Genomic DNA, 57,671 nt, shown 5'->3' on the forward strand with positions numbered 1-57,671 from the left:
AGCTCTTATTGAAACTGGATATGCAGATTCTATATATGGTTCCCAATACAAAAAATTATTTGGCCGCGGTCAAAATGGAGAATCGAAAGGAGTGGCTTTTATCCCGATGGAATATGTGGATGCGAGGCTTGCTGTTGAGGCAATTCTTGAAGCAGGCGGTGTGCCGGTACTTGCCCACCCTGGCCAATATGGAAATTTTGAAAAAGTGCCTGAGCTGGTTGAAGCCGGCCTGCAGGGGATAGAAGTCTGGCACCCCCTTCATAATAAACAGCATGAAGAAATGGCAAGGAAACTGGCCATACAATATGGATTAACCATGACTGGAGGCTCCGACTTTCATGGTGCTTATGGTGAGAAACCGGTTGTGCTGGGCTGCATGTCTCCGGGTGTGGAGAGAGTGCATGAATTAGCTGCAAGACGGCAGAGACTGAAAAGCCAGCGATTATAGGCAGCACATTTAAAAAGGGGTGGGATATGCACATGTCAATGATTTATAAACCAAAAAAGGATGAAAAACTCTCTGTTTCACCTGCTGTACATCATTCCAGCTTCATCATTGACAGCTATGCGGGAGAATGGACATCAATCGGAGAAAGAAATAAAATTATCGAATCAAAATTTGGCGACTACACTTATACAATGGATGATGTGACAGTCAACTATGCTGAAATCGGCAAGTTCTGTTCCATTGCTTCTCATGCATGCATTAATCCCGTTCAGCATCCGATGGACCGGGTGACCCAGCACCATATGACCTATCGGAAAGTCGATTATGGTTTTGGCAATCAGGATGATCATGAATTTTTTGATTGGCGCCGAACCAATCGGGTCAAAATTGGCCATGATGTATGGATTGGGCACGGTGCCATCATCATGAAGGGCGTTGAAATCGGCACGGGATCGGTCATCGGGTCCGGGGCAGTCGTTACAAAGGATGTTGACCCCTATACGATTGCAGCCGGCGTGCCCGCTAAGCCGTTGAAAAGAAGGTTCACTGAAGAAACAGCTGGAAAGCTGCTTGAGATTGCCTGGTGGGATTGGCCACGAGAAAAGCTGGAAGCCCATTTTGATGAATTAAACGATACGGAAGCTTTCATCAGGAAATTTGGGAGCTGAAACATAGCCTTACAAGACCCAGTCACTAAAAGGATTGGGTCATTTTCATTTTTTATAAAAACATTACATTCATGTAACTCTCCATATAAACTCTTTCTTTAGACTTAAATTGTTTCCGGATTCCGAAAGGGGCTGATTGTATGAGTGAAAAAATGCTGCTGGTAGACGAGCTGATTACCCAAATAAAGGAAGGGGTGTATAAACCAAATGAAAAACTTCCTTCTGAGAATGAGCTTGCAGATCAATATGGGATACCAAGGATGGTTGTACGGAAAGCATATGAACAATTGCAGGATCTGGGGTTCATTTTTTCAAAGCAGGGAAGGGGCAGCTATGTCCAAAATAGGAAACAGCAGATTCCGCTGATTTTGACAGGAGATATCAGCTTTAGTGAAAAGATGAATGAGCATGGGTATGACTTCAGGTCGGAGAATGTTTGCTTTGAAAAGATCCCCTATGAATCTGATATCTATCATTCGTTAAAGGTCAATAAGCAGGATGAAGTCTATAAAATTTCCAGATTAAGAATCGTGGACGGCTGCCCGATTGCCTTGCATACATCTTATGCAGCCAAATCAGTTTTTCCGCAAATTGATAGGGATGGACCAGGAATTACCTCTATTTTTCATTATTACAAAACGCATGGCTATAAAGAATTCACTTCGGGCCAAAGTCAGCTGAGTGTGGTTTTCCCGAATGAATCTGAACGAAAAATCCTGCAATGCTCGAGCTTGATTCCGCTTCTGCTTCTGGAGTCCCTCTGTAAGGACAAGGAGACGGGAACAGTACTGGAAGCCTCAAGAATCAAATATAGGAGCGATTGCTTTACTTACTTAATTTAATTTGGCTTTGGAGATAGATCAGGTTAATAAAACTCTTACATAATTTACACTTCTTTAACATCCGCCAGCTTGGCAACAAGATAGATTTAAGATGCAGAACAAAAACAGATGGAGGCCAAAAGGTGAAAAGAAAACAGCGAACAGAAATTTTGATTGAAGGTTCACATGAATTGGCAAAATCTTTAGCGAAAGAAATTGAGCAAAAATATTCAGTTTCTGTTATACAGGAACCGGAAAATGGGCTTGTGATGTTAAAGGTACGGGAGACTTCCAGGAAAAGCCTGTTTTATTTAGGGGAAGTGCTGGTGACAGAATGCAAGGCAAAGGTGGAAGGAAAGATCGGCATAGGAATTGTGAAAGGCGATCACCCAGATCTGGCTTATCATCTTGCCGTGATTGACGCGGCATTTCTCGGGGATCTTCCCGAAACCAAACCATGGACCGGGATATTCGAAATTGAAAAGTATTATATAGAACAGAAAAGAAAAGCAAAGAATGAAGCCATTTTAAGAACAAAAGTCAGCTTTGAGACGATGGATGTTTAATAGAAGGAGGAACAGGCTTTGAAATTGGATGTTGTTCATGACCTGCAATCTGTATATAGAAAATTAGTCGATTCCACTTCAAGGCCAGGACTGATATCAGACCTGGGCAAGGAGGCAGCAATACTGGACGGAGAGAATGCTGCTGGCTGCTCGAGCTCAATTTTACTGCTGGCACTCACGCTGCTTGATCCTGAGGTTACGTTTAAGGTGTATGGCAGTAAGGCTGAAGCAGTTGAAAAAGAAATCAATCAATTAACATTCGCAAAAGCGGTACAAGCGGGTCAGGCAGATTATTTATTTCTCCTGAAGGATACCGGGGCTGGGTCTCTGGAACATGCCATTGAAATAGCGAATCCGGGGACGTTCATAAACCCGCACAAATCCGCAGTGATTATAGCAGAAACAGGAGCGATCACGGTTGGTAATGACCTGCTTTTGAAAGGACCTGGCATTCAAACAAGCACCGGAATCAGTATAGATCTAACAGGAAATTGGATTGAAAGACGTAGTGAAAAAAATAAAGAGTATCCAACAGGGGTCGACCTGATATTCGTGGACCGATATCATCAGCTTTTATCACTGCCAAGAACGACTCAAATAACTGAAAGCAGGGAGGTGGAGAAAGAATGGGTTATGTAGCGGTAAAAGGCGGGACACAAGCCATTGAAGAATCGATAAAACGCTTGAAATATGAAAGGATTCATAAGGAACAAGTGCTGGAAACCGGACAGATTGAAGCAGGGATGAGAGGGTTAATCGATCAAGTGATGTCAGAAAGCAGCTTATATAATGAAAAGCTTGCAGCATTAGCGATCAAGCAGGCTGAAGGAAATCCGGAAGAAGCAGTATTCCTGCTTCGCGCATACCGCTCGACGCTGCCGAGAAAGTACTGCTCGAAAACCATTGAAACCGGGGAAATGAAGGTTGAACGCCGGATTTCAGCAAGCTTCAAAGATATTCCCGGCGGCCAGATTTTAGGGGCGACAACGGATTATACCCACCGGCTCCTCGATTTCAATCTGATGAAGGAAACGGAAAAGACGGTAAAAGAATGGCTGTCATCTTATGCTTCAGAAAATAACCCATTTGGTGAATTGCAGCAGGAGCCCGATCTTATATTACCGAAGGTGCTGGATTATTTGAGGAAAGAAGGCTTAATTCCTCCACTTGAAAACAATGATGCTGAGCCGGATGATGTGACGAGGGAAAGCCTTGACTTTCCCTCAAGCCGCAGCCAGCGCCTGCAAATTCTGACAAGAGGAGAGACAGGAGCTGTTACTTCACTGGCTTATGCGGTTATCAGAGGCTATGGCGCTCTGCATCCGACTGTTGGGGAGCTAAGAGTTGGAAGCCTGCCAATATACGTGGGCCATCCGAATGACGAGGGCAGTGATGAAGATGACTATTACATTGGTGATATCAAAACAACAGAAGCGGAAATGCTGATGCCGTTCATGGCTGAAAAGGAAAAAGGCAAAAAGGAATTGGAGTTTGAAATCGGATACGGATTATGTTTCGGACAGAATGAGACAAAAGCGATCGCAATGGGCATTCTGGATAATTGTCTGGAGCATCCTGATAATAGCTTCCCAAGCCATAATGAGGAATTTGTCCTTTTTCATATTGATTCTGTCGAGTCAACCGGCTTTATATCGCACTTGAAAATGCCGCATTATGTAACGTTCCAGTCGAAGCTTGACAGTGTGAGAAAGACAAAAACAAAAGCAGACGAACGGGAAGAGGTGCAAGCATATGAATAACGCCTATAACTTTGCTTTCTTTGACGAAGGTTCGAAGCGGGAAATTAGAAGAGCTACCTTAAAAGCGATTGCTATCCCGGGTTATCAGGTTCCATTTGCATCAAGGGAAATGCCGATTGGGAGAGGCTGGGGGACAGGCGGCCTGCAGCTGACACTCTCATTGATCGGGAGAGAGGATATTTTAAAGGTAATTGATCAGGGTTCAGATGAATCTGTCAATGCGGTCAGTATTAAAAAGCTTGTATCAGATACAACAGGTGTTCAGATAACGGAACATACTTCTCAGGCGACCATTATTCAATCACGGCACAGAATTCCTGAGGTACCGCTGAAAAAGGAACAAATCCTTGTGCTGCAGGTACCGCTTCCTGAACCGCTCCGTTATTTTGAACCGAGTGAGCATGTGACGAAAAAGCTGCATGCAGAAAAAGAATACAGCGGTGCCTGGCTCATGCTCTTTGAACAGATCATGAAATACGGAAGCATGACAACAGGTGCAGATCATCCGGTCATGGTTCACGGCCGCTATGTAATGGCACCAAGCCCGATCCCCCGCTTTGATAATCCGAAAATGGATAAAAACGAAGTACTCATTTTATTGGGAGCAGGTCGCGAAAAGAAGATATATGCAGTTCCGCCATTTACGAGAATCGTTTCCCTTGATTTTGAAGATTATCCGTTTGAAGGGGAAAGTTTTGATGGGAAATGCTGCAGATTGTGCGGCTCTCGGGGAGTGTTCCTTGACGAACTGATCGATGAGACAACAGGAGAGACATATTACCAATGCAATGATACAAGCTATTGCTATGAAATATTAAACGAAGTCGAAAAGACAGGAGTGAATTAAATGACTGAATTTGAGGTTCCGGTCTTATCTATAAAAAACTTAAACAAGCAATTCGGTCCCGGCTGCGATCATTGCAGAAACCCTGAGCCTTTGACCCAGATCAAAAATTACTGCAGTGTGTGCGGAACGGTCTATGCATGCAGGGATGTGTCATTTGATGTCTACCCTGGAGAGGTGCTTGGAATTGTAGGGGAAAGCGGAAGCGGCAAGTCCACCTTAATGCAATGCCTGTACTTTGACCAGGAAACAACTTCAGGGGAAGCGTATATTTCTACCTACCAGGATGGGCTTAAGAATCTTTTTGAGGAGTCTTCCCAGCAACAACGGTATATCCGCAACCACTTAATGGGGAAAGTCTATCAAAACCCTCTATTGGGATTAAGAATCGACTTTTCTTCGATTGGAAATATTGCCGAAAAATTGATTGCAGCCGGCAGCAGAAATGTAGGAATGATGGAAGACAGGGGATCAGAACTGCTCAGCAAGGTGAATATTCCCGTCCATCGCCGGAAAGAAGCTCCAAAGAATTTTTCCGGAGGAATGCAGCAGCGTGTGCAAATTGCCAAGGCACTTTCTAATCAGCCTCCGATTCTGCTTTTGGATGAGGTTACGACCGGACTGGATCTATCTGTACAGGCAAGTGTTCTGGATTTAATTAAAAGCCTGCAGAGGGAGATGAATATTAGTATAGTGCTTGTTTCGCATGATTTGGGCGTTATCCGGATGCTTGCGGACAGAACATTGGTCATGCTGGAGGGAAAGGTCATTGAACAGGGGCTGACAGATCAAATACTCGAAGATCCTCAAGCTCCATTTACTCAAAGCTTGGTTCATTCGCTTCTTTAAGGCTTAATCGGAATATATTTCATTTCAAATTAGGGGGAAGCACATTGTACGTCATTACGAACGGAAAACTTATTACAGAGGATACTATTCTGCAAGGCTATGATCTTCTGATTGAGAATGATAGGATCAGCAGAATTGCTCCAAAGGGAGAAATGAAATTTGAAGATTCCATGGAAGTGATAGATGCAGCGGGCGGCTATGTCACACCTGGATTTATCGATATCCACTCCGACTATATTGAGCATATGGCGGCACCGAGGCCAACCTCATTAATGAACTTTCATTTAAGTCTAAGGGAAGCAGAGAAGGAGCTCATATCCCATGGAATCACAACGATGTTCCACTCCCTTTCCCTATTTAAAGAAACAGAATATGCATACAAGCCGATCCGGGAACCGGAAAATGTCAGAAAGCTCATCGACCTGATCGATGAGACACACAGTACAAAGCATCTTGTCCGACATCGCTTCCATGCACGAATGGAAATTGATAATGTGGATGAAATCGAAAACCTCAAAAGCTATATAAGCGAAGATAAGGTGCACTTGATTTCGTTTATGGACCATACACCCGGACAAGGGCAATATCGCCATCTGGAAATTTACCGGAACACGGTTAAAAGCTATAACAGCATGAGCGATGCCGCTATAGACGTTTTAATCCGAAATCACCAAACGAAGGAAAAGCTTTCTGTCGAAGATATGAAGGAGATTGCAGAGCACGCACGGGCACATAATATAGCAGTTGCTTCACATGATGATGACAGTTTCGAAAAGCTGGAGCTGGTCAAAAGCTTTGGCACGACCATCAGTGAATTCCCGATTACCCAGGAGGTGGCGTACAAGGCGAAGGGGCTTGGCATGTATACAGTGGCCGGAGCCCCAAATGTGCTGCTCGGAGGCTCCCACAGTGGAAATCTGGGTGCTGCCGACGCGATTCAAAATGATTCAATTGATATCTTGTGCAGTGATTACTATCCGGCTGCCATGCTCCATGCCATTTTTGAACTGGTAAGGAAGTATGGGATGGATCTGGCAGACATGATCAGGCTTGTCACCATTAATCCTGCAAAAGCCGTGAATATGGATGAGGAAATCGGTTCGATCGAGGAAGGAAAAAAGCAGACCTTTTGATCATTGAAAAATTGGCAGACGATTTTCCGGTAATCACGGGCGTATTCGTTGATGGGAAGCTGATCCAAAAAACGAATTACAGAATTTAATACTACTTTGAGAGAAAGCAGGTGGATTGGTGGAAAATCTATTGGAAATCAGGGAACTGTCCAAATCATTTACCCTTCATAATCTGGGGAAAAATATCCATGCAGTGAGCGGCATTGATATCAGATTAGGGGAAGGAGACTTTGTTGGAATTACTGGAAAAAGCGGAAGCGGAAAATCAACAATCCTGAAATGTATTTTTGGAACATACAGACTTCAACATGGAAGCATTTGGTACAATTCCAAAAAGTTCGGTCCTCTCAATATTGCAGAGGCAACAAATAGACAAATGATTTATTTGCGCAAGCATGAAATAGGCTATGTATCTCAATTTCTGAATGTTATGCCAAGAACCACTGCCAGGCAGCTTGTAATGCAGGCCCTTATTGAAATGGGACGGGACCAGGTTCATGCTGAGAAAGAGACAGAGCAGATCCTTTCGCATTTCGAGCTGGACCCAGAGCTATGGGACAGCTATCCTGCCACCTTTTCTGGCGGGGAAAAACTCAGACTCAACATTGCGCGGGCGATGGTCAAGAAGCCAAGACTGCTTCTTCTGGATGAACCGACCGCAAGCCTGGACTATGAATCTAAAATGAAGGTGAAAGTCTTAATAGAGCAACTAATGCAAGAAGGCACGACGATGCTGGGAATCTTTCATGATCTTGAATTTATGAACAACTTATGTGACAGGGAATACAACATGCAGAATGGTGTATTTACATTATCTCATTAATTCTTTACCAGTGCTTAACGATTTCTCATAATGCCTTATCAGTAGATTAATATTCTTTCGCTATAGTTAGGTCAATGGTATTATAAAAATTTTTCCAAATAAGAGGGGGAAAAAATTATGAAGAAAATGGCGCTATTTCTGCTTTCTATGGCTATGACAGTTGTATTTGCAGGCTGTTCGTTCACTGCAAACTCAGAGAAGGATGATACACTGACGATCGCTTGGCTTCCAAACGAATCAGGCGCTGATTTAGGTGAGGCACGTGACGAAATTGGGAAATTAATAGAAGAGAAAACAGGAAAGAAAGTGGAGCATCAAACAACGACTGACTATATTGTGGCAATTGAAGCGATTGCGAACGGCAATGCAGATATGGCGTTTCTTGGTGCACAAGGATACATAGAAGCCCATAAAAAGAATGAAAAGGTTCTTCCGCTGGTTGTTCCAAGCGGCGAGTCCGGCACTTTGGAGGACGCTGTGTATTACAGCTGGCTGGCTGTTCAGCAGGAAAATGCAGATGAATACAAAAACGGCGGGGAATTTGCCATAGACAATATTCAAGGAAAGAAATTCTCCTTTGTTTCAAACAGTTCCACATCAGGATTCAAGGTTCCATCTACAGGCATTACTGATTATTTCAGCGAAAAAGAAGAGTTTAAGAGTTTGACAGCTGAGGATTTACTTGAGGGCGGAGAGGACAAGTTCTTCAATGAAGTATTATTTGGCGGCTCCCACCAGGGTTCTGCTGTCAATCTATTAACCGGCAAAGCGGATGTAGCGGCATTCTGTGATACATGTGTGAACAATTATGTGGAGCTTGCAGAAGGTGATGCTAACAAGCCAGGCGCAGTTTATAAAGTGAAAGATGATGCTGCTGAACCATTGAACACGGTTGCCGGAAAAGAATTCTCCTTAATCTCAGTAACTCCTGTTTTAAATGCACCATTTGTAATTAATTCCGGTACATTGAGCGAAGAAGACCAAAAACAGCTGCTTGAAATCATGACATCAGATGAAGTGGCAAATAACGAAAAAATCTTTGTTCCGGAGGACTCCGAATTTTCCGGATTATTCAGCAAGAAATCTGGAAATGAGCGTCTGGTTGAAGTAGAGGATGAGTGGTTCAATCCGATCCGCGAGCTTGCAAAATAAAGTTAAGCATTCATCAGTGGGGGCTTCCATTCCCCGCTGATGACTTTTACTTAATTGTCTTTGGGGATAGATTAATTTATTTGCATAGAATAGAGAATTTTTTAGGTATATTTCTGATTTATTTTCGGATAAAATTATTAATTTGCTTACAGTCAAGATTTATTTGCAGTTAGAACAGAGTGATGAAATCTTCTGCCCGTTAAAGCAGGATAAAACAATTGGATAGGAGGGGTTAACTCATGACAGCATTATTGGAAGTTAATCACCTTACAAAGCAATTTGGCAAAGATTCGAAAGCATTAACTGATGTAAGCTTCTCAGTCCAGGAAGGGGAGTTCGTTTCCATTATCGGCCCATCAGGAGCAGGGAAATCAACTCTCCTCCGCTGCATCAACCGCATGATTGATGCGACAGGCGGAGAAATAAGGTTCCAGGATCTCCAGGTAATGGACTTGAAGAAAAAGAATTAAAGCAGGTCCGCACCAAAATTGGCATGATCTTTCAGCACTATAACTTAGTGAATCGATTATCGGTAATCGAAAACACGCTGCATGGAAAATTGGGAACCAAATCAACACTGGCTGGAGTTCTTGGATATTACAGCAAAGAGGAAAAGCAGCAGGCCGCCCAGATTTTGAATGTGCTTGGACTGAACGAAATGATATATAAGCGTGCAGACCAATTAAGCGGCGGGCAAAAACAGCGAGTTGGCATTGCCCGTGCGCTTATCCAAAATCCGCGGATGCTTTTGTGCGACGAACCCATTGCGTCCCTGGATCCTAATTCGGCAAAAGTGATCATGGATCATTTGAAGAAGGTTTCAACAACAATGGGCATTACCGTTGTTGTCAATCTTCATCAGGTAGATGTAGCAATCAAATATTCAGACAGAATCATCGGCATTAACAAAGGGCAAGTAGTGTATAATGGATCGGCTAAAGGCTTGACTTCAGAAGACATTCAGAGAATATATGGATCGGAAGCAGAAGATTTAATCTTTGACATTGGAGGCATACATGCAGGCTGATATCTTTGCTAAGAAAAAGCGAAACACACTTGCCTTCCTATTACTCCTTGGAGCCGTGACCATCCTTGCCATGATTATTACGGAGTACAATGCTTTAAAGGGCTTTGCTTCAATCCCGAAAGCCATTCAATGGGGAATGGCGAACTTTTATCCAACCACAGAATCCTTAGAAAAGCTGCCAGTTATTCTGGAAAAGCTGCAGGAAACACTCCTGGTTTCGATTGCGGCTACGACAGCAGCTGCTGTATTTGCCCTATTATTTTCCATTTTCGGTTCGAATACAACAAGAGTAAATCCCTTTTTTGGAGCGATTACAAGAGGAATTGCCACTGTCTTTCGAAACATCGATGTTGCCGCATGGGCGCTGATTTTGCTGTTTTCATTCGGCCAAAGTTCTTTAACTGGCTATTTTGCTTTATTCTTCGGGTCATTTGGATTTTTAACAAGGGCTTTTACGGAAACGATTGATGAAGTGAGCGGGGGATCAGTAGAGGCGTTAAAAGCGACAGGTGCGGGCTACTTTTCTATCATCTTCCAATCAGTGATCCCATCAAGCATACCGCAATTAATCAGCTGGGTTTTGTTCATGATCGAAACGAATATCCGAAGTGCCACATTAATTGGACTGCTGACAGGATCTGGAATCGGCTTTACATTCAACTTATACTATAAGAGTTTGGCTTATGACACAGCAAGTCTGGTCGTTGTTGTCATCATTGCTGCTATCCTATTGATCGAATATGCATCCAATTATGTAAGGAAGGTGATATTGTAATGGAGGTAAAGGAACAGCTGAGTAATGTAACAGCACCAGCCGATCATCTGCTTGGCAAAAGAATGCCGGCTAAGCCTTTGAACAAAGCGGCCATTGTGACAAGATTAACCCTCTTTATTCTGGCTGCGGTGACAGTCTATGCATTTTACAGCTTTGATTATAAGGAACTGGACTTTATGGATGCGCTTCTTGGCACATTCGCCAATTTAAAAACCATCTTCCTTGAACCGCACTTGAAGCATTTCTCCTTTGGACATGCCCTTTACCAAGTTATGGTCACACTCGGGCTGGCTTTCCTGACAACCTTGTTTGGAGCCATAATTGCAGTCCTGTTCGGATTGCTGGCTGCTGAGAATCTGTCCTCGAAAAGGGTTTCAATAGTCATTAAAAGCATGGTAGCCTTTATAAGAGCTGTGCCGACCGTCCTGTGGGTGCTGATCTTCGCGGTTGCAGCCGGACTTGGAAGTACAGCTGCAGTTATTGGAATGACCTTCCATTCGATCGGTTATCTAATCAAAGCTTATTCGGAGTCCTTTGAAGAATTGGATAGGGGAGTGATTGAAGCGCTGCAGGCGAGCGGAGCCAATTGGTGGCAAATTGTCTTTCAAGCGGTTATCCCATCTTCCATCACTTATATGATTTCCTGGACATTTCTCCGCTTTGAGATTAACTTTGCAGTAGCCGTTGCCATGGGAGCAGCAGCAGGGGCCGGCGGAATCGGATTTGACATGTTCATGGCAAGCAGCTTTTACCTGGATATGAGGGAAATAGGGGCAATTACTTATTTTATCCTGGCCGTAGCGATTATCCTTGAAGTCTTTGCTGCCAGGATTAAAAGAAAGCTGAAAACAGCTTAATAAGCAAGAATTTGACCAGGTGCTGATATGCCTGGTCTATTAATTTTATAAGAAGAATTTCGGTGGTTATCAAATTTGATGTTTTCAATGGATTTGAGGAAAAGGGACGATTAGCCAGGCAACAAGATTGAAATGAATTGGTCTTATTGGCAAGTTCATTTAACGGGGCCAAAAATCTGAAGTTAAGCCTGGAATCTGGGAAATTGTTCCGATATGCTCATTCATCAGGTGACCCCGACATTGTCAAAAAGAATCAGATATCCATAAGTCAAAGCGGAAGCTGATTTAATGCGTTAAATAGGCTCAGAAAGAGCTTTATTTGCAAGGTTTACATCGTTTTTAAGTAATTTGTTTAAATTGTAAGAAGGATAAAAGCCTCTTTTATACATATACTGGTAAATTTTTGCGTGTAAATCAATTGCTACCATAAGATGTTTAGTTAATACAATTCTTACTGAATCCGTCGCTGTTTCGGTAATGGCAATTGCATAATTCCTGACAGAAGTTTTGGCCAGGCCTAATAAATCCCCAGAGTAAAATGGCAGTTTATCCACTCTTTCCTCATCAAATCGATCCGATCCTGGAGCCATGGGATAAAACTGAAGAAGCTCGCTGATATTTTTACTTAGGGCATGAATGGACTGTCTGTATATTTCCTTTAAATCCGGGTCAGTTATTTCCCGGTATGCTTTTTTTAGTTTCATAAGTCCAATAGATTGAAAAGCGACTAATTCATGGATTTCCAATGTTTCGTGCCATGCGAGATGCTGCGGGGGACGGTTATAGCTTTGTTCCATTATCAAACCTCCAGTAAAGAATTTATATAACTGTATTCAAAAAAATGAATCTGGGACTTTGTCTATTGAATTTTAAATTTCCGGCTTATAAGTTCGGTATTTCTCTGCCTTGTACGAAACTAAAAATAAAGGGAAGAGATAAGAAGTACACCGTGAAAAATAAAAAAATATAAAATTTTCAGAATTTAATATTGAAATCACGAGAATATCAATCTATAATAAATTTAATTATTTTCATCAGTGGAGAAAATAATATGTAAAACAAACTAAAATACGCTAAAATACATAATTTTTTTTGCATATTTATTAACTTGGTGAAATTAATTATCTAAATTGAACTTCCAAGAAAAGCAAAAAAGACAAAATTGTTCGAGGGGGAAAGCAATTTGAGAAGGGTAAACGTGTGGAAAATGCTATTTGTTGTTTTTGTTTCTTTGGTACTAATGGCTGGCTGCTCCAGCAAAGAAAGCGGAACGGATGAGAAAGAAAGCTCTGGAAGCTCTTCAAGCTCGAATGAAGAAGAATTAGTGATTGCGGTAAATGAAAACTTTATATCCATGGACCCGCATAATACGGGCGATACGAATTCAAATTCTGTCCAGACGGCCATGTTTGAGGGATTGCTGGGGTCGGATGAAGAAGGGCAAATTATTCCGCAGCTGGCTGAGGAATACAGTGTCAGTGACAATGCACTGGAATATTCATTCAAACTCCGGCAGGGTGTTACCTTCCATGATGGAGAGCCGTTCAATGCAGAGGCGGTTAAAACCAGCTTTGAAAGGATTATGAAGGATGAGAGCCTCAGGTTAAATAGCCGCGGTTTCAATCTTATTACCAGCATCGATGTGATTGATGATTATCAAATTAAAGTCACATTAAAGGAACCATATGCAGGTATGCTGACAAGATTTGTTTCCGCTAAAATCTTAAGCCCGAAGCTGATCAATGATTCTTCCGGTGATATCGGCAAAACACCAGTTGGCACCGGTCCATTCAAGTTTGTGGAATGGGTTCAGGGGGATCATCTAACAGTTGAAAGATTCGATGATTATTGGGATAAGGCTGATCGTGTGAAAAAGATTACTTACAAACCTGTTCCGGAAAACGGCTCCCGTGTAGCTATGCTTAAAACAGGCGAAGCACATGTGATCTATCCGGCGCCAGTTCAAAACTTGAAGGAATTGGAGAGCAATACAGACGTTGAAATTCATAAGATTCCTTCCACGATTGCCCGATATGTATCCATCAATACGATGAAAGAGCCTTATGATGACGTCCGCATTCGCCAGGCCATTAACTATGCAGTGAATAAAGAGGCATTCATAAGTGTCGTAAATTCCGGCTACGGCTTGCCGCTGGACTCGATTATACCTAGCAAAACCCAGTTTTACTCCAAACAGGAAACCTATGATCACAACATTGAGAAAGCAAAAGAATTAATGAAAGAGGCTGGATTTGAAGATGGCTTCAATGCTGAAATTTGGGGTAACACCAATTCAGATACATTGAAGGGAATGCAGTTTATCCAGCAGCAGTTAAAAGAAATTGGCATTACGGTTGAAATTAAATCAATGGAAGAAGGCACGCTGTCAGATGAGATTTATGGAGCTCAGACACCGGAAGAGGCAAAGGTGCAAATGTGGTATGTCAGCTGGTCTGCGTATCCATCCGATACCACCAATGCAACGAAGCCATTGTTCAGCAGCAGCTCATTCCCGCCGGATGGAGCGAATACTGCATACTACAAAAATGATGATGTAGATAAGTGGATTACAGAGGTAAATCAAACAGCAGATCCTGACAAGCAGGCAGAAATCTACAGCAATATTCAATCAGCTATCTACAAAGATGCACCTTGGATCTTCCTTGGGGTAGATGAGATTCTGGCTGGTTCAAGGTCCAATGTCGAGGGCGTCTTCATTTCTCCAACAGGCGGAATTAATGTGACAGACGCGAATCTTAAGTAAAAGCAAGGTAATCCGAAGAGGCAAAGGTTCTGCACCACCCAATGCCTCTTCCTTTCTAAGAAAGGGGTTTTCATTTTGCTTCAATATATCCTGAAGAGAATCCTGGAAATGATCCCAATCCTATTTATTGTTTCAATATTAATCTTTTTCTTCACTCATTTAATTCCTGGAGATCCTGCCAGATTAGTTGCCGGAAAGGATGCAACTCTTGATGAGGTCAATATCATCAGGGCGGAACTGGGGCTCGATAAACCTATTTGGGATCAATACATTACATACATGAGCAATTTGTTTCAAGGAGATTTGGGGACTTCCTTAAAGACAGGTCTTCCGGTTTCAGAGATGTTTGCAGACCGCTTCATGCCCTCCATCTATTTAACGTTCATGAGTATGGGCTGGGCATTGGTGCTTGGTTTGTTAATAGGCACACTGTCTGCGGTATTCAAAAATAAGTGGCCGGATTATCTTGGGATGGTCACTGCTGTTTCTGGAATTTCCATGCCGGGATTCTGGCTTGGGTTGATTCTTATTCAGATTTTTTCTGTCCAGCTGGGCTGGTTTCCAACAGGTGGGGCCGAGAGCTGGAAAAGCTATATATTGCCTTCCCTCACTTTAGGCGCAGGCATCATGTCCATGCTTGCCAGGTTTACCCGGTCATCATTGCTTGAAACATTAAGAGCCGATTTTATCCGGACGGGAAGAGCGAAAGGGTTAAAGGAATCAGTAGTCATTCCAAAGCATGCACTGAGAAACTCTTTAATTCCTGTAGTCACTATTGCAGGGCTGCAGTTTGGCTTCCTGCTTGGAGGATCAGTTGTAGTAGAAACCGTCTTTAGTTTTCCGGGAATGGGACGATTGCTGATTGATTCCATTGCCTTCAGGGACTATCCAGTCATCCAGGCCGAGCTATTGCTTTTTTCCATTGAATTTATTCTCGTTAATTTAATAGTAGACATCATGTACAGTATGCTGAATCCGAAAATACGCTACGTTTCCTAGAGGAGGGGAATCATGGAAATCATAAAAGAAGTAAATGCCTATACCCCAGTGATTCCAAAGAAAAAATACTCACCTGTTAAAGAATTCTTTAAGAATTGGAAAAAGCAAAAAATGGCATTTGGGGCAAGCATTTTTATCCTGCTGCTAATCATCATTGCCATCATTGGGCCTTATATTGCACCCTATGATCCTTATGAGCCCGATTATAATACGACGCTGCAGGGTCCGAGCAATGAACATTGGGCAGGCACGGATGAATACGGACGCGATATTTTCAGCCGGCTGCTCGTCGGTGCGAGAATTTCGCTTGGTGTCAGTTTTCTGGCTGTTTTTTTGGGAGCGGCTGGAGGAATCATCCTTGGACTAATGAGCGGTTATTTTGGCGGCTGGCTGGATCGTCTTATAATGCGGGGCAGTGATGTCATGTTTGCGTTTCCGGATCTGCTGCTGGCAATCGCCATTGTGGCCATTTTAGGGCCGGGATTAACGAATGTGGTAATTGCAGTATCCGTTTTCAGTATTCCATCTTTTGCAAGACTGGTAAGGGGCTCGACATTGGAGGGGAAAGAGACCGTCTTTGTGGAAGCAGCGAAATCAATGGGAGCCTCGCACCGAAGAATTATGTTCAAGCACATTTTCCCTGAAACTCTTGGAAGTTTAATTGTATTTATTACGATGAGAATTGGCACGGCAATCTTAGCGGCCTCCAGTTTGAGTTTCCTGGGTCTCGGTGCCAGTCCTGAAACACCGGATTGGGGTGCTATGCTCAGCCTTGGCCGTGATTATTTAGGAACAGCTTCCCATGTTGTCATGATGCCGGGATTAGCGATCTTTTTGACAGTGCTTGCTTTCAATCTTGTCGGAGATGGGCTCCGGGATGTCCTGGACCCTAAAACGAAGAATGAGTAAGGGAGATTGAATAATGGAGAAGCTATTGCAGGTAAACGAGCTGGAGACGCAATTTACAAAGGATAAGGAAAAGCTGAAAATTTTGCGGGGTGTCAGTTTTCATATCAATAAAGGAGAGGTACTCGGGCTCGTAGGGGAATCCGGCTGCGGCAAAAGTTTAACCTCCCTGTCAATCATGAAATTATTTAAAGGCACAAGCGGAGAAATATCGGGCGGGAGAATTTCCTTTAAAGGCGAGGATCTTACACATAAATCAGAGCGGGAAATGAGAAAGATCCGCGGAAAACAAATGGCCATGATCTTTCAGGAGCCGATGACTTCATTAAATCCCGTAATGAAAATAGGAGAACAGCTGCTTGAGCCAATCCGGCTGCATCTTGCTTTAAACGAAAAACAGGCGAAGGAGCATGTGATTTTTAGTTTAAAGAAAGTTGGGATTCCCCGGGCAGAAGAAATCGTTTATGAATTTCCCCATCAGCTGTCCGGGGGATGCGGCAAAGGATTATGATTGCCATGGCCATGTCCTGCAATCCTCAGCTTCTAATAGCAGATGAGCCGACGACTGCACTGGATGTAACCATTCAGGCGCAAATATTGGAGTTGATGAAACAGCTGCAGCGAGAGGAAGGCATGTCCGTTCTATTAATTACCCATGATCTGGGTGTAGTGGCGGAAATGTGTGACCGGGTAGCAGTCATGTATGCAGGCCGGGTAGTAGAGGAAGCAAATGTATTCGATTTATTTGAAAGCCCTAAGCATCCTTATACGAAAGGACTGATAGGATCTGTTCCAAAAATCGGGCAGAGGAAGGATAAACTGACATCCATTAAAGGGAATGTGCCTGACCCCAGCAATATGCCAAAGGGCTGCAAATTTGCGCCAAGATGCACTGAGGCCATGGCCATTTGTTTAGAGGAAGAGCCGAATGCCACTGATTTGGGAAATGGGAGAATGTGCAGCTGCTGGATGATTGAAGAAGGGAGGAAGAATGTATATGCCTGAGACACTGCTGAAAATAAACGGGCTGAAGAAGTCATTCACGCTTCCGGGCGGCATGTTTGCCAAAAAGAGATCATTAAAGGCAGTTCATGATGTGTCGTTCAGGATCGAGGAAGGAACTACATACAGTCTGGTTGGAGAAAGCGGCTGCGGCAAGTCTACAACAGGACGGCTGATCTCAAGGCTGCTGACTCCCAGCCACGGTGAAATCTGGATTGATGGCGAAGAAATTTCACAAAAGAAAGAATCACAGCTGAAAATGGTAAGAAAAAAGGTGCAGATGATCTTTCAGGACCCTTATGCATCTCTTAATCCAAGAATGAAAGTAAGAGAGATTATTGCCGAGCCTCTTGTGATCCATACGAAACTATCAAAAGCCGAACGGAATCACCTGGTGTCAGAAATGCTCGAAGTCGTTGGACTGACAGAACATCATGCAGACCGGTATGCTCATGAATTCAGCGGCGGCCAGCGCCAGCGGATTGGCATAGCCAGAGCGCTGATTATGAAGCCTAAGCTCATTATAGCTGATGAACCCGTATCCGCTCTTGATGTTTCCATTCAATCTCAAATCCTGAACTTATTAAAGGATTTGCAGACTGAATTTAATCTTACGTATCTATTTATTTCTCATGATCTAAGTGTAGTCGAACATATCAGCGACAGCATCGGGGTCATGTATCTTGGCACCATAGTTGAATCAGGCCCGAAGGATGTCATCTTCTCAAATCCGCAGCATCCTTATACAAAAGCACTGTTATCTTCTGTGCCAGTCCCGGATCCGCGGCTGAGAAGGGAGCGGATTGTCCTGCAGGGAGACTTGCCGAGTCCGGTTAACCCTCCTTCCGGTTGCCGCTTTCACACGAGGTGTCCTGCCTGTATGGATATTTGCAGAACAGTGGAACCAGAGGTGAAAAAAGGACTGGCTGATGATCATTTTGTTGCATGTCATTTAATGGATTAGCCAAACGTGCTGATTCAAGGAGATTTATCTTAAGGATTTTACGCACTGCAGGAATTTATCGGTCACTTTTCGGAGATATAGTTCAGAATTTAATTTTTTCGGTCACATGTTTAAAATATCGGCCACTTGGCGGAATATCAGCATTCCTGCAAATTCACTATAAAAATATAAGAAATAGGAGAGGATTTTCATGAAGGTTGGACTTAGCACGTACAGTTTGGTAAGAGAATTAAGAGATGGCAATATGACGGTTCTGGATGTGATCGACTGGATTGCCGAAAATGGCGGGGAACATATGGAAATAGTCCCTTATGGTTTTTCGGTTGTGGATAATGCGGAGCTGGCACATCAAATTAAGAAGAGAGCAGAATCAGCAGGTATTGAACTTTCTGCCTATTCCCTGCCGGCCAATTTTGTTCAGCCGACACAGGAAGCATTCGAACAAGAAGTGGAGAGGCTGAAGGAGCATGTCGATATCGTTAATCTCATGGGCATTAAGATTATGCGCCATGATGTAACAGCATTTCAGCTGAAGCCGGAAGAAATGACGATTCACTACTTCGAAGAGCATTTTGATAAGCTAGTAGAAGGAAGCCGTCAAATCGCAGATTACGCAGCACAATACGGCATTACGACAACCATTGAAAACCACGGATTCAATGTCCAATCGAGCGACCGGGTACAGCGGGTCATTCATGAGGTGGACCGTCCTAACTTCAAAACAACTCTCGATGTCGGCAACTTCCTTTGCATTGATGAGGATCCGCTCGTTGGGGTGAAAAAGAATCTGAAATACGCGGCAACTGTCCATTTAAAAGATTTCTATATTCGCCCATATTATGAGAATCCGGGTGATGGAGTATGGTTCAGAACGGTAAATGAAAACTATTTGCGCGGAGCCATCGTGGGCCACGGAGATCTAAATATACGCGAGATTATCAGATTGATAAAAGACTCCGGCTATGACGGCTATCTAACAGTGGAATTTGAAGGCATGGAAGATTGCAGGACCGGTTCGAAAATTGGCATGGATAATGTAAGAAGATTATGGAACGAAGTGCAGGCAGTGAATGATACTAAGCCGGTTTTGAAAGGGTGAAGAAAGTGGAGCCTTTAAGAGTCTGTATTATAGGAGCCGGATCCATATCTGATATGCACTTCAAGTCCTTTGCCAGCAATTCTGATGCTGTCCTGTACGGAGTTTTTGATTATTCTGCGGAAAGAGCGGAAGCGAAAGCGCTGGAGTATGGAATCACCCATGTATATAGGAATATAGAAGAAGTGTATAGTGACACGAAAATCGATGCAGTAAGCATTTGCACTTGGAATAATAGCCATGCGGAAATATCTGTTGGGGCACTACACGCTGGAAAACATGTACTGGTAGAAAAGCCTTTGGCCATGAATGTGGAAGAAGCGTTAAAAGTGGAAGCGGCTGTAAGGAATAGCGGGAAAACCCTGCAGGTAGGATTCGTCCGAAGGTTTGCAACAAATACAAAAGTGCTGAAAGCTTTTGTAGATAACGGAACTTTAGGCGACATTTACTATGCGAAAGCATCATGCCTGCGCCGTCTCGGAAATCCCGGGGGCTGGTTTGCTGACAAGGATCGCTCAGGGGGAGGCCCTTTAATTGACCTGGGTGTTCATGTCATCGATGTGTGCTGGTATCTTATGGGCCGCCCTAAAGTGAAGTCGATTTCCGGAAATGTGTACAGCAAGCTGGGGAACAGAGGGAATGTCGAGAATTTGCGCTTTTATAAAGCGGCAGATTATCAAAAAAACTGTAATACAGTAGAAGATTTAGCAAATGCCCTTATAACGTTTGAGAATGGTGCCTCTTTATTTGTGGATGTATCCTATACACTTCATGCGAAGCAAGATGAAATTGAGTCAAATTATATGGCACAAAAGGCGGGGCAGAACTTGAGCCAGAATTGACCATTGTAAGTGAAGAAAATAACACCATTTTAAATATTCATCCGCAAATGGATCATCTAACATTTGATTTTGCCAATGCCTTTCAGAATCAGATCGATTCCTTTGTTTCAAGCAGCATAACAGGTACAAATCCATTGGCGCCCGTTGAAGATGGAGTGGAAATGATGAAGATCCTCGCTGGCATTTATGAAGCGGCTGATAAGAAAAGTGAGGTGACGTTTGCTTAAAATGAAGACTGTGAAACTTTCAAATAAAATTGGTGTCATGGTGGATAGTCTTCGGCTGCCCTTGTACGAAGGACTTAAAGTCTGCAGGGATATGGGGGCGGATGGTGTACAAATATACGCCGTTGAAGGAGAAATGGCTCCTGAAAATATAGATCAAGCTTCCCGAAAAAAACTTAAAAGCTATTTGGATTCCATTGGCCTGGAAATATCGGCACTTTGCGGCGACCTTGGAGGGCATGGGTTTCAGGATGCTGAGCAAAATCCTATTAAGATCGAAAAATCCAAACGCATTTTGGATCTCGCTGCAGAATTGGGAACAAATATTGTGACGACGCATATTGGCATTATTCCTGAAGAGCAGGACAGCCCCATATATGAAGCCATGCAGACAGCATGTGAAGAACTGGCTGTTTACGCAAGAAGCATGAATGCCTACTTTGCCATTGAGACAGGTCCTGAACCTTCTGTCAGGCTTAAAGACTTCCTGGATACCCTGAGCACAAATGGAGTATCAGTTAATTTCGATCCAGCGAATATGGTTATGGTAACCGGAGATGACCCGGCAGCTGGTGTTAGGCTCCTAAAGGATTATATTGTCCATACACATGTGAAGGATGGAAAGAGGCTTAAGCCTGCTGATCCCCGTGATGTCTACGGGTTCCTTGGATATGGCGGCGGTACAGACCATGCGAAAATTGCCGAAATGGTTGCCTCAGGTGAATATTTTAGGGAGCTTCCGCTCGGAAAGGGAAATGTTGACTTCGAGGCTTACTTCAATGCTTTGAACGAAATTAATTATCAAGGGTACTTAACGATTGAAAGAGAAGTGGACCAAAATCCAATCCGTGATATCGCGGAAGCGGTAGGGTTCATTAAAAGCTTTAGGTAAATGGATTCATGCTTTGAACAAAGTGTATAATGAGATAGGGATTTCCAATGAAAGCTTCCAAAATGGAAACGTATGATTTCTCTTTTGGAAGCTTTAACGAACTTGCACAGAAAAGTGATTTAGTTTTAAAGGATGTTGTTGGTTTTTCCAATGAAGGCGAGAGTCAACACGATTCTTTAAATGCACCTTCAGAGTTGGAAGTCTAAATCTGCAGGCATAAAGAAGGTAGGATAATGGAGAAACACGATCAGCTTTTAATGAAAAGACAAAATAAAAATCTTGTTCTTGATATTTTAAAGACCAAGTCTCCTATATCAAGGATAGATATTGCAAAAATGACGGGGATGAGCCCGACTTCCATAACACGAATTGTCACTGAGCTTCAGCTGCAGGGCTATCTAAGGGAAACGGAGGCAGTTGCATCGGGAGTAGGGAGAAAAGCAACCTTGCTGGAAGTTCGCGGAGATGTGCTTTATACAGTTGGCATTGAAATTGATAAATCCCTGCTGAAGGTTGGAATTGTCAATTATATTGGAGAAATGGTTTCATTACATAAGAGTAAAAGAAATGAATCAGAGAGTTATATGGAAACACTTCATAAAATAGATGCGGTCATTCGAAAGATCATGGATGAAAACGAGATTCCTGCTGCTAAAATAATGGGCCTGGCAGTCGGTTTACCTGGATATATTGATTATAAAAACGGAATTGTAAAGATATCGGATCAGTTAAAGTGGAAAGATGCAAGCCTGGCTGAAGATCTGCAAAAGCTTACCTCTTTTAATGTCATAGTAGATAATGAATTAAAAATGAAGATTGTGGCAGAGAGCTTTACAGGCAAAGCGAAGAATTCGCAGAATTCCATATTAATAGGCATTGGGTCAGGAATAGGCTCTTCTATCATGCTTAATGGAGACATTTACAGAGGGGAAACCAATAATGCAGGGGAAATCGGGCATACCGTGATTGATCCTACTGGCAATGTCTGCAATTGCGGCAAAATAGGCTGTCTTGCAACCTATATTTCTGAAGGGGCGATCCTTGCTGACAGCAGGAAGGTGAAGGATATTTCTTCTATAGAAGATGTGTTCCAATCCTACCGTGACCGGGAGCCCTGGGCACTTAATATTATGGATAGAGCCTCCACTTATATTGCATTGGCCATCAGCAACCTCCTCTGTCTGTATAATCCTGAAGTCATTATCTTGAGCGGCAATACGATTGAGAAGCTGCCTGAAATGAAGCAAGCCATTGAGCAAAAATGCGAGTTATATATATGGGAGCCATTGAAGCAATCGGTGAGAATCGTATATTCGGAATTAAGTGAGAACGGAGTTGTTCTTGGGGCGGCCATACAGGCCCAAAATCTCATGCTGGAGCTTGAGTAGATAAGCTAATTTTAAGGAGAGAACTGAATTGAAATACACTGCATTAGTAGAGGAAGTCAGGGGAGGACTGGTTGAGAATATTCATACGGGGATCATTTGCGGTATGAATGATCAATTAGAATCCTTTTATCAGGTTGGTGATGAAGAGCATTACACATACTTTCGCTCTGCATCTAAGCCAATCCAGGCACTGCCGGTGTTTCTGACTGACATAATTGATAAGTACGGATTAACAGAGCAGGAAGCTGCACTGTTTACAGCTTCCCATCGAGGAGAACCCTACCATATTAAGGCGCTGGAATCCATGTTAGCAAAACTCCCTGTAAAGGAAGAAGAACTTTATTGCCCGCCTTCTTATCCTTTAAATATACAGCCAAGAGAAGAGATGATCAGACAAGGGATTCAGAAAAGGAGGCTTTATCACAATTGCGCAGGCAAACATATGGGATTTATTGCAGTATGCCGTGAATGGGGATTTCCAGTGGAGGGATACTGGAAAGAAGACCATCCTTTACAAAAGCACATCATGGATATTCTTTCTCATTTATCGGGCATCCCGGTCTCTGCTATTCATATTGGTATTGATGGCTGCGGGACCCCGTTTTTGCCATTCCTTTAAAGAGGATGTCAGAAGTATACCTGAAGCTGGCTTGTCCCGATCTGATTCAAGACCCCCAGCTCCAGCTGGCAGTTAATAAGATGACGGCCATTATGAATAACCAGTTCAATATGGTTGCATCACAGCATTTTATCTGTTCGATTTTATTGGAAGACAAGAATATTGTAGCTAAAGGCGGGGCCCAGGGTGTGTATTGCTTCGGACTAAAAAAAGAACGGGCTGGATTTGCCCTCAAAGTGTTAAATGGATCTGAGGATGTCTGGCCAAACATTGTAGCATCTATTCTTGAACAAATACACTATAGCAATCACGAAACCATAAAAAACCTGAGAAACCTAAGGCCATCCGTTATTCGAAATGATGCTGGAATGGAAGTGGGATCTATAAAGGAAATATTCCAGTCCGAGAAATTGCCTTTAAATTAAAATTAGAACGCACGATTAAAGGAGATACATACATGTTAATAGAAGTGATCGCAGATACCCTAAGTGATGCGCTAATTGCCCAGGAAGCAGGAGCAGGCAGAATTGAACTGGTAACCGGGCTCGCAGAGGGCGGTCTGACACCAGGCTATGGAGTCATTGAAAGAGTGTGCAAGGAATTAAAGATTCCAGTAAATGTGATGATCCGTCCGCACAGCCGCGGGTTTTTCTATTCGGAAGAAGACCTTGACATTATGATTCAGGATATTAAAGTATGCAATAAATTAGGAGCGGCGGGTGTAGTGCTTGGCGTTCTTACACCTGATCATCAAGTACATAACGATCATTTGAAACGTCTAATCGACGCAGCAGGTGGGTTGGATATAACCTTCCACCGTGCCTTTGATGAGGCCGATGATCAATTTGCAGCATTGGAAAGTCTAAAACAGTATCCGCAAATTTCGAGAATCCTTACTTCCGGAGGCCGGAGAAGTGCAGCTGATGCAGCAGAAAGACTAAAGAGCCTGCATGAACGTACAGCAAATAGTCATTTAAAGATCATGGCGGGTGCAGGTCTTTCCATTGAAAATATCAGTGTGTTTTTGGATGAGGTGCCAGTCACTGAAGTTCATTTTGGTACAGGAGTTCGTGTGGAATCAAGCTATGAGCATGCGATTGATCCTGAGAGAGTGCAAAAGGTAAAGAAAATAATCGGTGCATAATGTGAAAAGGCTTTAGCGGAATGCGACCTGCTGAAGCAATATAAATTACAAGCCAAAACGCTCAGAGTTATTCTGAGCGTTTTTTTTGAGTGTAATTTTCTATAATCCTTAATCTTTATTTAAGGTGAATCGATGATAGATTCTTAAAGCGGTAAGAACCAATCCAATAATGAAAACAATCGCTAATAAGACCATTGCAGCAGGAAAAAGACCAAATGCATCAATTGTGGTTGAACTATTATTTTGTAATGTTGGGACAATAAAGAACAACCATCCGATTAATGATGCTGGAATTAATTGAGGAATTAATCGAAGGATAAATCTCCAAGTTGGTTGATGTTTCCGTTTTTTCGACCATTTTTTACTTCGCAGTATACCTCTTATTCCTAAAAGTAAGTAAATCAATGTGATAGCGCCAAGTGATAAATCGATTATTTTTGGTGAAGGAGCTTTTGATTCAGGTTCTTGTCCCTCGGCTAATTGGATAATACCTGAACTAATCTCATAAGCGTGTTCTAAAGTAGGGGTAAAGCTATTTAGTAAAACTGCAACCCCATAGCCAATGCCAGGAACAATATCTTGTTGAGTTTGATACGTTGATACTGCACCGCTATGTGAGATTCGGACTGGTTTGACGCTTGGTGAGCTTAAAGACCAGCCAAGTCCGTATTTATTGCTGCCAGGCTGCTGTGAATAAGATTCTTCCAATAATTCTTTGGATAAAAGCTGTTGCCCAGAACTGTTTTTCCCTTCGTTCGTGTGCATAGCAAGCCATTTCCCCATATCTGATGCAGTTGATATGACACTTCCAGCCCCCATATTCATCGCTTCAAGCTCTGTCCAAGGTATTGCAGTTCCATAAGCTGTTACATATCCTTTAGGCAGTCCTTGTACAAAATCAGTAGAGTTCACTGCTGCAAGTGAATCACCCATTCCTAATGGAGAGAATATCTTTTGTTTAAGATATTGAGAGAATTCTATTCCGCTTACTTCTTCCACTAAGCGGGCTAAGAGCCAGTAGTTTGCATTGCTATAATAGTGTTTCTCTCCTGGATTTGATTGCAGATTCCAATCATATAAACGTTCCACTCCTGCTTTTAAGCTGCTCGCTGGCGAAACAATTATCCGATTCGGAATCCCTGATGTGTGACTCATTAATTGACGTATTGTAACTTCTTTCCATCGTGTGTCGTCAAGTTTTACCTCTGGTAAATATTTTATTACTGGGTCATCCAGTTGGATTTTCCCTTCGTCAACGAGCTGTAAAACAGCAAATGAAGTAAATGATTTGGATGCGGAACCGATTCTCATTAATGAGTTTTCATTTATAGACATACCTTCAGAATCGTGACCATATCCTTTCTCATATACTAATTTACCATCTTCTACCACTACGATGGATGCACCGGGTAGTCCGTTACGTTCCATATAGTTAGTAACAAATTTATCAACATCTTCAGTTCTAAACGATTGAGCAGCATGTGCAGAAAAAGGGAGGTGGAACATAGGCATTACAAGAATTATTAACAGAGGAATAAAAAATAATTTCTTCGTATTAAAAGGTATCAAATAATTTTCCTCCAGTAGATTTGTGTTTATTATGAAAGGCTCGAAGTACAAACATAATCATACAAGATAGTCTTTATTAGGTTAACCTGCTATAGACTAATTATTTTCTAAGCCCTCAGTCGTATTTGAATATTCTGCTGTTAATATGATGGTTATTTTCCATGTCAATTCATTGCAAACATTGTTATGACAATAAAAAAACAGACCAAATTGATATGCTGAATGGTCTGCTTCATATACTAATTCAATTGTTCTCTCCCTTATCGGAACCCGTTAACGAATTACACCTGTCTTTTTTATTTCAAAAAGACCTATAAAATACTTTAAATCGCATAAGATTTAAGAAGATAACGTTCAATAAACTCAGCTAATCCATCATTTTCGTGGTGCCCTGTAACAAAATCAGCTGCGTCTTTAACCAGTTTGCCGGCGTTCCCCATTGCCACACCCGTACCGGCATGACGAAGCATCTCTATATCATTGGGGCCATCTCCAATGGCTGCGACTTCATTTGGGCTGATTCCAAGTTCGTTAAGTAAGCTTTTGATAGCAGCCCATTTGGAAACATCGGGAGCAACCAGCTCAAACCCGTCATTCCAATCGATGACTGCTGCTTCCGTTTTAAACAAAGCAGATATTTCTTGGCTTGGGGAACCAGTTCGAACACTATATTTAAGAACATCCTGATAAGCAGCCTGTCTTAAATCTCCAATATACTGCGGCGGAATTTGCCCAACTTTCGTCCAATAATCGATTTCTTCATTTGTTTCCTTACAATATAGCCCAGTTGATGTATGGATCATAACATTACATGGACTTTCTGCGGTCAGATGGTGAAAGCGTTCCTCGTTCAATCGTACGGTTTTTATTTGCGTAGCCCTTCCTGTCTCTGCATCGTGAATAGAGGCACCATTCAAACAGATCATGGGAGTTTGCAATCCAATTTCTTTATGGTAGGGAGCAGTTACTTCATAGTGCCGGCCAGTGGCTAGAAACACCATGACTCCCTGATCTATGAGCCGATAAATGGCTTCCATGTTTCGGCGGGAAATGCAGTTTGAGGCTTTCAGGAGTGTACCATCCATATCAATAAATACTGCACGCATATTCATTTATATTGCCTCCTCTTTCGTTGATAAACCAATCATATCCTCTTAATATTAAAGCCAGGTAAACTCAGTGTATAGTTTTGTGTTTTTTATTTATCGAGTTGAAACATCCACAAAGAATAGAGGGGCAGACTATGAATATTATTCTTGCTAGTGAAGCAAAAGGAAATATAAGAAATGAGATGAGTGTCATTTTTGTAGACGGCTTTTATCAATGGCTGAATTACTTTTCAAAGGATAAAGCTAAACTTTACAGGACATTTGCCCATATGTTTAATACTGAGGTCTTCTATACGGCTGCAGATGACAATCATATTGCAGCTATAGCCGCCTGTACAAACAATACACCTGCAGTGAGATTAAAATATAGTGAATTTAGAAAGCATCTTGGTTTAATTATGGGAAGTATTGCTTATATCGTTCTCAAAAAAGAATTTGAGAAAAATCAATATCCCTTTCAAATATCTGAAAATATGGGTGCAATAGAGTTTGTGGCAACATCAGTTAATTATAGAGGACAGGGTGTGGCGGCAGAACTGCTAAAATCCATAATGGATTCAAATCCATTTGACGAATATGTTCTAGAGGTAGCAGATACCAATACAAATGCCATCAAGCTTTATGAAAAACTGGGCTTTTCAGAGTTTATGCGTATACCTCAAAAGCATAGTGAAAGAAGTGGTGTCAATAATCTTGTCTATATGAAGCATGTGAAGAAGAAAGAAGTTGAGTAGCTGGGGCCTGTCCTGTGATGTGATGGCTAAATGGACGAACTGAGAAACCCTGATGCTGTATAGTTGATTTGAATCCATTTATCTAAAAATACGTTATTTTCACGAAAAAGAAGTTTAATAGAAGTAAAGTTAAGACATCAATTATACTAGGCTTCGATTATAAAATATTTCTAAGAAGGAGATTAATATCAATGGCATCTGTATTCAAAGAAGAGAAACTGTATCGGATTCAGATTATTAAACCATGCCAGGTAATAGGCATTCTCGATAATGTTTTTGGAGGGTTTTATCCCTTTTTAGACGATATTAAAGCAGAAAACTGGGGATGATCCCGGCAGGCTGTGAAGGGTGGTTAATCAAAAAATGGGGACGAACATACTTTTTGCCTGATGAAAACCAGAATGGAATCGAGCAATTCACACCTACAGACCAGCCATTTGTGTTAATTCCCTATCATAAAATAAAAGACTCTTACAAAAAAAGAGCTAACGGGGACTAAAACTTAATCGGTTATAGAAAAAAATAAGGAGCGGCGGCTGCGGTGATTAATGACTGGATTCTTACAATTATTATCTTGCTGATTATAATCCTTTGTCTTTACTTTATTGCCAGACATAAAAAACAAGCGGTTCAGGTATTTACTTTAGAGAGTTTTTTAAATGCACATCACTGGAATGAAAGTGAAGATACGAATAAAAATATACTGGATTCGATTAAAGGATTTTTTGATGAAGCTGATCATGCCGGGAACGGCGATGAGAGTAATACAGGAGACAGCGATGATGGAGGGGACGACGGTGGAGAATGAGTGCCAGCAGTTACCCTGAAATAAATTAGATCATGAGTTTCAAGGTACCCGTTTGTGAAGGGCTTTTAGTCCCGCTCTTTGAAAAAGCTATGTTTTATTTTCATGAACTTTCTTAAAAGAAGGTTAATGAATGTAAAAAAATGGATTGTGACCTTCTATTTCCGTTCGGATTCTTCTATGATTACTACTGTAACAAATATAGCAGCCAAGGAGGAATTGGAAATGAAAAAATGGTTATTAGCTATGATGGCAGTTTTAATGATTACAGGTGTGGCTACAGGCTGCAACAATGAAGATGATACTGACGAGACTAACACAGAAGAAACTGAAGATACGGGAACAGAAGAAGGCACTGAAGAAGGAACAGAAGAAGGAACAGAAGAGGAAACTGAGTAAGATTCAAATTCAAAGAAAGTGCGCCTTTTGAAGAAGGTGCACTTTTCTTTGGAAAAACAGCTTTATAAACAAGGCTGTTTTCGCAAGGTTTGTTGCTTTTTATATATTATTATTTACTGAGTTGATTGTAGCGGAAGGTGCGAGACTCCTGCGGGAGTAGCGGGACAGGTGAGACCCCGCAGATGCGCAGCGTCGAGGAGGCTCACCGCCCGCCCCGCGGAAAGCGAGCATCCTGGAGCGGAAATCAACGGACAACATTGATAGACGAAAAACAACAATTTATACGAAAAGAGCCTTAAACAATGTACAAATAATTCCAAAAGTTGTTTGACGAGACTGGCAGTTCCGTGCTACATTAATTTCATAATACAAAAAGGTGTGGTGAAGTATGTCGGTAGTAGGTGTCAACTAATTGTTATTAGTTGAATAAGGTGTTTATTTTTCTGGTTTTAGCCAGTTTATTAAGAATGCCTTTTTTCAAACATAACTTGTTTGAATACCTACTATAAGACTGCTTCCATTTCTATATTTTCGTGTAGCTTAAGACACTATTCCTGCTTTAGGGTTTAGTTTGTTTATGCCTGTTCGAAATAGAACGCCCGCGGAAGCTTTCTGCCCAATTCAATTTGGCGGTGGGGAAGGCTTTTGCGGGCTATTATATTTGGAGTGAGGCAGAGAATATGAATAAAATGACTTTTGAAAAATTACAATACCACGAATTGAAGAATAAAGTGAAACAGCATTGCGTCAGCAGTTTAGGGAAAGAGTTAATCGACCGGTTACAGCCGAGCTCGAATATGAAAGCCGTCCGCAATCGCTTAAATGAAACAAGCGAGGCCAGAAGGCTGCTGGACGCCGAAAAGCATTTGCCATTAACAGGCATTTCCAATATCACAAGCCATATTGAAAAATTGGAAAAAGGCATCATATTAACTCCATCCGAGTTAAACGCTGTATCCGATTTTTTAAGAGGCTGCCGGAAAATCAAGAAGTTTATGGCTGATAAAGAATTCTTTGCGCCAGTTCTGTACACTTATGCGCTATCTATGACTGAATTTAGAAATATCGAAGAAGAGATCTTATATGCGATTAAAGGAAACATGGTTGATTCCGGTGCCAGCAAAGAGCTGAAACGAATCAGAAATCACATAGCAAAAACAGAAGGGAAAATAGAAGAACGTTTGAATAAGTTTTTGCGCAGCGGAGCAAATAAGGAGTACATTCAAGAATTCTATATCAGCAAAAAGGATGACCGTTTTACAATTCCGATTAAAGCATCCTTTAAAAATCAGGTAGCCGGAACCGTAATCCAAACATCTTCAAAAGGGTCGACTGTTTTCATAGAGCCTGATGCAGTTTCAAAGCTCAATGTTGAATTGGCGATGCTAAAATCGGAGGAGTCGGTAGAGGAATATCAAATATTAGCCACGCTTTCCGGAGCCATTCTTGAATCCATTCATGAGATCCGCATCAATATTGAATGCATCAGCCAGTACGACATGATTTTTGCGAAAGCGAAGTGCAGCAAAAGTACGGACGCCATTGAACCGGAGATTAATAATCATGGGTATATCAAATTAGTAAGCAGCAAACACCCCTTATTAGAAGGAACCATTGTCCCGCTGGATTTTGAAATCGGGAAAGATTATAGAAGTTTAGTCATAACAGGCCCAAATGCGGGCGGGAAAACCGTCGTCTTAAAGACAATCGGAATCCTCATTCTGGCTGTCATGTCCGGGTTTCATATTATGGCGAAACCGGGAAGTGAAATCGCCATCTTTGATCATGTGTTTGTTGATATTGGCGATAATCAAAGCATAGAGAACGCTCTAAGCACGTTTTCTTCCCATATGAAGAACATATCAGAGGTCATGAGTGCTTCCACGAATAATACACTGCTTTTATTCGATGAGATCGGCAGCGGAACAGAGCCGAATGAAGGTGCCGCTTTAGCCATTGCCATTCTGGAAGAGTTTTATCATATGGGATGCATCACGGTTGCCACTACTCACTATGGTGAGATTAAACGATATTCTGAAATGCATGATGATTTTATGAATGCTGCCATGTTATTCGATAGTGCGGAATTGAAGCCGATGTATAAGCTCTTAATAGGTGAATCAGGAGAGAGCAATGCGCTTTGGATTTCCAGAAAGATGAATATCCGCGAACATGTCCTGAAGCGTGCGCAAATGTATATTGAAAACAAGGATTATAATCTGGAAGCAGTAAGAGAGAACAGAATAAAGAAGCCGGTGATTGAAGTGACGCAGAACATAGAGGAATATCATTATGAAATCGGTGACCGGGTAAAATGGATCAGCCAGGATGATTACGCCATTGTCTACGAGGCAATAGATAAATTTAATAACATCAAGCTGTTCTATAAAGATGAAATTGTGGAAGTGAACAGTAAGCGGGTTGAATTGGACATTAAAGCAAGCGAGCTTTATCCAGAAGGATATGATATGAATACCTTATTTACCAATTACCATCAACGGAAGCTGCAGCATGATCTGGAGAGAGGATCGAAAAAGGCGCTGAGAAAGGTTCAAAAGGAGATCAGAAATAGAAAGCAGGAATAGTGTCTAATGGTATGAAGGCGATCCTCCAGTTTTGGAGAGATCGCTTTTTCTTCTTTGTGTCAATGCGTTTCGGCCCATAATATGAACTAATAGTTAGATAATCCGTTTAAGCAGAAGTAGATTTCTAATCAGCCATTACACCAGTATTTAAAAATTACTTACTTAGGCAAATCATTTACCTCATATGCAGCTTGTATGCCGGATTCGATTGCCCCTTGAATCCATGTCCGGGTTTTGGATGCATGCTCTCCGGCAAAATGGACACGCCCCGCAGGTGAAACAATACCGGGAAACAATTCGGTTTCCTGTCCTGGTTCAAAGAATGAAAATCCGCCAGAAGCAAAAGGATCCAGTGCCCAGCTGTATGAAGCACCTGCAGCAAATTCGCTATAAACGATATTGCCGTAAATATCCGCCAGGTTTTTTAGTGCGTATTGAATACGCATCTCCTCCGGCTGGCTATCCCACGTATGAGCCTCATCCGCCCAGGTATAGCTGGCAATAAGAATGGCAGGGCCGCTTGTGCCAATCCCATGGCTTGGAAGATAGGTAAATCGAATCGGCTGGTCTGTAATGGTTTTGCCGCCCGGCTGGCCTGCTATCTCCCAAAACCGGGACTTAAACTCAATGGCGATTTTGGTTGCTGCCATATAATTAAGTTCGCGAATAGCTCTCCGCTTGAAATAGGAAAATGAATGAAAGGGTTCGATATTTACGAATCTCATAACTGAAAAGGGGATAGTGATAATGGCAAGGTCTCCGGTTATGGTGGAATGCTCATTGGTCTGCTGATGGGTTAATTGAATGGTCACGCTGTTTGTGTCCTGAATGATTCCAGTCATTTTTTGATGAAGATGAATATCATTTTTCAATTGAGGGAGGAAAGCCTTTGGCAATCGGTCCATTCCGCCTGTTATTTCATAGTAAGCTCCTGGAGAAGTGAAAATGACTAACTCACGTAAAACTTCGGTAAAAGACATTCCCATAAATGCTTCCAAATCCAGCAGCACACCGATCATATCAATCGCACCAGCTGAAAAATAAAGGTTTAATATGTAGCCAAAAGAGTATTTTTTATATTGGCTTTCCAAAATGGCCCAATTTCTGGCGGGGTCTGTGCTGACAAAGTCAATAAAAGGCTGTACCGCTGTCAGCAGAAGCGTTTCAGCCGATTTTCCTCTCTCATTAGGATGAATGGGGAAATTTAATATGCCTGGATAGCGTTCAAACACCTCAAGCCGTGTTTTAATGCCATTTGCGTAAAGAAGATCCATAGGAGTGCGGTTTATAAAAACATTTATAGGGAGCTTGAATTTTTTTATAAAGGACAAGGTAAGCGAATGGATATGAGGAATCCTCATTGGGCCTGCGTTAAAGAATAATCCTTTGCTGAAAGGGGAGCGCATGGTATATACCCGTCCGCCTATTCTGTCATTTGCTTCAAGAATGGTGATCTTATGCCCCGATTCCTTTAATAAAGAACCTGCCACCAGGCCAGCCATACCTGCACCAACAATGATGATATGCTTTGGCGACTGTGTCTTTGGAAGGCCGTGATGAATCACATTCAGCATATGATCATTCGTTAATTCCGGCTTTTTCTTCCAAGTCATCTCACCGCCCCTTTGCAATAGGATTCATTGCAGTATATTCATCTGCATGAATCACTATGTGCATAAGTGGAAAAGGGACTGCTGGACACAGCAGAAGTGAATACAAACTTCCTAGGAAATAAAAACCCCGCTTGCAATGAATAACCCCGCTGCAATCACACCGCCAATGGCTGAGACCTTCAATTTATATCGTGCATAATCCACAAGGTCCATATCTAAGATCGAAGCAGTGGTAATGGTCGTATCTCCAAGCGGTGAGGTTAACGCTCCGAATGCCCCGCTTGCGAATACGGCTCCAACGGTAAGCGGAATGGAGGCGCCAGTCGAAACCGCCAGGGTAATTCCAAGCGGCATGAATAATCCCCAGGTCCCCCATGAGCTTCCTATAAAGTAGCCGACCACTGAACCGAGCACGAAGATGGCTGCTGGAGTCAGGAAGGCAGGCAGAAAGCTTCCGAGTGAACTCCCGATGAATTCGGAAAATCCAAGATCCTCTGCAGCTAAGGTCAGTGCCCAAATCAGGATGAGCAGGCTGATCGCCTCCATCATCTGATTGCCTCCATCATAAAAATGATAAAGGATTTCGTTCATCTTCTCCCGCCTTATTATGTAGAAAATAAAGGTTAAAACGAGGGTAATAAAAACAGCAAGCAGCATCACAAAGGTTGCATCTGCCATGGAAAAGGCCTCGAATATTGTATTTGCACCCTGTGCCATGCCATCCTGCCATAACAGGAACAGAGAAAAGGCAAGCAATAAAACCACCGGTAAAATCAAATGCCATGGCTGGGCTTTGACAAGGGATAATTCCTTTTTAATTCCCATCCGATGGAACTCATGCTCTTTTTCCTCCAAATCGGTATGGGCCTCCCCATTTTGCTCTCCGGTCTTTTTCCGGCGCCAAAAGGTTTGAATGATTCCGATCAGCAGCATAATGATCGCGTAAAAGTTAAACAAAATACTTAATAAAAAGATCTCATATGCCGACATATCCAGGTTCAGCCCGCTGATGCCGCCTTCAACCAGGGACACCATGAAGCCCACAAATGCCGTTGCAACCGGCAGGAGCACGATGACTGATTCGGTTGAAATATCCAATGTCATGCCCACTTTTTGCTTGGACAAATTCATCTTTTTGATTAAGGATTTTATAATAGGCCCAATCATCATAATCCTGAACATCGGCATCATGAAAGTGAAAGGGAGGGTGATCCAGATGAACACAAGAAGACCCCGCTCAGATCGGATCCGCCTCCCGGCCCATTCGGAAAACCCCTTAATGCCTCCTGAGATATTCATCATCCCGACAAGCCCTCCGAACAAATATAAAAACCCGACAATCTTAATATTTGTTTCATCTGAAAGGGTTGTCACGATATAAGCGACTGATTGCTCCGTACCTGTCAGCAAATCAGCTGAAACAATGATGGAACCAACGAGAATGCCGACTACTAAGCCTGGAAGGATGTTTTTCAGCCAGATGGACATTCCGATTACGATTATAAATGGTATGAGAGATAACCAGGTATGATTCAAATTTCTGCCCTCCATTAAGAATGCCATTACTTATTTAGTATTGCCCAAAATTGTACTATGTAGAGCTATAAATGCCATGAACCTTATTCCTTTCTGCATGGTTATATGGAACCCGATAAATCTGGGTGTTTGATTCAGTAACAATACCCCAGCCCGGCACATATTTTGATGAGGAGAGTATTCGGAGAATGGATGAATTCAAAGAAATGCCGATTGATTTCTGCTGTTCTTCATGATTGCCCTTTGTTGCAGGCACAGCTTATTAATATTTATGGAGGTATGAACATGAATGATTTTCAGAGAGATCTTCAAATGCTGAATGTTGGTGATTTCCATGCGAACGAGGCGGTTCCATGGGATCAAAGCCAGTATTATAATGATCAATCCCGGCAAATTGGTTTTGGTTTTGGCCGCTGCTTTAGCTGCTTTTTCTTCTTCTGTTTCAACTGCTTTAACTGTTTTAATTGTTTCAACTGTTTCAGATGCTCTAATTGTTTCAGATGCGGCGGTCGCTGCGGAGGCCGTTGTGGCGGCCGCTGCGGTGGTTGATAACCATGAATCTATAAAACAATCCTTGCTGTATTGCAAAAGGAAGGCCCCTGCATTTTGCAGGGGCACTTCTCTTGAAGGTAAGACATATGAGACAAAGCCCGGTACATAGGATTATAGAGAAAGTAATGTTTAATAAATAGGAACAGTTTACGGGTAAGGAGGCGCGAAATGAAAAATTTGACCCCTTCTATGCGGCTGAAGGTAAAAAGGGACACGTTTTTTCTCCCAGATCCAACTAAGGGTGTGTATTTCCGCAATAATGTAAGTTCCTTCCAAATGGAAGGAACTATGATCGATCAGTGGGTTCAAAAGCTGATGCCAATGTTTAATGGCGAGCATTCGCTGGGGGAATTGACAGCCGGCTTGCCGGGCCCGCATAGGGATCGGGTGTTTGAAATTGCAGAAGTGCTATACCGTAACGGCTTTGTAAGGGATGTAAGCGGGGACCATCCTCATCAATTGGAAGATCATGTCCTTAAAAAGTATTCTTCTCAAATCGAATTATTGGAAAGCTTCGGTGACTCGGGTGCATACCGATTCCAGGCCTACCGGCAGGAAAAAGTGCTGGCAGCAGGATCTGGCCCTTTTTTGGTTTCGCTGGTTTCTTCGTTGATTGAGTCCGGATTGCCTAAAGTTCATATGGTCATTACAGACCCTGAATCGACGAATACAAGGCGGCTGAATGAGATTGTCGCACATGCCCGGCAAACAGACCCCGAAGTTTCAGTTGAGGACGTAACATACCAGAAGGAAGAAGACTGTCCCTGGGAGGAATTGATACAGCCTTATGATTCCATTTTATATGTTTCGGAAGCAGGGAATGTAGAGGAACTGCAGGTTATACATGCCGCGTGCCGGAAAGAGAAGAAGATATTTCTTCCTGCAATTATCTACAAACAGGCTGGTATGGCAGGGCCTCTCGTGCATCCGGAATCAGAAGGCTGCTGGGAGTCTGCCTGGCATAGAGTCCATCAATCCGCGTTTTGCGAAGACAAGCAATTGCACACCACCTCCCCAACGGCAGGAGCGATGCTGGCTAATTTAATCGTGTTTGAACTGTTTAAAGAGGTTACCGGATTAATCAGTGCTGAACAGAGAAATCAGTTTTTCCTGCTGAATCTGGAGACGCTTGAAGGAAATTGGCATTCCTACCTGCCACATCCGAACCTGACCGGAAATGCTGCTGTGGAATGGATTCAAGATGTTGATCAGAGGATCGGGCAGAGTTCCGAAAGAAATAAGACTGACAGTTTGTTTCTGTTTTTCAGCCAATTGACTTCCAAAGAATCCGGGATTTTTCATACATGGGAGGAGGGGGATTTAAAGCAGCTTCCGCTGGCACAGTGCAGCGTACAGGTAGCAGACCCGTTGTCAAAGGGCCCGGCAGAGCTCCTGCCAAATATAATCTGTACAGACTTGAGGCATGACGAGGCGCGCAGGGAAGCGGGGTTGACCGGGATTGAAGCGTATGTATCGCGGATGGCTGGCCGGCTTGAACTGCCTCCAAATAGCGAAATAAAGGGGAATATTTTAAATTTAAATGAATTTGCTGGAATTGGAGCAGGGGAAACATTTGCGGAGGGTGTTTTACGCGGGCTGGATAGGGGTTTGGAAGAGAAACTGGCTAAGCGTCAAGAGGTTCAGAAAACAGTTTCTCCGCTCCATTTGAATGCAGTAGAAGATGAACGATGCAGGTTCTATTTGGATGCATTGACAACGATGCAGGGAGCACCGAAAATCTGCCGGGGTGAGGGAGTATACGGCTTCCCTGTGGTCTGGGTCGGCACGGACGATCGCTGGTATGGCAGTGTTGGCTTTAATAACACATTAGCTCTGAGGAAAGCGCTGCAGCATGCGATTATACAGATGCAAAACCAATTGGGGACTCATAAGGGGACCGCTGTGGAGGCACCATCTGTGCTTCTCGAAGAAAAGGAGCCTCAAAGTCTAGTCATTCCTCCTTGTGATGAGAAGGAACAAACCCAGCTATTGCTGTCTGCAAGAAGGGTGCTGGAAGAAAACAGCAAGCGGCTCTTAGTCTGTGAATTTTCGTTCGAGCCATTTTTGAAAGAGAGTCTGGCAGGGGTGTTTGGGGTGTTCATAAGAGAGGAGGAATCTCAGTGAGTGCTGTCGTGGTAGTTGTCGGAGAGGGACTGCTGGCGGACAGCGTAAGCAAAGAACTGCTCGCCGAATATAAGGTAGTCCGTCATGTGAACTTTGAGCCTGAACTGCCGGTTGGGACTGATTTGATACTGGTGGTGCACGATAGCTGGATGCCTTCAGTTCATAAGAAAGCGGAGGAGGTGTCACGATCATCAGGTATTCCCTGGCTGCGGGGCTTTGTATCATTTGGAGAGGGTGTGATTGGCCCATTTGTTCACCCGTCCGCGCCGGGATGCTCACAGTGTGCGGACACTCGAAAACTCCTGGCAGGGCGTGACCGGGAAGAGATGTGGGAACTGCAGCAGAGACTCGAAGGGAGCAGCGGATTAGAGCGTGATGCCTGGGCATCGCGCACAGGACTTTTACAGATGTCCTGCCTGCTTGTGTCAGAGGTAAAAAGGGTACTGGAGGGCAGTTTTGCGGATCTGGAAGGGCGAATGTATTTGGTCAGCCTGAAAACATTTAAAACCTCTTGCCACCTCATTTTGCCGGATTCAATGTGCCCAGTGTGCAGCTCCCTGCCTGAAGATTCACAGGAAGCTGCAAGAATTACCATTAAGCCAAGTCCGAAAATAAGCGCAGCCAGTTACCGCTGCCGCTCATTGGAAGATTTAGATCAAACGCTAGTCAAAAATTATCTGGATCCTCGGACTGGTTTAATGAATGGGAAAATGTATGATTTCACGCCGCCTTTTGCGGATGTAGTCGTAAACCTTCCGCTGTTTAGAGGGGACGAAGGCGTGGCTGGCCGCACTCATTCCTATAAGGTGAGCGAGCTGACAGCCATCCTGGAGGGGCTTGAGCGTTCATGCGGCATATCGCCCCGTGGAAAGAGGACAGCAGTCTATGACAGTTTCCGCAACCTGGAAGATCGGGCTCTTAATCCTGTAAAAGTAGGTGTGCATGCGGATGATCAATATGCACGGCCCAACTTTCCATTTAAAAAATTTAATCCAGATAACCCGATGAATTGGGTATGGGGTTATTCGTTTTTGCAGGAGCGCCCGATTTTGGTTCCTGAGCTGCTTGCTTATTACAGCCTGGGCTGCGGGAATGGATTTGTCTATGAAACATCCAACGGATGCGCGCTGGGCGGCAGCCTGGAAGAAGCGATCTTCTACGGTATTTTAGAAGTGGTGGAGCGTGATTCATTCCTGATGACCTGGTATGGGCAGCTGTCCCTGCCGCGTCTTGATCCTTATTCCTCCAATGAACAGGAATTGCAGCTGATGATTGATCGGGTGAGGACAGTGGCGGGATATGATCTGCATCTGTATAACGCCACAATGGAGCATGGAATTCCAAGTGTTTGGGCGATGGCGAAAAACAGGAAGAAAAAAGGATTGAATATCATTTGTGCGGCTGGAGCTCATCCCGACCCGGTCCGGGCGGTAAAAAGCGCTGTTCATGAGTTAGCCGGAATGATGGGGACACTGGACGATAAACTCGAAGAAAACAAGGGGGAATTTTTGCGAATGCTGCAGGATTCTTCCCTCGTCGGCAAAATGGATGACCATGGGATGCTTTACGGCTTGCCGCAAGCGGAGGAGCGCCTGAAGTTTTTGCTGGATGAAAACCGTCCGCTCCGAACGTTTTCCGAGGAGTTCAAGCGGGAGAGAAGACATGCAGACCTGACAGATGATCTGCAGGACCTTCTTCAGGCATTGCACCGGCAAAATCTTGATGTAATAGTGGTGGATCAGACGACACCGGAAATACAGCAGAGCGGATTGCATTGTGTCAAAGTGCTGATTCCGGGTATGCTGTCAATGACATTTGGACACCACCTGACACGTGTAACAGGGCTTGAGAGGGTGCTTGAGGTCCCGATGAAACTGGGATATGCAAAAGAACCCCTTACAGTTGAACAGCTTAATCCACATCCTCACCCATTTCCATGAGCATGACCGGGAGGTAAAAAGGATGAATCTAGATACCTTTCTGCACAATTTGCATTTTGATATTGACCAAATAAGCCCGCCGGATTGGGAAGTGGATTGGGAAGATGCGCCGCTTGCCTATAAGCTTTACCGGGGCTTGCCAGTTGTTCCCCTGTCACTGGAGGTTCCCCTTTCCTGTAAAGAAATGGAGGAACCTGCAAAGCCTGAACTTAGGAGAATGGGTCATTTTCTTTGGTACACATTCGGCCTTAATCAGGTTAGCCAATCCCTCTTTCCAATTGGGTCCAATGAAGAGGCGGATGGGTTTATGCAGTCGCTTCGGCGGTCTGTGCCTTCTGGCGGAGCGCTGTATCCTAACGAACTATACATGTTCCTGAAATTGGATGACTTGCCGGAGGGAATCTACCACTACGATGTGCTGCACCACCGCCTGGTGCTGCTGCACAAGGGTAATTTCGATTCCTATATAGCCCGTGCTCTTGGCAATCGCTGTGATGTGACATCTTGTTTTGGGACTGTATTTATGACGACCATGTTCTGGAAAAATTACTTTAAATACAATAACTTTGCTTATCGACTGCAGGGCTTGGATGGAGGTGCAGTGATGGGACAGTTATTAGAGGTTACAAAGAGGTTTGGTTTTGCAGCGGGAGTGTACTTCAACTTTCTTGATCGTGCCCTAAACCATCTCCTTGGACTGTCTGATCAGGAGGAGAGCGTATATGCCGTTATCCCGCTGTCAGTTGAACCGACCAGCTGGGCTGTGAACAGAAGCGGCAGGGATGGAATGGCCTCTGCCTCCGAATTGTGCGAGGAAGTAACATCGGTTCAGAATAATGACTGGGTCAGGTCAATCAGAGTGAAAGACTTTCCGATGTTAACCGGCATCAATAAAGCGTCCATGCAGGAATCAGCTAAATCGTTTCGTCAAATCAGCCCTAGTGAAACCAATTGTGAGGGCCGGCCTTTGACTCTTCCTCATGTAAAAAGGATATCGTATGATTTGGCGTCAGTCTGCCGCGAGCGATTTTCACCGGACATGGATTTTGTTTCAGGAAAGGTTAGCCAAGAGCAGCTTGCTGCACTCCTTCAGGAGGCGACCGCATCCTGCTTGTATCGAAACGACTTAGATATGGCACTTGACAGGCGCGCGTCACGTGTAACTCTATATGTGTGTTTGAATAACGTCGAAGGGATTCCGGATGGAGCTTATTATTATGACAGCGATGCTCATTCACTAAGGGAGCTTAATCCCGGAGACCATCGAATTGCGCTTCAAAACGGAATGCCTGCAGGCAATGTGAATCTGTTTCAAGTCCCGCTCTGCTTTCATATAGCAGGGGATAAAGATTTTCATAAAGCGGAAATGGGCTACAGAGGCTATCGCATCCAGCAAATAGAAGCGGGAATGCTTATGCAGCGGCTGCTTATAGCTGCGACAGCCCTTGGGATGGGCGGGCATCCGCTTCTCGGATTTGATGCGAAAATGTGTGATGAAATTTACAGAATGGAATCACAGGGAAAAACAACCCTTATCCAAATCCCGATTGGCTTCTACCGGGCACGTCCATGGCTGAGAGGGAATTTAATCAGCTAGGTGAAGAGATGATTTTATGAGAGGCATGCTTGGTAGATTTCCATGCTAATAATTCAATATAAGACTATATTGTAATTCTCATAGGAAACACTTATTAGTATAGTTGTACATTTTTTTTAATTTCATAACTTAAATATGTAAGGCCCCTGTTCTTGAATGAAGGATTCATTAACAGGGGCCTTATCTATTTTAGATGCCGCTTTAAACATACAAAATCTAGCTATTTGAGAGAGCCATGTGTGAAAAATAAAACGGCAAAATTGGATGGACTGGTGAGCTGAGTATTTATAGCTTTTTACAAATGCCTGCGCAAAATTTATTAAAGGGTAGCCTTTGAATATAGAGAATATTAAATATCATCAGAAAATAACCCGTTTTATAAGGAGGCCCTCATGGACAAAAATCTTTACAGAAGATTCGATTTTCCGGAAACAGGAATTAATTTGTATGAAAGCAAGCATCTCAGAGGCAAGTTTGTGGCTGAACATTATCATGATCATTTTCAAATTCTCTATGCGCTTGAAGGTGAAGGGGAGATTACCCTTGATGGCAAGGCTTATAATTTTTCTAAAGACAAGGTAGTGCTGATAACTCCAAACTGTGTTCACTCGATAAAAGCGACTACTAAAATGACTGTTCTGGTTCTGGCATTTTCAGTACCTTTGCTGAATATTACCCTGCAAAATGAATTGCTTACTTTAATTCAGAAAAGCGCCCGCCATTTTGAGCTTGATTTATATACGGCAAGTGAAATTCGGCCGTTAATTAGAAAAATGCTGTACGAACAAAAAAATGGGGACTTATTTGGAAAGCTGTCCATGCCTGTATATCTGATTGAAATCATCATTCACCTTCTGCGTCAGCAGAATTTTTCATTTGTCCAGGACGCGAATGATATTCGGTCCATACAAATGAAGGAATACATAGAAAGGCATTATTTCAATAATATTACGGCAGAAAGCCTGTCTGCTGTGTTCGGAATTTCAACAAGATACATGAATGATATTTTTAAAAGGAAGTTTAATGATACCCCCTGCAATATCTCCAGAAAGTAAGGATTAACCATGCAAAGGAATTGCTGCTCCAATCTGATCAGGATATCGTATCCATTTGCTTTGAGGTTGGATATGAAACATTATCAACCTTTTATCGTACTTTCAGAAATCTGGTGGGGATTTCACCGAATAAATTCCGCTTGTCCTCTCAGTCAGCTTCAGATGTGTCAGATACCGTTTCCTGATGGCCTATCTCCAAAATTAAGAATTTTTCTCTCAATCTCATAAGACAATAGTTGAAAGAAAATTCAAAATAGTAAACAAGAGAGAAAATTATTTTACTTAGGAGGGCCAAAGGGACATGAAAAGAAAATGGGGATTATTTTCAATTTGTATTTTGATGCTCGCTATGTTTACAGCTGGCTGTGGAAAATCAGCATCATCAGGGGGAAGCGGCAAGGCTGAAGAAAAAGGGGAATATGTAATAAAATTCGCACATGTTGTAAGCGCTTCAACAGCAAAGGGCAAAGCTGCCGAGAAGTTTAAAGAGCTATTGGAAGAGCGGACAGACGGCCAAATTAAAGTGGAAGTCTTCCCGGATTCCCAATTGGGAGCTGACCGGGAAATCACAGAACAAATGCAGTCTGGAACCATTCAAATGAATGCTCCTTTTACTGGCGTTTTGCCTGCCTTTGTTAAACAATTTGAAGTGTTTGACCTTCCCTATTTATTTAAAGATCGTGACCATGTGAAAAGCGCGGTAAATGGAAAAGTGGGTGAAATTTTCAACCAGCACTTAGAGAAACAGGGTCTTCGTGCCTTGGGATATTGGGACGGTGGATTCAAGCATCTGACGAATTCCCAGCAAACGATTCAAAAGCCGGAGGACCTGGATGGCCTGAAGATGCGTGTCTCCCAAAGCCCGCTCTTAATTTCTCAGTTCCAGGCGATGGGCGCTGGCGGGGTTTCCATTGACTTTGCGGAATTATATACGGCTCTTCAAACCAAAACGGTTGATGGGCAGGAAAATCCTTTAAGCAATATCGTCAGCAAGAAATTTTATGAGGTCCAGGATTATTTAACCTTAAGCAGCCATGGATATATGGCTTATCCATTATTAATCAGCGAGCAATTCTATCAGAAGCTTCCTGCAGATCTTCAGAAAGCTGTCGATGAAGTGTCTGCTGAGGTAACGGATTGGCAATGGGAACAATCTGCAGCTGATGAAGAAGCCTATATGAAAACATTAGAAGAATCAGGGATTGAGATTACCGAACTGACAGAATCGGATAAAGAGGCATTTATTGAGGCTACAAGTGGAGTATATGAAGACTTTAAGAAAGTGGAGGGCGGGCAGGAAGTACTGGATGCCATAAAAGAAGCGCAATAGCATTTTTAAAATACAATCAAGGACGGCTGATAGCCGTCTCTTTTTCAAGAAGGAGGGATCTTCATTGCAGAAAATCAATCATATTTTGAACTACCTTGAGGAATATGTCGGCGTTGTTTCCCTAATCTTTACTTCCTTGCTTGTTTTCGTCCAGGTGGTGTTAAGATATGTTTTCAATTATTCGCTGTCCTGGTCAGAGGAGGTGGCAAGATACTTAATAGTGTGGTTTGTATTTATAGGAAGCAGTATTGCCGTCAGAGAAAAAGCGCATGCCACGATGGATGCCCTTGTTACGTATTTGCCTGATAAGGGAAAAAATCTTCTCAACGATTGCCAATCTGATTTCCATTGTTTTCTGTGTCTTTTTAATGTGGTCAGGCAGCGGGATCGTTTCCAGTGTTATTGAATTCGGCAGTGTGACTCCGTCCACCGGAATGCCGATGTATCTCCCATATCTGGCTCTCCCTGTTGGGGCAAGCCTGATGCTGATTCGTTTTCTGCAGCTATTGGTTCAGGATGTAAAAAGCTTGCGTACAGTAAACCAACAATTATTCCTCCAAAAGAGGAGGCACCCAAACTATGATGCTATTAATCATCTTTCTGGTTCTTCTTTTATTGGGGGTTCCAATTGCTATTTCCATTGCATTAAGTACGATTATCGTCATCTTTCAAAGTAACGTTCCAATGGATACATTGGCGAGGACCATGTTTTCTGGAGTAGATTCCTTTTCACTGATGGCCATCCCTTTCTTTGTATTTGCAGGAGATTTAATGCTGGCAGGGGGACATCCAAGAGATTAATTGATTTTACGAAGAAATGGGTGGGATGGACAACCGGAGGCCTGCCAATTGCAGGGGTGCTATCGTCCATGTTTTTTGCTGCCCTTTCAGGATCAAGCCCTGCAACGGTGGCTGCGATTGGGGGCATCATGATTCCATCCTTAAAGGAAGCGCGGTTTTCAGAAAAATTCTCGGTTGGATTAATGTGTGCATCCGGCTCGCTCGGGATCATCATCCCTCCCAGTATAACGTTTCTAGTCTATGGCTCAGTTGCGGAAGTTTCAATCGGCAAATTGTTTATTGCCGGAATCATTCCGGGAATCTTTATCGGACTGATTCTTATGACTGTCGGGTATGTTATTGCAAAGAAACAGGGGCATAAGCCAGATCCAAGACCGACCGGAAAGGAATTATGGAAATCAACGGTTTCTGCCATCTGGGGAATTTTGATGCCAGTCATCGTCCTTGGCGGTATTTACTTTGGCGTTTTCACCCCGACCGAAGCTGCAGCGGTTGCGATTGTATACAGCATGATTGTCGGCTTTTTTATCTATAAGGAACTGACCTTTAAAGAATTATTTGCCGTTACAAAAAGATCGATTGTGACATCTGCCATGATTATGCTTGTCATTTCTGCTTCGAAGGTGTTCAGCTGGTATTTGACCTATGAACAGATCCCGTCTACCGTCGCAGGAACACTGATAGAGTATGCATCAAATCCTATTGTTTTCTTAATTCTGGTCAATATCATCCTGCTGATCGTGGGCATGTTTATGGATTCGAGCGCAGCAGTGCTGATCCTCGTCCCGCTGTTTTTGCCGGTGGTGCTTGAAATGGGAATAGATCCGATTCATTTCGGCGTTATCATGATTATCAATCTGGCAATCGGAATGCTGACTCCTCCTTTTGGATTGAATCTATTTGTGGCATCAGGCATCAGCAAAATGTCGCTGGCTGGTGTAACAAGGGGTACCATGCCGTTTATATTTGTGCTGATTGCAGCGCTAATGGTCATTACTTATGTTCCGCAGCTTTCTCTATATCTAGCAGATTTTGTTTACCAATGATCTCATTAATTACCGTCCTTCTTCTGAGAAGTGACGGTATTTTTTTGAAAGTTTCTAAAAATGCTTTTAGCACCCTGTTGATTGGAGTGGAAGGTGCGGGACTCCTGCGGGAGAAGCGTGTCATCGGGAGACCGAAGGTGCGAAAGCGCCGAGGAGGCTCCCGGACCGCCCGCGGAAAGCGAGTAGCTGCAACGGAAATATACAGGCAAATTTAACAGAGCCACGTGTAATAGATTTCCCCTCTTATCTCCGATATTGCAAATAGCCTTCCGATATGGATGAGATAATCCTTTCAAAAATTTTTAGAATAAAAGTAAGCTAAACAACAAATTACTTGGCTTTAAAGTCAAAAGGAGGAAGTAGTTATGGCAGTTAAAAATATTGGAATTATCATGAACGGTGTGACCGGTAGGATGGGAACGAATCAGCATCTAGTGAGATCTATCGTGGCAATCCGCGAGCAAGGCGGGGTGGAGCTGGCGAATGGTGATGTCATAATGCCGGACCCCATTCTTGTTGGAAGAAACAAAGATAAACTGCAATTGCTAGCTGAAAAGCACAATATCAGCCGATGGAGCACAGACCTTGATGAGTGCCTGGCAGATCCGCATAATGTAATTTATTTTGATTCTCAAACCACCGTCCGCAGGGCAGATGCGATTCGGAAAGCCATAAAAGCCGGAAAGCATATTTACTGTGAAAAGCCAACTGCCACAAGCTTGGAGGAATCTATTGAGCTGGCAAAGCTGGCGTATGGGGCTGGGGTGAAAAATGGGGTTGTGCAGGATAAATTATTCCTGCCTGGACTATTAAAATTAAAGAGACTGATAGATTCAGGGTTCTTCGGCAAAATCCTATCCGTTCAGATGGAATTTGGCTATTGGGTATTTGAAGGGGATTGGCAGGCTGGACAGAGGCCATCCTGGAATTACCGCAAGGAGGATGGAGGCGGAATTATTGTTGATATGTTCGCCCATTGGCGATATGTTCTCGACAACCTGTTTGGCAATGTAGAGTCTGTTTCCTGCCTGGGTAAAACCCATATTCCAAAACGGGTCGATGAGAATGGAAATACGTACGTGTGCACAGCCGATGATGCAGCATATGCAACCTTTGAACTCGAAGGCGGCATTATTGCACAGGTGAATTCCTCCTGGACTGTCCGGGTTAATCGGGAAGACTTATTAACGATTCAAGTAGATGGCACACACGGAAGCGCTGTAGCTGGTTTAAGAGATTGCAAGATTCAACATCGCATCAATACACCGAAGCCTGTATGGAATCCTGACATTGAGAATCCTTTTGCATTTACAGAACAATGGCAAACAGTCCCGGATAACCAGGTTTTTGATAATGGCTTCAAGGTCCAGTGGGAGCTGTTTTTGAAGCATATTGCAGCCGGTGAACCGTTTCCTTGGGATTTGCTCGAGGGTGCCAAAGGAACTCAGCTGGCTGAACTAGGGCTTAAATCGTGGGAGGAGCGGCGCTGGGTTGATGTACCGGAATTAAGCCTGGAGGTGAGAAAGAATGGTGAAGCAGTTAACTCTGCCAGATAAAAACGGCAAGTCATATGAATATCACGCTGGGAATCAGAAAGTTTTCATCCTGCCGGAAGGCCCTTTCAAAAGCAGGATCGCCTTTTCAGCTGCCCATGTGGTTTGTGATCCTCTCGCAGATTCCGATCCCGTTTTAGAGGCAAAGATCGACTGGGAAAACACCTTAGCTTATCGAAGACATCTATGGTCTATGGGTCTCTCGGTGGCAGAGGCGATGGATACGGCCCAGCGCGGAATGGGACTTAATTGGGAGCATGCAAAGGAGCTGATTCGCCGGTCGGCGGCGGAGGCAAAAGCAGAGGGTGGCAGGATAGCATGCGGAGCCGGGACAGATCAGCTGCTCCCTGGCCCATCCGTCACCTTAGCGGATGTTCAGGCTGCCTATGAGGAGCAATGCGAATTTGTGGAATTGCATAACTCGCAAATCATCCTGATGGCAAGCAGGGCTCTGGCAGATTGTGCCCAAGGCCCTGAGGATTATGAGAGGATTTATGCCAATATTTTAAGACAGGTCTCTAAGCCGGTTATCCTTCACTGGCTTGGCGACATGTTTGATCCATCCTTAAAAGGATACTGGGGCTATAAGAATCTGGATGATGCGATGGAAGTCTGTCTGAATGTCATTTGGGATAACAAAGACAAAGTCGACGGAATTAAAATCTCTCTTCTTGATGCTTCCCGTGAAATAGAAATGCGCCGGCTTCTTCCACCAGGTGTGAAAATGTATACCGGTGATGATTTCAATTATCCTGAACTGATTAAAGGGGATGAACATGGATACAGCCATGCCCTGCTGGGGATTTTTGACGCCATCGCACCAGCTGCAGCTGCAGCCCTGCATGCTCTGGATGATCGTGACTATGAGTCCTATCATGCATTATTGGAAAAAACAGTTCCGCTGTCACGTCATATTTTCCAGGCGCCAACTTATTCCTATAAAACCGGTATCGTCTTCATGGCTTATCTGAACGGGCACCAATCCCATTTCCGCATGATTGGCGGGGCTGAGAGTGCAAGGTCCATCGTGCATCTGTCGGAGCTGTTTGTATTGGCAGACCAGGCCGGACTGCTGTCGGACCCTGAGCTTGCTGCAGAAAGAATGAAGCTGGTATTGAATTTAGCCGGAATTCGTCAGGAGGAGTATTCCAGTGGAAAATTATGAGCGTTTAAGTCTAAATCAAATTACGACAGAGCAATGGAATTTAAAAGAAGCCATCGAGGGATGTGCCCGGGCAGAAGTTCCCTGGATCGCCCCCTGGCGGCATAAGGTAGAGGAGTTGGGCCTAGGCACAAGCAAACGGCTGATCAAGGATGCGGGATTAAAGGTTTCCAGTTTGTGCAGAGGCGGCATGTTTCCCGCTGGAACTCCATCTGAGCGGCAAAAAAGAATAGAAGATAATAAAAGAGCGGTGGAAGAAGCTGCCGAGCTGGGTACGGATGTTCTCGTTCTGGTCTGCGGGCCGTCTCCTGACCGGGACATTGTATCTGCCCGGCAAATGGTCGAGGAAGGAATCTCCCAGCTGGTTCCATTCGCGGAATCGCATGGAGTGAAATTAGGAATCGAGCCGCTGCACCCTATGTATGCGGCGGAACGGTCGGTGGTCGTTTCTATGGACCTGGCTAACACTCTTGCGGAAGCATACCGGCCTGAACAGGTAGGTGTCGTTGTCGATGTCTTTCATGTATGGTGGGATCCCGGCTTATATAACCAGATCAGCCGGGCCAAAGGCCGAATCTTAGGCTTCCATGTTTCCGATTGGCTCGTTCCTACACCTGATATGCTGAAGGGACGGGGCATGATGGGCGACGGAGTAATTGAAATCAACCGCATCCGCAAGGCTGTAGAGGAAACAGGCTACTCGGGGCCCATTGAAGTGGAAATTTTCAATGATCAAATCTGGAGCCAGCCTGCCGATGATACATTAATTCAAATGAAAGAAAGCTACTTGAAGCATGTGTAGTAAAAAAGAAGCGACAATAGTTGTCGCTTCTTTTTTGTATGCGGAAATCTGGCGCATTAAGTGCAAGGAGGTGATTAACATCTCTTTCCACATTGGCTAATGGATCAACGCTTCATCCGAACTTCCGATGATAATGAGCCAAAGCCATCAGGGGGAAAATATACCGATAGCTATGATAATGGATGTAAAAGCTTCCTGCCATAGCCTGCCCTTTTGGATAGGCTGTTGTCCAATCCTCTTTATCAATTGAATGGACCAGGCAATGAATTCCTTTCTGGATTTCTTCGGTTGGCTGATCTTCCGCTGTAATTAAGGCATCCAGCGCCCATGCCGTGTCAGTTAAGGTACTTGCATGCAAAGGAACATATGATTTCTTGCTGTCACTCAGGCAGGATTCTCCCCAGCCGCCATCCTCGTTTTGAATACCCTTCAGCCAGTCAGCGGCTTTTTGGATGGAAGGATGGTCTTTTGACATGCCTGAAGCAATAAGCCCTGTTACGGCTGCCCACGTGCCATAAATATAGCAAACACCCCATCTGCCATACCATGAGCCATTCTGTTCCTGGTTGTTCAACAGCCAGTTAATGGCGTTTTGAACTGCAGGGTCATGATCAGGCAGGTTTGTATAATTCCCTAAAAACTCCAGTGTCCTTCCGGTCAGGTCTGCAGATGTGGGGTCTCCAAATATATATTCACCCTTTTCAATTGGCAGGAAGTCAAGCCATGGATTCTCGGTGTTTCTTTCAAAGGAGGGCCAGCCTCCATCATCATTTTGCATGGATAGCAGCCATTGGGTGCCCCGATTCCAGGCCTCCTGATTTTTTGAATTGTCCTCCACACTCCTGGCTATCGCTCTTAACGAAGCAGTTGTATCGTCTATATCGGGATTGCGGGTGTTTACGTCGGAAAATCCCCATCCACCCGGCAGAGCATTCGGATTATGAATAACCCACTCTCCAAACTGATCATGCTGACGCTGCAGCAAATAGGTATTTGCTTTCTTTACAGCAGAATCTTCCGGTGAAAGGCCGGCTAACTGGAGAGCTGCATTAATCAGAGAAGTATTCCAGACACCGGCGTTAGCATACTGCATATGGGGGAGACCATCGATGTCAGTCCTGAGCGATTTCAGCCCTGCGACCGCATTTTTTACAATCGGATCATCCTTGGAGTAGCCAAGAGACAGGAGTGCAAAGATCATTAAAAAGGTAGAACTGAAATAACTATAGAATGTTCCATCCGGTTCAATCCGCTCGAGCATATATTTATTGGCCCGGTCCATAGCCAATGAGTGAAACTGTTCAGGCAGTCCTAAAAGATCTTCTACTCCTTCTTTGATGAATGATAATAATGACCGGTATTCCGGCTGGATATCCCATGGGACTTCTCCTGACCTTGTTAAAAGTAAATCTGAAAGGTCGGGGCTGTTTTTCGTTTTGATGCTGAACTTTTTCTCTGCCAGAATCAAAATCGGAGCCAGATTTACACGCCCATACACGGAAAACTGATAAAAGTTAAACGGGAAGGAGAGAGGCAGAAGCATAATCTCTACGGGAACCGGAAAGGATTCAGGCCATTTATACTGTCCTGTAGAGGAAAGCATAATTTTTGTGAAAACATTCACGCTTTCCATACCGCCATGCTCCAGTATGAATTCCCTGGCGGCTTTCATTCGGGGATCTTCCTTCTGAATATAACCCGAATATAATAGCCCGTAATAAGCCTCCAAAGTGGCAGTTGCATTTCCATCCTTTTCATCCTCAAAAATCTTCCAGGCGCCATTTTCCTCCTGTTTGCTTATGATCCTTGCTGCCAGCCCCTGTATTAATTTTTCATCATGTATCTCCAGTGTCTTTAATAAAATGATCATATAAGCATCTGTTGAAATGCCAGTTTCAAATGGATAATTCCAGGAACCATCAGGAGACTGGTCTTTTCTTAACAGGGTGATGAGATTGTTCATGCTAGAAACCGTATCAGTCATTTCATGCACATTCCTCTCAAGTAAAATGGATCCTTTAGATACATATTCATCTGACTGAAAGAGAATTCATGGAGGAGGGGATGCTCATCTTTTTTCAAAAGAAACAAGGGAAGTCCCCAATGGGCTGGTTAAAGGAAGAATTAAAGAAAAGGACACGAACTCAAAAATCGATCCATCTTTCAGAAGAGGAGAAGGGAATCCTCAGCCATATTAAACGGGAGACAATGGGCTGGAATCTGAATAATGTCACCAGGACAAAAGCCTATCTTGATTTCTACCGGCAGCAACCGGAAATCCATTGGGCCTTTTTGGGACATATGGTTTCCCGCAATGGCGGATGGAATATGACCGATTTAAAGGGGGAGATTCTGTCCCGATTATTACCGAATCGCGAAAAACATTCCTTCTTTTCCTTTCTGGAAAGAGGGAATTGGCTCATTTTTCAAGATGCCTATCCGCAATTTTTGATTTACCGGGAAAGCCTGAAAAGAAATAAGCCATTATTTTACCTTTTTCCGCTCCTTAATATTTCCGTCTTCATGGAAACGGTCTGGAGCTGTTTTTGGAGAAAGCCCGATCCTTACCTTCTCACCATTGCCCTTGTCATAAATGAACAAAGCTATTTAGAAAATAGGGTGATTCAAAATCCGCTATATAAACAAGAGGTTTTTCATAAGTTTGAATTTAAGCTGCAGGAGCTTCTGGCCTTGAATCACATCCTTTTTCCTTATGAAAGGAATGGCGTTACCCATATGAAGGGCCAGACATTGAATCATTTTGAATCGCTTCATGAACGGATCCTATTAGGGAAAAAGCTGTATGATATCCTGTTTAAGGACAAAGAGTTGCTTGCCTTAACGGAACAATGGGCATATGCTCACCCCCATACCGGTTCAAGGAAGGATTATTGGCCGCATATTTTCAATGATGTCCATGAAGGACTGCCAGGCGAGCAATATCAGTTTCAATTAAAATCGTGCCAGCTGCGGCCGGGGGAAGACGGATTTATAGCCCAAGCCTTGAAACGGCCTGGAAAAATAGGAGCCAGCATGATGCCGAATCAGGGGATTGGTTTAGGGATTTTCACGTATTGGAGTATTTTCTGGAGTTAGACGATATGATCAATGGGGAGATCCAGCATGCATACTGTAAAACACTTGAAAGGCTCGAGCTCGCAGCCCTTGCGAAAAAAGCCGTCTGGAATTAGAAGCTATATGCCGGCCATGCTATTGGCATCGCTGTTAGGCACATACTTAGATTTGTATTTTATCGGGAAGGGGATGTACTACTTCCCGAACCGGCCATTCTCAGCCATTTTTTCAATCAATATACTGTTCACCCTGGCAGTCCTTCCTATCTTCATGATTCCATTATTAAAAATCATGAAAAGCCTGAAGGGCTGGTTAAAAGGGATGTTTGTTTTATCCATCAGCTTAGCAATGGCAGCCTTGGAAAAAATGGGAGAGGACATGGGAATGTTTGTCCATGCAGAAAACTGGCATCATCATTATACCTTTGTGGGATACAGCCTATTTATCGGATTGATCACTGCGTTTCATGGATGGATCAATAAAAAGAATAAGGAATGAATTATGTTTAAAAGCCTATTTCGATGGAAAATAGGCTTTTTCTTTTTCTGTATCAATTAATACGCATCAACGAAAATAGAAGACTATCTTTCAGTAATAATACAAAGATTAGAATTATTAAAGACAGTTAACACTCTATTTACAAATCGGTAAAGGTGCGATTGTTCGACATATTTTTAAAAAACGCTTGATATAATGACAGTATTTTAAAGGGAGGGAGATGAAACCGGCTAAGTACTTGCATGTTTAATACAATTTGACAATCCTTCGCAGCGAGAATTAACCCATCTATAAAGAAAAATTCACGTCAAAATCATTGGGGGAGGAATCATGACGGAGGTTTTACTTTATGTCGGTACATATATTTCTCTTACTTTTGCCCTCGGCTGGCTGATTACGGTTGCTTTTAATCTGTTTTTAAAATGAACACAACCTCCCACTTCCATACACGATAGAGGGTTCTGCAGATTGTGCTCATTCTTCAAGCATCTTTAAAACCAGGGAGGTTATAAGATTTGTGGATTCTAACACTTTTTTTACATGACAAGGTCAAAATGTTTGAGTATGACAACAAGGATGAAGCCAGAACGGAGTTCGAGAAAGCAAATGGATGTAAGATTCTTTCTGAGATCATCCATTACAGGGACTTTGAAAAAGAGGAAGTTAAATCCCTGGGCAAATGAAGCAGAGTCGTAAATGGAGTAATAATGCCAGGCCTTCTTAACCGGAGGTCTTTTTTTATGAAAAATTTAAACCTTTTTGTTAGGTGTTTGGAAGTATGCAAACATTTAATAGGTGTGTTTGTTATTTCATTGACTAAATTCAAACTTTGTATTATTATGTTTATCATAAAGCAAACAAAGTGATAATTTGTTTATTCATATGGATTAGGATGTGTATTGGCTAATGGAATTATCAAATCTATTCTGGGACGCTTCTTTGGAGGAGCTTAAACAGGGCTATATCGAAGAAAAGGATTCATTTACATGCCTCTTATGCGGGGAAAAGATTGAAAAAGGGATTGTATATCCGTATAAAGATAGATTGTACGAAGCGGAACGGTATATGCGCATTCATATCGAAACGGCGCATAACTCGGTGTTTGATTATTTGCTGTCCATGGATAAGAAGCTTACAGGGCTTACCGATCATCAAAAAAGTCTTCTGCAGCTTTTTCATCAGGGTAAAAGCGATAAGGACATTCAGAAAGAACTGGACATGGGGAGCACCTCGACCATCCGCCATCACCGTTTTGCTTTAAAGGAAAAGGAACGGCAGGCGAAGACCTTCCTGGCAATCATGGAATTGCTGAAGGCAAAGGATGAGTACGCACCAGCGTTCCTGCCTGTCCATAAAACAGCCACGATGGTGGATGACCGCTATAACATTACAGAAGAAGAACAGGAGAAAATCCTTAAGAAATACTTCCCTGAAGGCACTGATAAGCCCCTCGTAAAGTTTCCGCCAAAGGAGAAGCAAAGGCTGATTGTGCTGCGGGAGATTGCCGGGCAGCTTCAGCCTGAGCACACATATGGCGAGAAAGAGATAAATCGGGCATTGCAGGGCTTTTATGAGGATTATGCTTTGATCAGACGATATTTGATCGATTATGGATTTTTGGACCGGAAGCTGGATGGCAGCGAGTATTGGCTTAAAAAATAGACAAACGGGGGATTATCATGGAACGCAAAAGAGAATTAAAACAGCAGTTTAAAGAAACGCCCATTGAAGCAGGGTTTATCAAATAAAGAATACAGTGAACAATAAAATCTTCATTGGCAGCACAAATAATTTAAAAAGCTTGAATGGAGTAAGATTTTCACTCGAAACAAACGGCTACATGCCTAATCGGGAGCTGCAGGACGAGTGGAATCAATACGGGAAAGAGGCATTTGAAATCGGCATTCTGGAGAAGCTGAAAAAGAAAAATGATCCGTATTTCAACGAAAAGGAAGCCCTGGAAAAGCTGGAAGAAAAGTGGCTGGAGGAGCTGCAGCCATATGGGGACAATGGATATAACAAGAAGAAATGACGTGTGCACACGTCATTTTTTGTTGCCGAAAAACTTACTCCACAGTCACGAATAGCTTTCTTATTATTGAATTTTTGGATGCAGTAACCATGATAATCGGGCAGCCTTAAAGAGTAATGAAAATTCTTTACGTAACTAATTTAACATGTTAGTCATATTTTGAAAATTCTGAACTAAAATATAACTGTATACAATTATATTTTAGGAGGTGGTTAAACTGAATAAAAAAGCAGCGGCAGTAAGAATTTCCGCAAAAGACTTCGCCTATCAGGAGATCAAAAATCGGATTCTTAAGTGTGAATATATGCCAAATCAGCCTATTGCAGAGGAGGAATTGGCTAAAGAGCTGGAAATTAGCCGAACTCCGCTCCGTGAAGCCATGCAGAGGCTTGAACTTGAGGAATTGGTAGTCAGACAGACGAATGGGCGGTTAAAGGTTGCACCTGTATCCGCACAAGAAGTGAGAGAGCTCTTTCTTATCCGCAGTATGCTGGAAGGCATTGTTGCAGCCGAAGCAGCAGAAAAATGCACAGAACAGGATATAAGGCATTTATCTTATTTTGCCCGCATGATCAAACAAACGGCTTATGAAGGTAACATGGAAGATATCAGCCATTTCGGGAGTCAATTTCATACGTATCTCTATGAACTAAGCCAAAACAAAACAGCTGTAAAAATACTTAGGCAGCTTAACGATCATATTATGCGTTATAGGAGGCTCGCTCATTTTATAGATACAAAAGAGACATCCTTTGAACATGAAGTGATTCTGAATTTTATAGTAAAGAAAGATAAACACAATGCCGAAGCTATGATGAAAAAGCATGTATTAAATTCTATGGAGAAGGCTGTAACAGCTATAAAACAGTATGAAAACAAGGTGAATGAGATTAAATAGAAAAAGCATATTGGGAAAAGGGGGATTCTATGTCGTATGCCATCATTGGTGCTGGCAACACAGGGCAGGCTATTGCAGGTTATCTTTCTTTACAAGGCGAGGAGGTGAAATTATATAGCAGAGACTCCCGAAAAGCAGAGCTGATTTCCCGAAAGGGACTTACCCTTAAAGGTGTGTATTCAGGCAAAGTTCATTTAAAAGCATCGGTTGATTTAAAAGAAGTAATAGATGAAGCTGAGTTTATAATTATTTCAACTACAGCGTTTGGACACAGACCGATCTTTAATCAGCTAAAGCCATTAATAAAAGCCAATCAGACGATTGTGATTTTTCCAGGGTATTGGGGAGCGGTCGAATGCAAAGAAATCCTTGGTGAAGAATTCGAGAAAAAGAATATCACGATAGCAGAGACAAGTGCCATGCCTTTTGTCAGTAAAGCAGATTATAACGGAAACGTCTCTATCAATAAAGTTAAGAAAAACGTTCAAATAGGCTCCATTTCACATTCCGCAAATACTCCAATCTCTAAAAAGTTCCTAAAAACTTTTCCGCAATTAACACCGACTAAGAATGTCTTTGAAACTTCCATAAATAATACAAATGTTATTATCCACACGCCAATTGCCATATTTAATGCCAGCAGGATTGACGCTTCAGAGGAGTTTCAATTCTACCCGCAAGGTGCTTCACAAAAAACCGTTTCATATATTGAAAAAATTGATGAAGAAAGACTTCGCATAGCAAAAATTCTAGAGATAGAGACTCAGGATACCTTAACTTTATTAAATGAATTCTACGAATCGGATTATTCAAGCTTATATAAAGCTTTATCGGGATTATTCCCTAAAGGCAGCGGACCTGTATCATTGGACCATAGGTATTTAATAGAAGATATTCCTTATGGTCTTGTTCCGATATCTGAATTAGGGAAATTGGCAGGAGTAAAGACTCCTTACACTGACGCCATTATTCAAACAGCTTCCTTGTTAATGGAAAGGGATTTTCGAAAGGAAGGAGTCGATTTTAAGGGGTTAACAAGGGAGGATGTGCAAGCCCTTAGAGGAGTTATTCAGTGAATGTAAAGTGTTCCTTAATCTAATAGAGGGGGTACTAAGATGGGTCAATTAGAAATGAACAATCCAGTTCAGCAGGTAAAGAATAAAATTACGGCTGTTGATTTGATTACCATCGTCATCTTCGCTGTATTGTATAGAGTCCTCTGGTATTTCTTTAAATTTGCAGGAATTGTTTTCCCATTCAATCATACATTTGTCTACTTATTTTGTGCATTTTGCCTGGTTCTTTGCTGGGTTATTGTCAGGCGGCCTTATGCATCGTTTTACTTTACCGTAGCCTGGTGTGCGATTAACTTTTTCATTCAGGGAGAAATTCCTGTTTACTGGGTTCTTGTCGTCATCGCTCCGCTGCTGCCTGAGCTCTATTTGAACATCAGCAGAAAAGCATTTAGTAATCCGGATGACATCTATTCAAGCACTAAACATTTGATCATCGCGGCAATCCTCTATAACGCCGTTTATGAAGCTTTTGTATGGTGGAGCATTGTTAGCGTGATGAAAATTCCTGTACCATTCCATTTGATGGGCATTGTCTTTGCCATTTCCATTGTTGGTATGGTCATCGGAACCGTGTTTGGGAGAAAATTTGGTACTCGGATTAAAGCTCTCATGGGCTAAGGTCAGCCCAATCAATCTTCGGGAGGTGTGACAAATGGCGGCAATTGATTTTGTTTCCAACTTGGATGAAGAAACTTGGGTGCATAAACTTGATCCAAGGGCAAAATTATGTTTAATTCTGGGCTTTGTGATCATTCCGCTTTTATTTATGGATCCTCTATATTTAACAGGAATCCTTCTATTGGGAATGGTGCTGTGGTTTTCGGCAAAGATCAAGATCAAACCGATTCTTCCTTTGCTGGTGACCATCTTAATTCTAGCCATGTCAGCAATCGTGTTTGCGACGTTTTACAATTACAATCAGCCGGATGAAACCATCTTATTTTCAATCGGTTCTCTTCAGGCAACGGATGTTGGCCTTTATTCAGGCTTAATCCTGGGATATCGGATTGGCATCCCCTGTTTTATGACGATCATAATCATTTCTACCACAGACCCTGCCCTATTGGCTAAGGGGTTAATGAAAATGAAAGTGCCGATTAATGTGGCGTTTATGTTCCTTGGCACTTTGCGATTTTTTCCGCTGGTTTTTGAAGAACTGACGAATATATCAAATGCCCAGACCATTCGAGGAGTCAATAAAAAAGGGATGAGAGGAA

General features: G+C 43.0%; 51 protein-coding genes and 9 pseudogenes (2 of these 60 running past the window's edge). 54 read left to right on the top strand and 6 right to left on the bottom strand.

Features of this window, described 5'->3' with window-relative positions:
• The 15 genes and pseudogenes from M5V91_RS04435 to M5V91_RS04500 form a co-directional block, all read left to right on the top strand.
• Window positions 1-448, top strand: partial view of a PHP domain-containing protein gene (locus M5V91_RS04435; protein ID WP_258752533.1) — the 3' portion only. Its footprint begins 419 nt before the window's first position; the window shows 448 of its 867 coding nt (coding positions 420-867); the start codon falls outside the window, past its left edge; it ends in the stop codon at window positions 446-448.
• A gap of 32 nt (window positions 449-480) precedes the next feature.
• Entirely contained in the window at window positions 481-1,116 is a 636-nt protein-coding gene (locus M5V91_RS04440) for a DapH/DapD/GlmU-related protein (RefSeq protein ID WP_217025567.1), read from the top strand.
• 140 nt (window positions 1,117-1,256) lie between these two features.
• Entirely contained in the window at window positions 1,257-1,958 is a 702-nt protein-coding gene (locus M5V91_RS04445; protein WP_284521747.1) for a GntR family transcriptional regulator, read from the top strand.
• A 122-nt stretch (window positions 1,959-2,080) separates the two neighbouring features.
• On the top strand, window positions 2,081-2,503 hold the full coding sequence (gene phnG, locus M5V91_RS04450) for a phosphonate C-P lyase system protein PhnG (protein ID WP_009333782.1): 423 nt from the start codon (window positions 2,081-2,083) through the stop codon (window positions 2,501-2,503).
• Window positions 2,504-2,521: 18 nt separating this feature from the next.
• Window positions 2,522-3,142, top strand: coding sequence for a phosphonate C-P lyase system protein PhnH (gene phnH, locus M5V91_RS04455; protein WP_284521748.1), 621 nt, complete (start codon window positions 2,522-2,524; stop codon window positions 3,140-3,142).
• On the top strand, window positions 3,130-4,263 hold the full coding sequence (locus M5V91_RS04460) for a carbon-phosphorus lyase complex subunit PhnI (RefSeq protein WP_251156099.1): 1,134 nt from the start codon (window positions 3,130-3,132) through the stop codon (window positions 4,261-4,263). The genes phnH and M5V91_RS04460 overlap by 13 nt, the downstream gene beginning before the upstream one ends.
• Window positions 4,256-5,110: an alpha-D-ribose 1-methylphosphonate 5-phosphate C-P-lyase PhnJ gene (locus M5V91_RS04465; RefSeq protein WP_284521749.1), complete on the top strand. Its 855-nt coding sequence runs from the start codon at window positions 4,256-4,258 to the stop codon at window positions 5,108-5,110. The genes M5V91_RS04460 and M5V91_RS04465 overlap by 8 nt, the downstream gene beginning before the upstream one ends.
• Window positions 5,111-5,956, top strand: a complete 846-nt coding sequence (locus tag M5V91_RS04470; protein ID WP_284521750.1) for an ATP-binding cassette domain-containing protein — start codon at window positions 5,111-5,113, stop codon at window positions 5,954-5,956.
• 44 nt (window positions 5,957-6,000) lie between these two features.
• Window positions 6,001-7,178: pseudogene (phnM, locus tag M5V91_RS04475) on the top strand (phosphonate metabolism protein PhnM).
• A gap of 29 nt (window positions 7,179-7,207) precedes the next feature.
• On the top strand, window positions 7,208-7,912 hold the full coding sequence (locus tag M5V91_RS04480; RefSeq protein ID WP_019382322.1) for a phosphonate C-P lyase system protein PhnL: 705 nt from the start codon (window positions 7,208-7,210) through the stop codon (window positions 7,910-7,912).
• A gap of 117 nt (window positions 7,913-8,029) precedes the next feature.
• Window positions 8,030-9,064 carry a phosphate/phosphite/phosphonate ABC transporter substrate-binding protein gene (phnD, locus tag M5V91_RS04485; protein WP_019382321.1) on the top strand — a complete coding sequence of 345 codons (1,035 nt, stop codon included), beginning with the start codon at window positions 8,030-8,032 and terminating at the stop codon, window positions 9,062-9,064.
• 239 nt (window positions 9,065-9,303) lie between these two features.
• Window positions 9,304-9,534: an ATP-binding cassette domain-containing protein gene (locus M5V91_RS30885; protein WP_439649958.1), complete on the top strand. Its 231-nt coding sequence runs from the start codon at window positions 9,304-9,306 to the stop codon at window positions 9,532-9,534.
• Window positions 9,535-9,557: 23 nt separating this feature from the next.
• Window positions 9,558-9,773: pseudogene (locus M5V91_RS30890) on the top strand (ATP-binding cassette domain-containing protein); the annotation flags it as partial.
• 307 nt (window positions 9,774-10,080) lie between these two features.
• Entirely contained in the window at window positions 10,081-10,866 is a 786-nt protein-coding gene (locus M5V91_RS04495) for a PhnE/PtxC family ABC transporter permease (RefSeq protein ID WP_284521751.1), read from the top strand.
• A complete protein-coding gene (locus M5V91_RS04500) occupies window positions 10,866-11,723 on the top strand; it encodes a PhnE/PtxC family ABC transporter permease (RefSeq protein ID WP_009333793.1) in 858 nt (285 codons plus the stop codon). The genes M5V91_RS04495 and M5V91_RS04500 overlap by 1 nt, the downstream gene beginning before the upstream one ends.
• A 293-nt stretch (window positions 11,724-12,016) precedes the next feature.
• On the opposite strand, the gene M5V91_RS04505 is transcribed toward M5V91_RS04500, so the two are convergent.
• The gene (locus tag M5V91_RS04505) at window positions 12,017-12,520 is read right to left on the bottom strand and encodes a spore coat protein (protein ID WP_284521752.1); all 504 of its coding nucleotides are present in this window, start codon (window positions 12,518-12,520) and stop codon (window positions 12,017-12,019) included.
• Between the two features lie 386 nt (window positions 12,521-12,906).
• Here M5V91_RS04505 and M5V91_RS04510 point away from each other — a divergent pair, with 386 nt between their 5' ends.
• The 12 genes and pseudogenes from M5V91_RS04510 (at window position 12,907) to M5V91_RS04565 (ending at window position 24,563) form a co-directional block, all read left to right on the top strand.
• Window positions 12,907-14,487 carry a glutathione ABC transporter substrate-binding protein gene (locus M5V91_RS04510; protein ID WP_284521753.1) on the top strand — a complete coding sequence of 527 codons (1,581 nt, stop codon included), beginning with the start codon at window positions 12,907-12,909 and terminating at the stop codon, window positions 14,485-14,487.
• A gap of 75 nt (window positions 14,488-14,562) precedes the next feature.
• Window positions 14,563-15,486, top strand: a complete 924-nt coding sequence (gene gsiC, locus M5V91_RS04515) for a glutathione ABC transporter permease GsiC (protein WP_284521754.1) — start codon at window positions 14,563-14,565, stop codon at window positions 15,484-15,486.
• 12 nt (window positions 15,487-15,498) lie between these two features.
• Window positions 15,499-16,395: an ABC transporter permease gene (locus tag M5V91_RS04520; RefSeq protein WP_019382316.1), complete on the top strand. Its 897-nt coding sequence runs from the start codon at window positions 15,499-15,501 to the stop codon at window positions 16,393-16,395.
• Window positions 16,396-16,408: 13 nt separating this feature from the next.
• Window positions 16,409-17,397: pseudogene (locus M5V91_RS04525) on the top strand (ABC transporter ATP-binding protein).
• Window positions 17,390-18,358: an ABC transporter ATP-binding protein gene (locus tag M5V91_RS04530; protein ID WP_284521755.1), complete on the top strand. Its 969-nt coding sequence runs from the start codon at window positions 17,390-17,392 to the stop codon at window positions 18,356-18,358. Before M5V91_RS04525 ends, M5V91_RS04530 begins: the two are co-directional and overlap by 8 nt.
• 190 nt (window positions 18,359-18,548) lie before the next feature.
• Window positions 18,549-19,457, top strand: a complete 909-nt coding sequence (locus tag M5V91_RS04535) for a sugar phosphate isomerase/epimerase family protein (protein WP_284521756.1) — start codon at window positions 18,549-18,551, stop codon at window positions 19,455-19,457.
• A 5-nt stretch (window positions 19,458-19,462) separates the two neighbouring features.
• Window positions 19,463-20,523, top strand: a pseudogene (locus tag M5V91_RS04540) (Gfo/Idh/MocA family protein).
• A 1-nt stretch (window position 20,524) separates the two neighbouring features.
• Complete coding sequence (locus M5V91_RS04545) at window positions 20,525-21,412, top strand: sugar phosphate isomerase/epimerase family protein (RefSeq protein ID WP_258752528.1); 888 nt, start codon at window positions 20,525-20,527, stop codon at window positions 21,410-21,412.
• Between the two features lie 47 nt (window positions 21,413-21,459).
• A complete protein-coding gene (locus M5V91_RS04550) occupies window positions 21,460-21,618 on the top strand; it encodes a hypothetical protein (RefSeq protein ID WP_175502128.1) in 159 nt (52 codons plus the stop codon).
• Window positions 21,619-21,645: 27 nt separating this feature from the next.
• Complete coding sequence (locus tag M5V91_RS04555) at window positions 21,646-22,800, top strand: ROK family transcriptional regulator (protein ID WP_071155584.1); 1,155 nt, start codon at window positions 21,646-21,648, stop codon at window positions 22,798-22,800.
• A 28-nt stretch (window positions 22,801-22,828) separates the two neighbouring features.
• A pseudogene (locus tag M5V91_RS04560) lies at window positions 22,829-23,844 on the top strand (asparaginase).
• A gap of 32 nt (window positions 23,845-23,876) precedes the next feature.
• Entirely contained in the window at window positions 23,877-24,563 is a 687-nt protein-coding gene (locus M5V91_RS04565; protein WP_258752526.1) for a copper homeostasis protein CutC, read from the top strand.
• Window positions 24,564-24,671: 108 nt separating this feature from the next.
• Here the strand turns inward: M5V91_RS04565 and M5V91_RS04570 are convergent, their stop codons facing one another.
• Together M5V91_RS04570 and M5V91_RS04575 are read right to left on the bottom strand one after the other, a co-directional pair.
• Window positions 24,672-26,132 carry a serine hydrolase domain-containing protein gene (locus M5V91_RS04570; RefSeq protein WP_284521757.1) on the bottom strand — a complete coding sequence of 487 codons (1,461 nt, stop codon included), beginning with the start codon at window positions 26,130-26,132 and terminating at the stop codon, window positions 24,672-24,674.
• A 323-nt stretch (window positions 26,133-26,455) separates the two neighbouring features.
• On the bottom strand, window positions 26,456-27,244 hold the full coding sequence (locus M5V91_RS04575; RefSeq protein WP_019382306.1) for a Cof-type HAD-IIB family hydrolase: 789 nt from the start codon (window positions 27,242-27,244) through the stop codon (window positions 26,456-26,458).
• A gap of 131 nt (window positions 27,245-27,375) precedes the next feature.
• Here M5V91_RS04575 and M5V91_RS04580 point away from each other — a divergent pair, with 131 nt between their 5' ends.
• The 6 genes from M5V91_RS04580 to M5V91_RS04605 all read left to right on the top strand — a co-directional run bounded on the left by M5V91_RS04580 (window position 27,376) and on the right by M5V91_RS04605 (window position 31,764).
• Window positions 27,376-27,975 (top strand): GNAT family N-acetyltransferase, encoded by a 600-nt coding sequence (locus M5V91_RS04580; RefSeq protein ID WP_009333808.1) that lies wholly within the window; start codon window positions 27,376-27,378, stop codon window positions 27,973-27,975.
• 191 nt (window positions 27,976-28,166) lie between these two features.
• Window positions 28,167-28,304: a hypothetical protein gene (locus tag M5V91_RS04585; RefSeq protein ID WP_019382305.1), complete on the top strand. Its 138-nt coding sequence runs from the start codon at window positions 28,167-28,169 to the stop codon at window positions 28,302-28,304.
• Entirely contained in the window at window positions 28,301-28,474 is a 174-nt protein-coding gene (locus M5V91_RS04590) for a hypothetical protein (RefSeq protein ID WP_284521758.1), read from the top strand. Before M5V91_RS04585 ends, M5V91_RS04590 begins: the two co-directional genes overlap by 4 nt.
• A gap of 42 nt (window positions 28,475-28,516) precedes the next feature.
• On the top strand, window positions 28,517-28,783 hold the full coding sequence (locus tag M5V91_RS04595; protein ID WP_009333810.1) for a hypothetical protein: 267 nt from the start codon (window positions 28,517-28,519) through the stop codon (window positions 28,781-28,783).
• A gap of 222 nt (window positions 28,784-29,005) precedes the next feature.
• Complete coding sequence (locus M5V91_RS04600) at window positions 29,006-29,179, top strand: hypothetical protein (RefSeq protein ID WP_226280741.1); 174 nt, start codon at window positions 29,006-29,008, stop codon at window positions 29,177-29,179.
• 680 nt (window positions 29,180-29,859) lie between these two features.
• Entirely contained in the window at window positions 29,860-31,764 is a 1,905-nt protein-coding gene (locus tag M5V91_RS04605; protein WP_284521759.1) for an endonuclease MutS2, read from the top strand.
• Between the two features lie 158 nt (window positions 31,765-31,922).
• Here the strand turns inward: M5V91_RS04605 and M5V91_RS04610 are convergent, their stop codons facing one another.
• Window positions 31,923-33,377 carry a flavin monoamine oxidase family protein gene (locus M5V91_RS04610; RefSeq protein WP_284521760.1) on the bottom strand — a complete coding sequence of 485 codons (1,455 nt, stop codon included), beginning with the start codon at window positions 33,375-33,377 and terminating at the stop codon, window positions 31,923-31,925.
• 111 nt (window positions 33,378-33,488) lie between these two features.
• Window positions 33,489-34,913 carry a Na+/H+ antiporter NhaC family protein gene (locus M5V91_RS04615; RefSeq protein ID WP_009333814.1) on the bottom strand — a complete coding sequence of 475 codons (1,425 nt, stop codon included), beginning with the start codon at window positions 34,911-34,913 and terminating at the stop codon, window positions 33,489-33,491.
• A gap of 312 nt (window positions 34,914-35,225) precedes the next feature.
• Here M5V91_RS04615 and M5V91_RS04620 point away from each other — a divergent pair, with 312 nt between their 5' ends.
• The 12 genes and pseudogenes from M5V91_RS04620 to M5V91_RS04675 all read left to right on the top strand — a co-directional run bounded on the left by M5V91_RS04620 (window position 35,226) and on the right by M5V91_RS04675 (window position 48,875).
• Window positions 35,226-35,462, top strand: a complete 237-nt coding sequence (locus M5V91_RS04620) for a heterocycloanthracin/sonorensin family bacteriocin (protein ID WP_232292512.1) — start codon at window positions 35,226-35,228, stop codon at window positions 35,460-35,462.
• Between the two features lie 171 nt (window positions 35,463-35,633).
• Complete coding sequence (locus tag M5V91_RS04625; protein WP_284521761.1) at window positions 35,634-37,589, top strand: putative thiazole-containing bacteriocin maturation protein; 1,956 nt, start codon at window positions 35,634-35,636, stop codon at window positions 37,587-37,589.
• Entirely contained in the window at window positions 37,586-39,529 is a 1,944-nt protein-coding gene (locus M5V91_RS04630; RefSeq protein WP_284521762.1) for a TOMM precursor leader peptide-binding protein, read from the top strand. Before M5V91_RS04625 ends, M5V91_RS04630 begins: the two co-directional genes overlap by 4 nt.
• A 22-nt stretch (window positions 39,530-39,551) precedes the next feature.
• Window positions 39,552-41,126 carry a SagB family peptide dehydrogenase gene (locus M5V91_RS04635; RefSeq protein WP_284521763.1) on the top strand — a complete coding sequence of 525 codons (1,575 nt, stop codon included), beginning with the start codon at window positions 39,552-39,554 and terminating at the stop codon, window positions 41,124-41,126.
• A 392-nt stretch (window positions 41,127-41,518) separates the two neighbouring features.
• Window positions 41,519-42,181: an AraC family ligand binding domain-containing protein gene (locus M5V91_RS04640; RefSeq protein WP_284521764.1), complete on the top strand. Its 663-nt coding sequence runs from the start codon at window positions 41,519-41,521 to the stop codon at window positions 42,179-42,181.
• Window positions 42,182-42,201: 20 nt separating this feature from the next.
• Window positions 42,202-42,366 (top strand): helix-turn-helix domain-containing protein, encoded by a 165-nt coding sequence (locus M5V91_RS04645; RefSeq protein WP_284521765.1) that lies wholly within the window; start codon window positions 42,202-42,204, stop codon window positions 42,364-42,366.
• A 116-nt stretch (window positions 42,367-42,482) separates the two neighbouring features.
• Window positions 42,483-43,511, top strand: a complete 1,029-nt coding sequence (locus M5V91_RS04650; protein WP_284521766.1) for a TRAP transporter substrate-binding protein — start codon at window positions 42,483-42,485, stop codon at window positions 43,509-43,511.
• Window positions 43,512-43,668: 157 nt separating this feature from the next.
• A pseudogene (locus M5V91_RS04655) lies at window positions 43,669-44,188 on the top strand (TRAP transporter small permease).
• Window positions 44,094-45,358, top strand: a pseudogene (locus tag M5V91_RS04660) (TRAP transporter large permease). Before M5V91_RS04655 ends, M5V91_RS04660 begins: the two co-directional pseudogenes overlap by 95 nt.
• 365 nt (window positions 45,359-45,723) lie before the next feature.
• Window positions 45,724-46,914, top strand: coding sequence for a Gfo/Idh/MocA family protein (locus M5V91_RS04665; protein ID WP_258752517.1), 1,191 nt, complete (start codon window positions 45,724-45,726; stop codon window positions 46,912-46,914).
• Window positions 46,886-48,076, top strand: coding sequence for a dihydrodipicolinate synthase family protein (locus M5V91_RS04670; RefSeq protein WP_258752516.1), 1,191 nt, complete (start codon window positions 46,886-46,888; stop codon window positions 48,074-48,076). The genes M5V91_RS04665 and M5V91_RS04670 overlap by 29 nt, the downstream gene beginning before the upstream one ends.
• Window positions 48,063-48,875: a sugar phosphate isomerase/epimerase family protein gene (locus tag M5V91_RS04675; RefSeq protein ID WP_284521767.1), complete on the top strand. Its 813-nt coding sequence runs from the start codon at window positions 48,063-48,065 to the stop codon at window positions 48,873-48,875. Before M5V91_RS04670 ends, M5V91_RS04675 begins: the two co-directional genes overlap by 14 nt.
• A 112-nt stretch (window positions 48,876-48,987) precedes the next feature.
• On the opposite strand, the gene shc is transcribed toward M5V91_RS04675, so the two are convergent.
• Window positions 48,988-50,859, bottom strand: coding sequence for a squalene--hopene cyclase (gene shc / locus M5V91_RS04680; RefSeq protein WP_284521768.1), 1,872 nt, complete (start codon window positions 50,857-50,859; stop codon window positions 48,988-48,990).
• An 80-nt stretch (window positions 50,860-50,939) separates the two neighbouring features.
• Between shc and M5V91_RS04685 the strand changes: the two are divergent.
• From M5V91_RS04685 to M5V91_RS04725, 9 genes and pseudogenes are all read left to right on the top strand, one after another.
• Window positions 50,940-52,066 (top strand): annotated as a pseudogene (locus M5V91_RS04685) (DUF2515 family protein).
• Complete coding sequence (locus M5V91_RS04690) at window positions 51,999-52,448, top strand: CBO0543 family protein (RefSeq protein ID WP_009333827.1); 450 nt, start codon at window positions 51,999-52,001, stop codon at window positions 52,446-52,448. Before M5V91_RS04685 ends, M5V91_RS04690 begins: the two are co-directional and overlap by 68 nt.
• Window positions 52,449-52,963: 515 nt before the next feature.
• Window positions 52,964-53,131, top strand: a complete 168-nt coding sequence (locus tag M5V91_RS04695) for a hypothetical protein (RefSeq protein WP_009333828.1) — start codon at window positions 52,964-52,966, stop codon at window positions 53,129-53,131.
• Window positions 53,132-53,354: 223 nt separating this feature from the next.
• Window positions 53,355-54,110 carry a DUF2087 domain-containing protein gene (locus tag M5V91_RS04700; protein WP_009333829.1) on the top strand — a complete coding sequence of 252 codons (756 nt, stop codon included), beginning with the start codon at window positions 53,355-53,357 and terminating at the stop codon, window positions 54,108-54,110.
• A 17-nt stretch (window positions 54,111-54,127) separates the two neighbouring features.
• Window positions 54,128-54,480: pseudogene (locus tag M5V91_RS04705) on the top strand (GIY-YIG nuclease family protein).
• A gap of 304 nt (window positions 54,481-54,784) precedes the next feature.
• Window positions 54,785-55,378, top strand: a complete 594-nt coding sequence (locus tag M5V91_RS04710) for a GntR family transcriptional regulator (RefSeq protein WP_284521769.1) — start codon at window positions 54,785-54,787, stop codon at window positions 55,376-55,378.
• 29 nt (window positions 55,379-55,407) lie between these two features.
• Entirely contained in the window at window positions 55,408-56,454 is a 1,047-nt protein-coding gene (locus M5V91_RS04715) for an NAD/NADP-dependent octopine/nopaline dehydrogenase family protein (protein WP_256816261.1), read from the top strand.
• A 39-nt stretch (window positions 56,455-56,493) separates the two neighbouring features.
• Window positions 56,494-57,072, top strand: coding sequence for a hypothetical protein (locus tag M5V91_RS04720; protein ID WP_256816260.1), 579 nt, complete (start codon window positions 56,494-56,496; stop codon window positions 57,070-57,072).
• Window positions 57,073-57,106: 34 nt separating this feature from the next.
• A protein-coding gene (locus M5V91_RS04725) for an energy-coupling factor transporter transmembrane component T family protein (protein WP_284521770.1) crosses the window boundary here: on the top strand, window positions 57,107-57,671 show its 5' portion. Its footprint extends 248 nt past the window's final position; only the first 565 of its 813 coding nucleotides appear in the window; it begins with the start codon at window positions 57,107-57,109; its stop codon lies beyond the right edge, outside the window.

Source organism: Cytobacillus pseudoceanisediminis, from assembly GCF_023516215.1.
Classification (GTDB): Bacteria; Bacillota; Bacilli; order Bacillales; family Cytobacillaceae; genus Cytobacillus; species Cytobacillus pseudoceanisediminis.

What these genes read in the sequence shown, in the direction of transcription:
- M5V91_RS04440 (WP_217025567.1), top strand. Translation starts at nt 481, where the DNA reads ATGTCAATGATTTATAAACCAAAAAAGGATGAAAAACTCTCTGTTTCA.
- M5V91_RS04445 (WP_284521747.1), top strand. Translation starts at nt 1,257, where the DNA reads ATGAGTGAAAAAATGCTGCTGGTAGACGAGCTGATTACCCAAATAAAG.
- M5V91_RS04460 (WP_251156099.1), top strand. Translation starts at nt 3,130, where the DNA reads ATGGGTTATGTAGCGGTAAAAGGCGGGACACAAGCCATTGAAGAATCG.
- M5V91_RS04465 (WP_284521749.1), top strand. Translation starts at nt 4,256, where the DNA reads ATGAATAACGCCTATAACTTTGCTTTCTTTGACGAAGGTTCGAAGCGG.
- M5V91_RS04470 (WP_284521750.1), top strand. Translation starts at nt 5,111, where the DNA reads ATGACTGAATTTGAGGTTCCGGTCTTATCTATAAAAAACTTAAACAAG.
- phnD (WP_019382321.1), top strand. Translation starts at nt 8,030, where the DNA reads ATGAAGAAAATGGCGCTATTTCTGCTTTCTATGGCTATGACAGTTGTA.
- M5V91_RS30885 (WP_439649958.1), top strand. Translation starts at nt 9,304, where the DNA reads ATGACAGCATTATTGGAAGTTAATCACCTTACAAAGCAATTTGGCAAA.
- M5V91_RS04495 (WP_284521751.1), top strand. Translation starts at nt 10,081, where the DNA reads ATGCAGGCTGATATCTTTGCTAAGAAAAAGCGAAACACACTTGCCTTC.
- M5V91_RS04500 (WP_009333793.1), top strand. Translation starts at nt 10,866, where the DNA reads ATGGAGGTAAAGGAACAGCTGAGTAATGTAACAGCACCAGCCGATCAT.
- M5V91_RS04505 (WP_284521752.1), bottom strand. Translation starts at nt 12,520, where the DNA reads ATGGAACAAAGCTATAACCGTCCCCCGCAGCATCTCGCATGGCACGAA.
- M5V91_RS04520 (WP_019382316.1), top strand. Translation starts at nt 15,499, where the DNA reads ATGGAAATCATAAAAGAAGTAAATGCCTATACCCCAGTGATTCCAAAG.
- M5V91_RS04530 (WP_284521755.1), top strand. Translation starts at nt 17,390, where the DNA reads ATGCCTGAGACACTGCTGAAAATAAACGGGCTGAAGAAGTCATTCACG.
- M5V91_RS04535 (WP_284521756.1), top strand. Translation starts at nt 18,549, where the DNA reads ATGAAGGTTGGACTTAGCACGTACAGTTTGGTAAGAGAATTAAGAGAT.
- M5V91_RS04545 (WP_258752528.1), top strand. Translation starts at nt 20,525, where the DNA reads ATGAAGACTGTGAAACTTTCAAATAAAATTGGTGTCATGGTGGATAGT.
- M5V91_RS04550 (WP_175502128.1), top strand. Translation starts at nt 21,460, where the DNA reads ATGAAAGCTTCCAAAATGGAAACGTATGATTTCTCTTTTGGAAGCTTT.
- M5V91_RS04555 (WP_071155584.1), top strand. Translation starts at nt 21,646, where the DNA reads ATGGAGAAACACGATCAGCTTTTAATGAAAAGACAAAATAAAAATCTT.
- M5V91_RS04565 (WP_258752526.1), top strand. Translation starts at nt 23,877, where the DNA reads ATGTTAATAGAAGTGATCGCAGATACCCTAAGTGATGCGCTAATTGCC.
- M5V91_RS04575 (WP_019382306.1), bottom strand. Translation starts at nt 27,244, where the DNA reads ATGAATATGCGTGCAGTATTTATTGATATGGATGGTACACTCCTGAAA.
- M5V91_RS04580 (WP_009333808.1), top strand. Translation starts at nt 27,376, where the DNA reads ATGAATATTATTCTTGCTAGTGAAGCAAAAGGAAATATAAGAAATGAG.
- M5V91_RS04585 (WP_019382305.1), top strand. Translation starts at nt 28,167, where the DNA reads ATGGCATCTGTATTCAAAGAAGAGAAACTGTATCGGATTCAGATTATT.
- M5V91_RS04590 (WP_284521758.1), top strand. Translation starts at nt 28,301, where the DNA reads ATGATCCCGGCAGGCTGTGAAGGGTGGTTAATCAAAAAATGGGGACGA.
- M5V91_RS04600 (WP_226280741.1), top strand. Translation starts at nt 29,006, where the DNA reads ATGAAAAAATGGTTATTAGCTATGATGGCAGTTTTAATGATTACAGGT.
- M5V91_RS04605 (WP_284521759.1), top strand. Translation starts at nt 29,860, where the DNA reads ATGAATAAAATGACTTTTGAAAAATTACAATACCACGAATTGAAGAAT.
- M5V91_RS04610 (WP_284521760.1), bottom strand. Translation starts at nt 33,377, where the DNA reads ATGACTTGGAAGAAAAAGCCGGAATTAACGAATGATCATATGCTGAAT.
- M5V91_RS04620 (WP_232292512.1), top strand. Translation starts at nt 35,226, where the DNA reads ATGCTGAATGTTGGTGATTTCCATGCGAACGAGGCGGTTCCATGGGAT.
- M5V91_RS04625 (WP_284521761.1), top strand. Translation starts at nt 35,634, where the DNA reads ATGAAAAATTTGACCCCTTCTATGCGGCTGAAGGTAAAAAGGGACACG.
- M5V91_RS04635 (WP_284521763.1), top strand. Translation starts at nt 39,552, where the DNA reads ATGAATCTAGATACCTTTCTGCACAATTTGCATTTTGATATTGACCAA.
- M5V91_RS04640 (WP_284521764.1), top strand. Translation starts at nt 41,519, where the DNA reads ATGGACAAAAATCTTTACAGAAGATTCGATTTTCCGGAAACAGGAATT.
- M5V91_RS04650 (WP_284521766.1), top strand. Translation starts at nt 42,483, where the DNA reads ATGAAAAGAAAATGGGGATTATTTTCAATTTGTATTTTGATGCTCGCT.
- M5V91_RS04665 (WP_258752517.1), top strand. Translation starts at nt 45,724, where the DNA reads ATGGCAGTTAAAAATATTGGAATTATCATGAACGGTGTGACCGGTAGG.
- M5V91_RS04670 (WP_258752516.1), top strand. Translation starts at nt 46,886, where the DNA reads ATGGTGAAGCAGTTAACTCTGCCAGATAAAAACGGCAAGTCATATGAA.
- shc (WP_284521768.1), bottom strand. Translation starts at nt 50,859, where the DNA reads ATGACTGATACGGTTTCTAGCATGAACAATCTCATCACCCTGTTAAGA.
- M5V91_RS04690 (WP_009333827.1), top strand. Translation starts at nt 51,999, where the DNA reads ATGCATACTGTAAAACACTTGAAAGGCTCGAGCTCGCAGCCCTTGCGA.
- M5V91_RS04700 (WP_009333829.1), top strand. Translation starts at nt 53,355, where the DNA reads ATGGAATTATCAAATCTATTCTGGGACGCTTCTTTGGAGGAGCTTAAA.
- M5V91_RS04710 (WP_284521769.1), top strand. Translation starts at nt 54,785, where the DNA reads ATGCCAAATCAGCCTATTGCAGAGGAGGAATTGGCTAAAGAGCTGGAA.
- M5V91_RS04715 (WP_256816261.1), top strand. Translation starts at nt 55,408, where the DNA reads ATGTCGTATGCCATCATTGGTGCTGGCAACACAGGGCAGGCTATTGCA.
- M5V91_RS04720 (WP_256816260.1), top strand. Translation starts at nt 56,494, where the DNA reads ATGGGTCAATTAGAAATGAACAATCCAGTTCAGCAGGTAAAGAATAAA.